We start from the raw sequence: 57671 nt of genomic DNA, 5'->3' as shown, positions 1-57671 counted from the left end.
CGGACTTCCGGGACGATGTCCGCAGGCGCCTGGGGCGCCGCCCGGCCTCGCGGTGACCCTCCTCGCCCTGGCTCGGGAGGCGTGTTCCAGTCGATCCCGGCTCTGACGCTTCTTCTGAAGAGGTCGTCGGACATGTGATCATTCTGCGGAGGGACCGGCATGGATCTGATACGCGAGATGTGGAAGCAGGCCTTCGCGTGGACGGCGTTCACCGATGCAGCGGGATGCGCGCGCGAGGCGGTGCGCCGCTGCGGTGACGGTGAGCCCGGCGGCGGCCTCCTGATCAGGATGCTTGTGCAGGGCATGATCGCCTCCTATGCGATGCCCTTCAGGCAGAGGAGGCCGGTCAGGCTCGGGGAGGAGACCGTCGATCCCGGACGCCTCGCGCTCCATCGGAGGCTCCTCGAGCTGCGCGACAGGGCGGTGATACACCGCGATCCTGCCGCAGGCGAGGGTTTCGACAACTCGGTGGAGATGGCCTTCGACCGGGGCGCCTGGCGCCCGCTCGCGCCCGGGCCGCTGATGAGCCCTTTCGATTGCGGGGAGACGGCCTTGCTGGCGGACGACCTGGCGGCCGCGTGCGCGAGGAGGCTCGACGAACTGGCGGAGGCGGTCGGCCGGTTCCGCGACCTGACGCCGGGTGCCGTCGAGGTGAGGCCCGTGCGGGAAGGCGGCCGGGTCAGGTACGCCATATCCCGCAGGGCGACGAGTGGATCCTGGGATGGAGGCGGTGAGCCGGAGGCGGAAACATGCCCTTCCGGCGGCAGGGTGAAGCTCTACGACGAGCTCTCGTGGCTCTGGCCCTTGTGGGGAGGGCCGGAGGAGTACCGCGGCTACTGCGAGCATGCGACCCGACTGATCCGGGAACGCTCGGAGATCCCGGTGCGGAACATCCTCGACATCGGCTGCGGGGGAGGCAAGAACGCCTTCAACCTGAAGCGGGATTTCGAAGTGACGGGCCTGGACCTGAGCCCGAGGATGCTCGAGCTGGCGTGCGTCCTCAATCCCGAATGCGAGTTCGTCCTGGGCGACATGCGGAGCTTTTCGCTCGGCAGAACCTTCGATGCGGTCTTCATCGACGACGCGATCGCATACATGACCAGCAGGGAGGATCTGGGCGACGCGCTCTCGGCGGCCTGGCGGCACCTGAAGCCGGGCGGCGTGATGATCGTGACCCCTGATGCCACGAGGGAGGGTTTCGTCCAGAACTCCACCTCCGCCATGCCCGCCTCGGTCCCGGAGGGCGTGTCGGGCGTGGACGCGGCCTTCGTCGAGAACTGCTACGATCCCGACCCCGGAGACGACACGTACGAGACGACGATGGTGTTCCTGATCCGCGGGGAGGGAAGGCTCAGGATCGAAACGGACAGTCACGTCCTCGGGCTGTTCGGCCGGGATGACTGGCGAAGGATGCTCTCGGATACGGGCTTCGTCGTCACGGAGAAGGAGTACTCGGAATGCGGCTCGGACTATCTGACGTTCTCCTGCCTCAGGCCGCCCGGGCAGCCCGGCGCCTCGAGCCCCCGGGAGGGTAGCCGGACACCCTGATCTCCTCCACAGCCGGAAATCCGGTTCCTCACGGCGCAGCATGGGGACGGACCGGCAGCGGGACACCTGGCCCGGTCCCTCCCCCGGTGCGATATCAGGGGCGGAGGGTGGCATGGACGTACCCCTGCTGCTTGCCCTGCTTGCCTCGCTGAGCGTTGGCGACAGCGCCTCCGTGCGTGTCGGCCCCGATGCCCCGGCCGCCTCCGCCACCAGACCTACCGAAGCCTACAGGCCCACCGCCGTCGCCGGGGTCTCGTCCCGGAGGCAGACCGCGACGCAGACCATCTTCTCCAGGAGCAACGGCATCCTCGTCGCATACAGGGCCCGGGGCGGGGCCGTCGTTCCCGTGATCCTGACGACACGCCACTCCGTCGAGGGGTACGACATGGTCTCGATGGGCATCTACTCGGGTTCGGGGCCGTCCGACTCGGTCGCCGTCGAGATCATGCGCATCCCGCTCGACGGCATCGTGTTCCATCCCGACCCGTCCATCGACCTCGCGGCGGTCGTCATCACCGACCTGTGGCCGGAGGGCGGCCCCTCGCCCGAGAGCGTCGGGATCTCCTCGGACATGCTCCTCGACGGCTCGGCCTTCACAGAGGGGCTCGGGCTCGAAGTCATGGGGCGGCAGGTTCGCGGGATCACCCTCTTCGGTGCGGGATCCGTGGACGTGAGGAGCGGGCTCCTGACGTTCATCCGCAACCGGACGGACCCCTTCTTCTCGGATGTGAGCGTGCTCAACGGCTACAGCGGCAGCCCCGTGATGGCGGCGGACGGCTCCGGGGAGCCGAAGGTGGCAGGGATGGTCGCAGCACGGATCACGCTCATGGAAAGGGACGGAACCCGGAGGGGAGCGGGCCGTTCCGGGAACGTGCTGACGGAGATCGTCCCCTCCTCCTGCATGCTCGAGCTGCTCGAGCTGGCGGCAGGGGACTGAGGGCTACTCCCACTCCTCCTCGAAGGTGTCGCGGCGGGATGCCTTGACCGCTCCACGCCTCCTCTTCCGCTTGGCCCGCGCAGCCCTGGCCGAGGCAGGCAGGCCCGTGACGACCACCCTTTCGGGAGGGGGCGGTTCGAGAGCCCTGTCGACGATGTCCTGGAGCTTCCTGAGGGCGAGCGCCCGGTTCATGCCCTGGGTGCGGTGGGTGTCCGCCTCGACCACTATCACGGATTCCCCGTCGCGCGAACGGGTCGCCACGGCCGACAGGAGTGCCTTCTGCCCGTCGGTGAGGAAGCTCGACCGTGCGTAGTCGTACACGAGCCTCACCGCCGTGTTCACCTTGTTGACGTTCTGCCCGCCGGGCCCGCCGGTCCTGCCGAAGCGGAACCTCAGGTCGTCCGGGTGTATCTCGAGAGGCATCCCTGAATCTCCTGCACGCTTCCCGTGAAAGCTGGACTATCGGCCGGCCTCCGGGGGTATATTCCGGATCAGGCTCCTTGTCCAGCGGGCTGAGCCCTCGGAGCGGAGGACGATGATCAGGCACGTCGTGATGTGGAAGGTGAGGGAGAGCGGCGATCCGGGAACCGGCCCGGTGAACGCGCTCCGCGTGAAGCGGGCCCTCGAGTCCCTGAACGGGAGGATACCCGGACTGAAGAGGCTCGAGGTCGGGGTCGCGACCACGACTTCGGCAGACTCTTCCGAGATAGTGCTCTTCTCCGAGTTCGAGTCGGCGAAGGCGCTCGAGGTCTACAGGGAGCACCCGGCCCACATGGCCGTGGTGCCGATCGTGAGGTCGGTATGCACAGACAGGCGGAGCGTCGACTACCTGGTCGACTAGGACCGGGCCCCGCACGCTCCTGACGGGAGGCGGATTGGCAAGGATCATCTTGGCGCTCGCCGTCGCCGGGCTGGCCGCGCAGGCGTCGGCGTCCTCGCTCGCCATCACCAACACCACCGGCGGATGGGACATGATGTCCGTGTACATCTCCCCGTTCGGTGCGGCGGGCTGGGGCGAGAACAGGCTCGGCGACTCGACCCTCACCGAGGGGGAGACACTCTCGATCGAGCTGCCCACAGGCATCTACAGCATCAGGCTGATCGACGAGGACGGGGACACCTACACCCGCCTGAACTCCCCGGTCATGGGCTCGGTGGAGTGGGCGGTGACCCTCGACGATCTCGACGCCGCCCAGGCCTATTCGACAGGCGGTTGAGGATGATCCAGGGCTCCCGTGGGGAGCCCCTGCATCATCGATCGTGACAGTGCGGGCCGTGCGGCCGGAAGGGGAGGGATGACGTGCTGAAGGAGTTCCGCGACTTCGCCATGAAGGGCAACGTGCTCGACCTGGCTGTGGCGGTGATCATCGGTGCAGCCTTCGGGGCCATCGTGTCGTCGGCCGTCGAGGACGTGATCATGCCCCCCATCGGGCTCCTGGTGGGCGGCATGGACTTCTCCGACCTCTCGCTGACGATAGGCTCGAAGCCGGCGGCCGAGGCGGGGATGCCCCCCGTCCCCGTGACCATCAACTACGGCGTCTTCGCCAACAAGCTGGTCAACTTCCTCATCATCGCGTTCGTGCTGTTCCTGATCGTCAGGTCCGTGACGAAGCTGACGAAGAAGAGGGAGGCAGCCCCGGCGGCCCCGGCGGAGCCTCCGGCCGACGTGAAGCTGCTGACGGAAATCCGCGACCTGCTCAGGCAGAACCGCTAGTACCGCTGTACACGGGGGAGGGGCCTCCCGCGGGGGGCCCCTCCGTCATTCCGGCGCCGTCCCGGAGATCCGGACCCGATGACCGCCTGGTGCGTCAGACCTCCACCAGGTCGTAGCGGCGGGAGCCGAGACCGAGCATCTGCGCGGCGGCTAGCTGTGCGGTGCCGTCGATGCCGGGCCTGAAGGCCGCGAACTTGTCCACCCCGCGCCCGGCGGAGGGCACCGGCGAACCCTTCGCGGCAGGGGCCCCGGTGACGAGATCCAGGCAGGCCTGGTCGAGCGCCACCGGGTCCTTCGAGGCCAGGATGCCGATGTCGTCCACGAGCAGGCCGCCCTGATCCTCCAGACAGTCGCAGTCTCCGCTGACCCCCGTCACGAAGTTGACGTAGACCGGGATGCGGCAGGAGGAGACGACCGCCACGGCGTATTCGGTCATCCTGCTGACGAACACCCCGTTGTCCTGGCTCCAGTCCACCCCTGTCGCGCCCTTCGGGCAGCGCTGGATGCACTCGCCGCAGCCTATGCACCTCGTGGCCGAGATCTCCGCCGGACCCGACGGCATCGAGATCGCCCCGGCAGGGCAGTGCGCCATGCAGATGCCGCACTTCACGCATTTCGACGGCCTCACCGCGGGCTTTACCGGCGAGTGCTGGTAGAGCTTCCCGCCCCGCGAGGCGCAGCCCATCCCGAGATTCTTGAGCGCTCCGCCGAAGCCGGTCAGCAGATGGCCCTTGAAGTGGCTGATCACGACCATCGCATCTGCCTCGGTGATCAGCCTGGCGATCCTGGCCGAGGTGCCTTCGCAGCAGGACGGGAGCTTCACCGACACCTCGTCGGTGCCGCGCAGGCCGTCGGCGATGATGAAGGGGGGGGTGGCCGGCAGCCCGAACCCGTGCTCCTGCGCGAGTTCGAGGTAGGCCGTGGCCGTGAGCCTCCTTCCCCTGTACAGCACGGTGGTGTCGGTGAGGAAGGTCCTGCCCCGGGGCAGCCCCAGGGCCTCGACCACCGCGTTCACCTTCGAGGGCGGGACGAACCTGGTGTTGCCAGCCTCGCCGGCATGGATCTTGACGGCATAGAGTTCGGTGCCCCCGTCGACGCCCGGGGCGAAGCCGGACAGGAGCGCCTTCATGGCCGCCCGTCCGCAATCGGTCGTCCTCGTCAGGAATACTTCGGACATGCCCACCTCCAGGGAGTGCAGTTATAACCCATCCGGGCCGGTCGTGCACCGCCTCCACCGGGTTGTATCGATTCCGGGGGACCTGATATGCTTTCGCCATGAGCGCAGGCGATCTCGTGTGGGTGGAACTCGATGCGGAAGCGCCCGGGCACAACCTGGGAGAGCTCCGCCGCGCCGCGGGGGGCACTCCGCAGGTATGCGCGGTGGTGAAGAGCAACGCATACGGCCACGGGCTGGCCGAGATGGCCGGGCTCATCCCCGGGGCGGACTGGCTGGGCGTCAACTCTCTCGACGAGGGCATCGCACTGCGGAGGCTGGGTGAAGACCGGCCCGTGCTCGTGCTCGGGCACGTCCCGCTGGGCCGTCTCCCCGAAGCCATCGCGGAAGATCTCCGCCTGACCGTCTACAACTTCGAGACGCTCGACGCCCTGCGCGCCTGCGCCTCTCCCCGAACGCCGGCAAGGCTGCACCTCAAGGTCGAGACGGGCACGGGGAGGCAGGGCATCCATCCCGGGCGGGCCGCCGAGTTCGCCTCCAGGGCGCGCGCCATCCCCGGTGCCGAACTGGAGGGGCTCTCGACCCATTTCGCCAACATCGAGGACACCCTGAACCACTCCTATGCCGAGTCGCAGCTCGCGGTGTTCGGCAGGGTGCTCGAGAGCTTCGGGCCCGACAGGCCGCGGGTGGTCCACACGGCCTGCACCGCCGCGGCCATCCTCTTCCCCGAGACGTCGTTCGACATGATCAGGGCCGGCATCGGCCTGTACGGCCTCTGGCCGTCGCGCGAGACGTACCTCTCCGCAGGCCTCTCGGGCCGCCCCGTGCCCGTCCTCAGGCCGGTGCTGACCTGGAAGACCCGCATAGCCCAGCTCAAGGAGATGCCTTCGGGGAGCTTCATCGGGTACGGCTGCAGCTACCGCACCACGCGGCCGAGCCGCATCGCCGTGCTGCCGGTGGGCTACTACGACGGCTACGACAGGGCGCTGGGGAACGCCGCACACGTGCTCGTGCGCGGCATGCGCGCCCCGGTGGTCGGGCGCATCTGCATGAACCTGTGCATGGCCGACGTCACCGACGTGCCCGGCGCAGCCCTCGAGGACGAGGTGGTCCTGCTCGGGCGCGACGGCGACGAGTGCGTCCCGGCCGAGATGCTGGCCTCCTGGGCCGGCACCATCAACTACGAGGTCGTTGCCAGGATAAACCCCCTGCTCCCCAGGAGGATAGTGAGCGCCGGAAGCGGGCCGGAGCGCGCCCGCGGGGAGGTGTCCTGATGTACGTCGACGTTCTGGGCGCCGATGGCGGGAAACACTCCGGGAGCTCCCTCGTGGCCATGAAGGTCGGCCCGTCGCTGCTGATCGACGCCGGTTCCGCGGCCAGCCTGCGCGACGACGAGCAGCACGCGATCGAGGCGGTCCTCCTCACGCACGCACATCTCGACCACATCCTCGAACTCGGTTTCGTGGCCGACGCCGCGGCCAGCCTGAGGGACGCGCCCCTGCGCGTGCTGGGCAGCCACGCGGCGCTACAGGCCGTCAGGACCCACTACATGAACGACCTGGTCTGGCCGGACTTCAGCCGGATCAGGACCACCCACGGACCGGCCATAGTCTACGAGACAATAGAGGACCGCGTGTGGATGGACCTGCCGGGAGGACTCTCGGCCATGCCCGTGCCCGTGAACCACGGGGCGGGTGCCAGGGGCTTCCTGCTGAGATCCCCCGGCGGGCGGGCCGCGATCTACACCGGCGACACGGGCCCCTCCACCGAGATCTGGGAGAGGGCGCGCGAGCTCCCCGACATAGCCATGATCATCGCCGAGGTGTCGTTCCCCGATTCGATGACCGACCTCGCGATCGCGAGCGACCACCTCACCCCGGGCCTGCTCGAGCGCGAGCTGCGGGTGCTGGACAGGCCGGGGGCGCCCATATACGCGTTCCACCTGAAGCCGTGGTACAGGCAGGAGATAGACCGGGACCTCTCGCGGCGCCTCGGGGACAGGGCCGTCCTCCTCATGCGCGGCGACCGCCTCGAGTTCTGATGCCCTCCACCTCCGAAGGGAACGCAGCCGGAAACGGCATCTGCGGCGGACCCCTCACCGGACTCGACCTCCTCGAGCCCGGCGACATCCCCGGGCGCAGGGTGGCCCTGCTGTCGCATTACGCCGCCGTCGACAGGCGCTGCAGGACGGCCGCCGAAGTCCTCCACGGCATGCCGGGAATCGAGCTGGCGGCGCTCCTGGGCCCGCAGCACGGGTTCTGGGGGCAGACCCAGGACAACATGATCGAGTGGTCCACCCATCCCCATCCGTACTGGGGCATCCCGGTCCACAGCCTGTACGGCGAGAGCCGCGAACCCTCCCCCGGCATGCTCTCCGGGATCGACTGCGTCGTGGTGGACCTCCAGGACGCAGGTTCGAGGTATTACACCTACATCTATGCGATGGCGCTCACCATGAGGTCCGCCGCGCGTTCCGGCATCCCGGTGCTGGTGCTGGACAGGTTCAATCCCGCCGGGCTCACGCGGGTGGAGGGCCCGGTGCAGGACGGCGACATGCTCTCGTACGTGGGCATGTATCCCCTGCCGGTGAGGCATGGCATGTCTGCGGGCGAGCTCGCGCGGTACTTCGCCGCCCTCGACGGCCTGCCGGAGCCGCGGGTGAAGAGGTTTGCCACCTGCGACTTCGAGGGATTCCCCCGGGGGTACCCCTGGGTGCATCCCTCCCCCAACATGCCCACTCCCGCCACGGCCCTGGTCTACCCGGGCATGTGCCTTCTGGAGGCCACGAACCTGTCCGAGGGCAGGGGCACCTGCAGGCCCTTCGAGGTGTTCGGCGCCCCCTGGCTCGACGAGGACGGGATCTGCGACGGTCTGAACGGATCGGGAGCCCTCGCGGGGGCCGTGCTGTCGCCTCACAGGTTCATCCCCACGTTCTCGAAGCACACGGGGGAGACCTGCAGGGGCGCGATCCTCACGGTGACGGACCGGGATGCGTTCCGCCCGTTCGCCGCCGGATTGGCTATACTCGCCGTGTGCTTCCGGAGCGGGGAGACGGGCTGGCGCCCGCCGCCGTACGAGTACGTCTACGACAGGATGCCTGTGGACATACTCTCGGGTTCCCCGCGGTACCGGGCGGCGGTGGAGGCTGGCGACCCGGCTCTCCTCGCCGGCATGGCCGGGGCGGACATTCCCGCCCACGTGCGCGCCGTCGGCGCGAGCCTTCTCTACGACAGGAGCTTCAGGGTTTGAGGATAGGCGTGCTGGCCGACGTCCATGGCAACCTCCCGGCGCTCCAGAGCGCCTGGCGGGCCCTGCTCCTCGAATCTCCCGACATGGTGGTGAACCTGGGCGACCTGGTGCACTTCGGCCCCTGCCCGGAGGAGTGCGTTTCCTTCGCCAGGGAGCACGACGTCGAGTCGATCCAGGGCAACTGCGACAGGGCCGTGGCAAGGGGCAGGGACAGCACGGGCGACGAGTTCGTGAACTCCCACTGGGAGAGGCTCGCCGACGAAGTGCTGGCATGGACGAGGCAACGCATCACGAGGGGGGCCTCCTCCTGGCTGAAGGGCCTCCCGGAAGAGTTCCGGCTCGACGTGGAGGGCAGGAGGATGCTCTTCACGCACGGGCTGCCGGGGAACGTCGCGGGATCGCTGCCTCCCGCGGCGGCCGACGAGGTCTACGACCTCCTGCTCTCGAGGAACGGCTGCGACGTGCTCGTGGTGGGGCACACCCACGAACCGCAGGCCGTGTTGCGGCCCGGCGGCTGGATCCTCAATCCCGGGAGCGTCGGCGCGGGCACCCTTCCGTCCGCGGCTTCCGCAATGGTGATCGATGTCTCGCGGAAGGCGGGCCTGTCGGCATTCTGGCTGGCGACCCGGTACGATTTCTCATCCTATCAGGAGTCATCGAGGGTTTCTGGGCTCCCGCAGATGTTCACCAGGGCCGTCGAGCTCGGAAGGGACCCGAGGGGCGGCTGGCATACGTGCGATACGACATGGAGGCAGAGATGGGCCGAACGATGATCGAGAAGATCCTCTCAGCCCACGGCGCCGGGGACTGCCGGCCCGGCGACGAGGTCTGGATCGGGATCGACAGCAGGACCGCGAGGGATTTCGCCGGAGCGAGCGTTGTCGCCAACGTGGAGAAGAACGGCGGGGCCAGGCCGATCGCCGATCCTTCGAAGACCTTCTTCACCTTCGACTGCAACGTGCCGGCCAACACCATCCCCTACGCCGACAACCAGCAGACGATCCGCAACTTCGCGAGGAAGCACGGCCTGAAGGTCTTCGACGTCGATGCAGGGATAGGCTCCCACGTCGTGATAGAGAACAGGATCGCAAGGCCGGGCTCCACCACGGTGGGCACCGACAGCCACCTCAACATCATGGGGGCCATCGGCGCCTTCGGGCAGGGCATGGGAGACGTGGACATCGCCTTCTCTTTCGTTTCCGGGAAGGTCTGGTTCGAGGTGCCCCACTCCGTGAAGATCGTGCTCGAGGGCATGCCGGCGGCCGGCGCCGAGGCGAAGGACGTGGCGCTGGCCATGCTGGGAAGGTTCAACCACCACGAGCTCCTCGGGAAGTCCGTGGAGGTAAACGGCCCCTGGCTCGAGGGGGCCTCGCTTTCCGACTGCATCACGCTCGCGAGCCTGGCCACCGAGATGGGCGCCGTGACGATCCTCCTGCCGCCGAATCCGAGCGTCCTGGGCTTCTTCGGGATGACCGAGGCGGAGGCCGTCTATGCAGATTTCGACGCCGTCTACGAAAAGGAGTACAGGCTCTCGGTCGAGGGCCTGAAGCCTCTCGTGGCCGCCCCGCCCAATCCCAACAACGTCCATCCCGCTGACCAGTTCTCGGACGTCAGGATCGACGGCGCCTTCATCGGGAGCTGCACGAACGGCACCCTCGACGACATGAGGCTCGCCGCCAGGCTCCTGAAGGGCAGGAAGGTCGCTCCCGGCGTCATGCTGAAGGTCGTCCCGGCCACCCGCGCGGTGTGGAGGACGATGATGGACGAGGGCCTTCTGGCGGACATCTTCGAGGCCGGCGGCATCATCAGCAACCCGGGCTGCGGCGGATGCGCCTCGGGCCAGATCGGGATGACCGGCAGGGGCGAGATCCAGGTGAGCACGTCGAACCGCAACTTTACTGGCAAGCAGGGGGCCGGGGACACGTACCTGGCCGGCGTGGGCACCGCGGTGGCGTCCGCCGTGCTGGGCCGGATCGCGTCCGTCGGCGAACTCGGGGGTAACTGAGATGGGTGATCGTCCGACCAGGCTCACCGGGCGCCTCTGGGTGCTCCAGCGCGACGGCGCGCTCATAGGCGACATCGATACCGACATGATCTACCACAACGCCCATCTCGCGGTCACCGACGTGTCGAAGATGGGGCAGTTCGCGTTCGGCAACCTGAAGGGCTTCGAGGATTTCGCCGCGAAGGCCGCTCCGGGTGACATGGTCCTCGCCGGCGACAACTTCGGCTCCGGGAGCTCGAGGCAGCATGCCGTCGACTGCTTCAAGGCCCTCGGCGTGCAGGCCGTGCTGGCCAGGTCTTTCGGCGCGATCTACAAGAGGAACGGCATCAACAGCGCGCTTCCCCTCGTGGAGCTTCCGGGCCTCCCCGAAGGTGTGTTCGACCACCTCTCGGAAGTCACCGTGGACCTCGGCACCGGTCTGGTGGAGGGCGCCCGGGGGCCGTTCCAGGGCAGGCCGCTGAGCGGCGTGGCGAGGGACGTCTACATGTCGGGCGGGCTGTTCGAGTACGCCAGGGGGGAATAGGCCGGGCTAGTCGAGCATGGCCCCGTGGGCCGTGTTCAGCCTTGCGAGATCCAGTTCCACGATGAGCAGCGAGTCCGAACCGGTCCAGGACGGGAGCCCCATGCGCAGCAGAGGGCTCCCGTCGTCCATCCAGATCACGAAGCTCTGCGGGTCGAGCCAGTGGCCCCTCGACCAGAGCCATATGTCCAGATCGGCGGACGGCGGAGCGTCCAGCGCGGCCCTGAGCTCCCCGGTGAAGACCGAGTCGGTCTGGACCACGGATTCCAGGTCGAGCGGCACGCCGGAGAGCAGCCAGGTCCTGAGAGCCTCGTAGGACGAGGTCAGCCTCCCGTCCCTGTCGGACCTGACCGTGATCCTGCCGCCTATGTACGATTCCGTGCATGCCAGGATGCGCAGGGTGCGGGTCTCCTCCGACCGGATCGATCCCGCCGCCCTGGCGGATGCGAGAGCCTGAGCCGGGAGATCGGCTATCCAGGTGATCGTGTCGGCCCCGGCCTCCGACACCATCCTGAGGCCGTCCACCGAGTAGTAGTGGCTCTCTCCGCCGCCGGACCATGACGAATCGGCCGAGACCACCTCGAGCACGACGCGGGCCGAGAGGGATACCGACCTGGTGCCGGCCCCGTCTGCCGAGAAGTAGGGGATCCCCGGCCTGGACAGGACGGCCGCGAGGACCAGCCCCGCTATCGCCTGCATCAGTCCGCCCCCGGCATGAGACCGCTCTCCCTGAAGCTCAGGACCTCCGGGCCCGCGACGATGAAATGGTCGAGGACCCGGAATCCGAGGCTCCTGCCGAGCTCGGAGAGCCTCGCCGTCAGGGCCCTGTCCTCGCGGCTGGCCTCGGCCCTGCCGCCGGGATGGTTGTGCACGAGGATGACCGAAGTGGCGTTCAGGGCGATGACCTTCTCGACCAGGTTCCTCGGGTGTACCGAGGCCCTGTCCACGGTGCCCATCTCGATGTCCCTCTCGCCCAGGAGCCTTCCGCTCGAATCGAGCAGGAGGGCCACCAGCCGCTCCCTCCGCTGGAGACCCAGCCTGGCCGCCAGATAGGCCTTCACCTTCTCGACGCTGTCCAGTATGCAGTCTCCCGGGGCCGGCTTCGCGGCCCGCTGGGAGGCGAACGTGACCATCGAGAGGAGGGTGGCAGCCGCCGGCCCGATGCCCGGGGAGGTCATCAGCATGTCGGGGGACTGCCTGAACACGCCGTCGAGGCTGCCGAAACGCTCGAGCAGGCCGGCCGCCTCCTCCCGCACGTCCTTCCTCGGGCGGGCGAAGGTGAGGAGCAGCTCGAGCACTTCCCGGTCGGAGAAACCCCTGCCTCCGGACTCGAGGAACCTCTTCCGCAGGCGCTCCCGGTGACCCTCTGCGTTCCCGGTCATCGCTCGATGCGTACGGTGCGGGTGGGGAAGGCGAAGGAGAGGCCTGCCGCCTCGACCTCCCTCATGATCATCAGACCCTTCCTCTCGCGCATGGAGAGCCACTGCCTGTAATCGACCGTCTTCAGGAACATCAGCACCTCGACTTCGAGGGAGGATTCGCCGAAGCCCCTGAAATGGACCGACCAGGAGTCGGGCTCCACATCGGGATCGCTGCGCAGTTCCTCCCGCAGTCTGTCCAGGAAGTCCCCGAGCGCCGTCAGCGTCGTATCGTAGGTGAGGCCGAAGGACATCAGCGTCCGCCTCGACTCCCTGCCCGCCCAGTTGTCGACCACGTTCTCGACTATCTTGCGGTTGGGCACCGTCACGAGGGTTCTCTCGACGGTCCTTATCCTGGTGGACCTGATGCCAACGTCGGACACCGTCCCCTGGACCCCCTGCAGTTCGACGTAGTCGCCCACCATGAAGGGTTTCTCGAGGAAGATGGCGATGGACGCGAAGATGCCGCCGAGGGTGTCCTGGGCGGCCAGGGCGACCGCCATGCCGCCTATCCCGAGGCCGGCTACGATGCCCCCGACGGGGTAGCCGAAGGCCTGGATGACGAATACCACCCCGAGCACGAAGATCAGCACCCTGGCCGTGTTCCGGAGTATGGGCAGCATCTGGTCGTCGAACCGGGAGTCGCTGGCCCTGGCCGACACAGCCAGGTTCTCGGCCACGCAGTCCGTGATGCTCACCAGCAGCCAGACCACGGCACCGGTCGACCCGACCAGCAGAATCCTGTCCAGGACGGTGACCACTCCTTCCGAGACGGGCAGGGTCCTGGCGGCGGCGTAGCAGCAGAGCAGGAGAACGAGGAATCCGACGGGTCTGCGGAGTTTCGCCGTCAGCCTCGATGGCATGCCGGAGAGCCTCTTCGACAGCCTGCCGAGGATCGCCCTGGCTGTCGCGGAGAGCGCGAAAGCCACCACGACCACCGCCAGGGCTATGGCGATCCTTCCCGCCGGGACTCCGCCGGGGGCGAAGGAGTAAAGACCCTCGAAAAACTCCGACATGCCGGGCATCCCTCCGGGCGCATGATTGTGCCGGACGTCATGGTATGTCAACACGTCGAACCTCATCAAACGTCGATGCATCATCACTGCGAGGCGCGGGGCAACCCGTGCCTCGCTGACAAGCTGATGAGGACCTCCGGCCTGCCGGAACACTTCGACGTGTTGACGCGCAGAGCACCCGAGCCCTATTCATTGACCATCCCAACGATACCGGAGGTCCCCGTGACGAGGGCGAAGGTGCTGGACTGGTTTCTGCAGCTTGCTCTTGCGCTGATCATATTCTTCGGCTTCCTGAGGCCCTACGTCGTAGAGAGCTTCCGGATCCCGTCGCCCAGCATGGAGGGCACCCTCCTGGTGGGCGACCACATCCTCGTCCTCAAGGCCGCCAAGGGGCAGCGCATCCCCTGGACCGACAGGCTTGAACCGCCCCTGCACTCCTTCAGGGGGGGCGAGCAGGGCCTGCTGATGCCGGCCCTGGGCACGATCGAGAGGGGAGACATCCTCGTGTTCCGGTATCCCGCGGACATGAACCGGGATTTCGTCAAGCGCACCGTGGCGCTCGCAGGCGACACCGTGAGCGTCAGGAACGACACCCTGTTCGTGAACGGCGAGCCGTCCTCCTTCCCCGTCCAGTTCCAGGACAGGTTCTCGCCCAATCCGCTCGACATCGCCTGGCCTGCATGCATCCCCTCCCTGCGCGGGAGGGTGCCCGACCTCGCCTACGAGGGTATCGCCCGGGGAGCGACGCGCGAATGGGAATCCTATGTCGTCCCGCCCGGGCACGTCTTCATGATGGGTGACAACAGGGACAACTCCAGCGACAGCAGGGTCTGGGGCCCCCTCGACCAGGACCTGGTCAAGGGCGAGGCGATGTGCATCTACTGGTCTTGGGTCCCTGGCGACGGACTGCCCCTCCTGGGGCGGATAGCGCGGCTCGTGAGATGAGCGGGCAGCTGGCGAGGGAGGCTCTTCCCTATTCCAGGACCTTCCTGGAGCGTGTCCCCCTGCAGTTCATAAATCTCGACGAACTCGTGAAGGGCGCCCTCGAGGACAGGAACTTCACCGGAGACGGCTACTGGCAGATAGACGCCGACGAACCCCTCGCCTACATGATACTCCGCAGCGGCAGGCCCTACACGATCATCGGCTATTCCGGCCCGAGCGTCACCGCGTTCATCAACTGGCTCAGGCGCGACAAGAGGGAGCTGACCCTCACCTACAGGTTCGTGGAGGAGGGTTCCCTGCCCTCCCTTGTGAGGTGCTGCTCCGAAGAGCCCGTCCTGCAGGACCTGGAGAACGACAGGGGCGACCTGATGGAGGTCCTGAAGGCCCTGCGCCGCAACGAGGATTCGGGTCTGCTGAGGATCAGGGCCGGTAGTCTGTCGACGCTCGTCCCGGTGGAGTGCGGGAAGCTCCAGGTGGCCTGGGGCGCGGGAGTCTCCATGAAGGGCAGGGACATCCTCACCTACCTGACCGAGCAGCTCCCCCCCGAGACCACCGCGGACCTCTTCCCCGGAGCCACCGGCGACCTGGCAGCAGTGGGCATATCGGAGGCCCAGCTCCTGGTAGGGGCGTTCAACACCTGGCTCGAGGCGGCGATCCCCACCTGGCCGGAGTGCTCCAACATCGCGATGAACGTCTTCAAGACCCTGAAGGACAAGGAGGTCTGCCTGGCCTCCTTCATCTATTCCACCGAGGAGGGGCTGTCCCTCCAGGCGCAGCCCTCGGAGGCCGAGAGGATCCCGAAGGTGTTCGCGACCCTGATAGGCTCGATGTGCAAGAAGCACCCCGCCCCGGCGGCCTGTTCGAAGCTCTTCATCTCCTCGAACCGGCAGAACAAGATGGCCCTGGAGGCCACCGGCCTGGCTTCGCTGCTGGAGATCTGACCGGGCGCCCGTGCAGGGCCTGCCGCGCTCCCGTCCCCCCGATGTGCGATCGAACATGACCGTCAGGTCAGGAATCTCTCCAGGTCGGTGCGCCCGCCCAGGATGAAGAGGTCGTCACCCAGCTCTATGACATCGTCGGGCAGGGGGATCCTGTAGGTCCTCATGCCCTCCTCGGGCTCCAGCTTGCCTATGTAGGCTATGTTCACCCCGAACGCGCGCCTTATGTCGAGGTCCCTGATGCACTTGCCTATCATCGACGCGCGAGGCTTCACCCTCACGAAGTCTATGCCGCCGGCCAGCGGGACATATGTCTCGACGTTGTCGTGCTGGAGCATCCGGGCGACCCGCTCTCCCTGGTCCTTCTCGGGCATGTAGATCTGGCTGGCGCCGACCGCCCGGAGTATCCTGGCCTCCCGGTGGGTCGTGGCCCGGGAGTGGACGGTCACCCCCATGTCCCTGAGGATGGTGGTGACGAGCACGCTCGCGCCGAAGTCGGAGCCCATGGCGACTATTGCGACGTCGACGTTGTCTATCCCGTGGGCACGGAGGAGGGTCTCGTCCGTGACGTCGAAGGACACCGCGAGCGTGACCTTGTCGGCCAGCTCGTCGAGCTTCCTCTCGTCGGAGTCGACTGCGACGACCTCCGACCCGAGGTCCGCCAGGTTCCTGGCCAGGCTGGAGCCGAAGTTGCCCAGGCCCAGCACCGCGAATTTCCTGTGTTCGGACTGCACGGTCCTCCTACCCTATCCCTATCCTGCACTCAGGGAGCCTGTAGGCAAGCGTCCTTGGCCTGACGGTCAGCGCCGCCAGCACCGAGGGACCCACCCTGCCCGTGAACATCGTGAGAATGATTATCCAGCGGCCGGCCACGGTCAATTCGCCGGTCACCCCGGTGGAGAGCCCGACCGTACCGAAAGCGCTGACCGCCTCGAACACGTAATCCTCCGGCCCCCTGGGCGATGACGCCGATTCGGAGAGGACCAGCAGCACGGAGGACGCCACGCACACCAGCAGGCAGGAGAAGAGGAGGAACGCGGCCCTCTGGAGGTCGTGCAGAGGCACCATCCTGTGCCACATCTCGGGCTGGGGTCTCTTCCGCAGCAGCGACAGGCCGGCCGATGCCAGCAGCCCGACGGTCGTGGTCTTCACTCCGCCGCCGGTGCCTCCGGGCGAGGCGCCGATGAACATCAGGGCGATGAAGGCGAGCCTCGTCGCCGGATGCAGGCCGAGCACCGGGATCGTGTCGAAGCCGGCGGTCCTCGGAGTGATGGAGCAGAGGAGGGCGTTGGATACCCGCTGGGGGAGACCCATCCCGCCCAGGGCCCCGTTCCACTCCACCAGGAGTACGAAGGCGGTTCCCCCTGCGATGAGGATGGCGGTGACGAGGAGCACCAGCCGCGAGTGGGCGTCGAGCCTGTTGTGCCGCCTGCCCCTGAGCGTGGAGAGCACCGCGGTCACGAGGCCTGTCAGCACGGCGAAGCCCAGCCCGCCCGCGACTATCAGGCCCGAGATGATGAGGCACACGGACGGCATGCCGCTGAAGCTCTCGAGATTGTCCGGGAACAGGCTGAAGCCTGCGTTGCAGAAGGCCGAGACGGAGTGGAAGACGGCCTGCCAGGCCAGTTCCGCCTTGTGCAGACCGGGGAGCACCGGCCTCCATGCCGAATAGAGGAGCAGGGCCCCGGTTGCCTCGACCGTGACCGTCCAGCCGATGATGGAGCCTATGGCCTTCTTCAGGTCGCTGGTGAACTCCGCATCGACCGCCCGCGTGATCGACAGGCTCTGCCCGAGGCCGACGCTGTGACCGAGGAAGAGCGCGAAGAAGGCGAAGAAGCTCATCAGCCCCAGCCCGCCTACCTGTATCAGGACGAGTATCACGATCTGCCCGAAGTGGGTGTAGACCGATCCCGTGTCCACCACCGAGAGCCCCGTCACGCACACGGCGGAGGTGGCCGTGAAGAAAGCGTCCAGCGGCCTGACGCCGTCGACAGTGGCGGCGGGCAGGAGAAGCAGGCCTGCTCCGGCCGCTATGATGGCCGCGAAGGAGATGGGGAGTATCTGCCATACCGGCACGTGGTCCGTGAGGAACGCCCCGAGGCGCTGCACGAGTATCCTGGTGGAGATCAGCATGACCCCGACCTGTATGATGGCCCTCAGGGCCCCGAGCACGGCGTCCCGCCCGCCTCCGGCCAGGGCCGCCCAGGCCATGGCTGCGATGGTCAGGCCGAGGAGCAGGGATATCCAGTGGTCGTCCCTGATCCTCTCCGTGAGGCGCCTCCCGTCCGGGAGCAGCACGGAGGCCAGGTGCAGGAGCCACAGGGTCGCGAAGGCGTGCGTGCTCCACGACTCCGCGAGCCCCGCTCCGTGCCTGGCGAGGAGAAGGGCGGGGGCGGCCAGGGCGAACCAGCCCGATCCCGTGATCACCGACAGAAGCCTGGAAGCCTTCGCCATTCCCCCTCCGGAAACGATAGCCGCATATTAGCGAACCAGCCGGCGGGGTCAAGCTGCCATCATACAAGGAAGGGCGATAATGGTGGATTCCAGCACATACGACAGGATGCTCGGCCTCAGGCCTCTCAACGTCAGGGCGGCCCTGCCCGACTCGAGGTGCGCCCTCGTGAGCGGGAGGGACATCTGTTCGGTCGCGCGCGCCAGGAGCGCCATCGTCATGGCCGCGAACATCAGGAACCCGCTGAGCGCCCTCGGGATACTCAGAGCCGCCAGGAGGGCCGACTCGTTCGTGATGCTCGAACTCGCCAAGTCCGAGGGGAAATACACAGGCGTGACCTATCAGAACCTGCCTCAGACCGCCCAGGCATATTCTTCGGACCTGGGCGACGGCGTCGTGTACGCACTCCACATGGACCACTACGCCGTCAAGTCGCGCGCCGACAGGGACGACGCGGCCCGGGAGATCCCGCGCGCCATCTCCATGGGCTGGACGTCGGTCGCCATCGACGCCTCACACAATCCCGACTTCGAGAACCTCTCCTTCACGCGCGACGTCGCCATGCACATCCCGCAGTACGCCGGGCTCGAGGTCGAGGTGGGCGAGATCAAGGGCGCCGGGGTCCTCTCCACGGTCGGGGAGGCGGAGTACTTCATCGGCGGCCTGAACTCCTGGGGCATCTTCCCGGACTGGCTGGCCATCTCGAACGGCTCGAAGCACGGAACCTACGATGCTTCGAAGGGCGAGAGCGAAGGCATCGACCTCGGCCGCACCCGCGAGATCGCCGACGCCATAGCGCCCTTCGGATGCGTGATAGCGCAGCACGGGATAAGCGGCACCCCCCTCGACAAGGTGGGGCACTTCAGGGAGTACGGCATCCACAAGGGCAACGTGGGCACGCTCTGGCAGAACATCGTGTTCGGCATCGAGATGGATCCCGCGAGCGGCAACGCCGTCATCGACGACGGCTCCTACGTCAAGCGGCCCGACCGCGGCGTCACGACGGAACTCTGGGACCTGATGGTGGCACATGCGGACAGGCTCGGCTACTCCCGCTCCTCGGGCGACTACAAGAACCTCAACCGCCCGTTCCACTCCCTCGTCATGTCCCTCCCCGCGGAGATAAGGGAGAGGATCGCCAGGGAGACGGAGGAGTGGGCTCTGAGGTATTTCGAGGCCTTCGGCTCCATCGGGACCGGAACCGCCGTGATCGAGGCGATCGCCGGGCGCGGCGACTGGAACCCCTTCCCGGAGAGGCGGATCGTAGCCTCCCGCGGGGGTCACGGCAGGGAGGATGCTCCCGACTTCGGCGGAGAGCACGGTCCGGACGGCAGGGACTACTCTGACTGACGCCTCCCGGCCCGTCCTGGTGAGGGGGGGGCGGCTCGTCGACCCCGCCGCCGGCTTCGACGCAGTGGTCGACCTGCTTGTGGAGGACGGGACCGTCTCACGCCTCTCGAAGCCATTCGAGGCTCCGGACCGGGATGCGTCGGTAGTCGATGCGGACGGCCTCTGGCTGTTCCCGGGGCTCACCGACATGCACGTGCATCTCAGGGAGCCCGGGGCGACCGCTTCGGAGACCGTGGAGAGCGGCCTCAGGGCAGCCATCGCCGGAGGATTCACGAGGGTGGCCGCCATGCCCAACACCGACCCGCCCGTCGACACTCCCGCCAGGGTTGCGGAGATGGCGGAGAGGGGGCGCCTCGCCGGAACCGCTGATCTGCTCGTCGTGGGCTGCGTGACCAGGGGCCGGAAGGGGGATGCGGTCGCCGACATCGGGGGCATGGCCCTCGCAGGGGCCGCGGCCTTCAGCGACGACGGCTCTCCGGTGCTCGATCCCGGGTTGCTCGCGGAAGCCATGGCCGCCACCGGCGCCGCCGGGAGGGTCTTCATCCAGCACGCCGAGATCACCGACCTCTCCCGCGGGGGGGCTGTCAACCTCGGGCCGGTATCACGAGAGCTGGGTCTCGCCGGCATTCCAGACTCGAGCGAGACCGGAGCCGTCGCGCTCACCCTCGAAACGGCGATTGCATGCGGGGGGCGCGTACACCTGACGCACCTCTCCCTGCCCGGGAGCGTCGACCTGGTACGCGAAGCCGCCGACAGGGGGGCATGTGCGACATGCGACGTCACTCCGCATCACCTGGCCCTCGACGAATCGGAAGTGCTCCGGTCGGGCGCCTGTGCCAAGATGAACCCTCCGCTCAGGTCCGCGCGCGACCGGGAGGGCCTGGTGGAGCGGACCAGGGCAGGCAGGATCGATGCCGTGGCAAGCGACCATGCCCCTCACGAGGCGCGGCTCAAGGAAGCCGGACTCGCCGGTGCCCCCTTCGGGATCACCGGCCTCGAGACAGCGCTCCCGGTGACGTTCGACGCCCTGGGGCGGATGGGTGCGATGAGCCCGCTGCGGATGCTCTCCCTCTTCACGACGGGGCCGGCTTCGATCCTGGGGGTCCCATGCCCGTCACTGGCGCCCGGAAGGCCTTTCGAGGCCGTGCTGTTCGACCCGTACGAGGAGTGGACTCCATCCAGGGACAACACTTTCTCCCGTTCCACGAACACGCCCTTCCTCGGGAGGACCCTCAGGGGAAGGGTCAGGGCGGTCTGGAAGAGGAGGCTGGTCTACTTTGACGGCGACTTCGTCCCCTGACGGCATGGCGCTGCGCGCCCTCGTCCCGGTACTGGCCCTGCTGGTTTCGGGCTGCGCCTATTTCAACACGTTCTACAACGCGCGCCAGTCCTACGACGAGGCTCTGGCCAGCGTCCGACTGAACCCCGACAACCCTTCCGCCGGCGAGGAGCAGGACCTGCGGGATGCGATAGAGGGTGCGGGCAAGGTCCTGGCCTTCTACCCCGACAGCCGCTGGGCCGACGACGCACAGATGCTCATCGCGGACGCGCTCCTGCTCCTGGGATCCCGGTCGACATCGGGGAGCGGGACCTCCAGCTACGAGGAGGCGATGAGGGCCTACTCCTCCGTCATGGTCATGACCGACGACGGCCGCATGATGGACAGGGCCACCATCGGGATCGGGAACGCAGCGATGGCCCTGGGCAGGTATGCCGATGCGGCGGCCTCCTTCGGCGCGGTCTCGGGCCAGCGCAGGGACCTCTTCGCCGTGTCCAGGCTCAGGCAGGCCGAGGCCCTGGTGCTCTCCGGGGAGCCCGGCCTGGCCGCCGCGGTGCTCGACACGCTCGAATCCATGGACCTCTCCGACAGCCTCATGGCGGAGACGGAGCTGGCCCGCAGCCGGGTGCTCTCGAGCCTGGGCATGCCCGACAGCGCGGTCTCGACCGCACTGGAGGCGGCCCGGCTGTTCGGCAGGGGCGCGGGGTACTACAGGGCTCTCACGGCGGCGGCTGACGCATCCATAGAGGCGGGCGACCCATCCGGCGCCGTCTCCATCCTCGCCCCCCTCAGGGTATCCTACAGCACCAACCGCGAGCTCGCGGCCATCTCCCTCCTGTCCGGGAGGGCGGCCGAGGCTGCGGGCGACGTGCAGGCGGCCCTGGATTCCTATGCCGACGCGGCAGAGCTCGACATGTCGAGGGAGGTCGGCGCAGAGGCCCTCTACCTGGAAGCCCTCCTGCTCGAGAGGGAGAAGAGGCTCGACGACGCGCTCACGGTGCTCGCACAGCTCTCTGGCAGGAGCGGCGACTACCTCTGGATACGGCTGGCCTCCGACAGGCTCGGGGAGATGCAGCTCCTGAAGACCTACATCGATACGCTCGAGACGGCCGCACCCGATGACATGGACCTCTTCAGATTCCTCGCCGCCGAGAAGAGGATGGACCTCTACGGCGAGGACTCCCTGGCCATGAGCGAGATGAGGGCCCTTCTCGACAGCCCCGACGGGCGCGTGAGGGCGATGGCCCTGGTCTCTGCATCGGGGAATCCCGGCATAGGCCGCGACAGCTCCATTGCGCTGCTCGAACAGGCCCTCGCGCTCTGCGACTCAGGAGATCTTGCCGGGAGGATCGAGGAGGAGCTGAGCCTTCCGCCCGGACCTGCCGCCCAGGCCAGGCCCTCCGCACTCCTGGAGGCCGCGTGGGACCTTTACGGCGCGGGCGAGTACGAGGCCGCCTGGAGTGCCGCCGGACGGGCGCTCTCTTCGAGATGGAGGCTCGACAACGAGCCCGCGCTCCTGTGGATCGCCTATCTCTCGTCGGAGGCCGCCATGATGGAGGACGGCCTGGTGGAGAGCTACGCCACGGAACTGGTCCAGAGGTATCCGGGGACCGCAGAGGGTGCCGCGGCCCTGGACAGGCTGGGCGGCGCGTTCGAGGAGCCCGATGAGTAGCGCAGGCCTGGTCGACACGGATGCCAGGGTGATCGCCTGCAGCCGGGAGGACGAGGACATCTTCCGGATCGAGCTCGAAGCCCCGCGGATCGCCTCGGCGTGCCGGCCCGGGCAGTTCGCCATGCTCGAACCCTCCCCCGGGGCCTTCCCTGTGTCCAGGCGCCCGCTCACCTTCAGCTCATGCGATCCGGAGGCGGGCTCGGTCACGTTCCTCTTCGACGTTGTCGGAGCCGGTACGTCCATCCTGTCCCGATCCGCCGAAGGCGATCCGGTGCGGATCCTCGGGCCGCTGGGAAGAGGCTGGGAGACCTCTCCCGGAAGATGGCTGATGGTGGCAGGCGGGCTCGGCATCGCCGGGTTCCCGTTCCTTCTCTCCACCGCGGACGAAGCCGTGGTCATGGCCGGAACCAGGACCGGGCGGGGGACATCGTGCTGTCCGCCGGGGACCGTGCTGGCCACCGAGGACGGCTCCGTCGGCGTGAGAGGCCTCGTCACCGGCCTGCTCGAGGATGTGGAATGGGACTCGTTCGATTCCATAGCGGTCTGCGGTCCCTCGGCCATGATGCGGGCCGTGGTCGCCTCCGCCCCTCCCCGTGTTCTCGGCAGGATCCAGGTGTCCATGGAGAGCCGCATGGGATGCGGGTGGGGCGTGTGCGGGGGATGTCCCGTGCCATCCTCCCGGGGCGGCTTCATGTCGTGCTGCAAGGACGGCCCGGTCTTCAGGGCCTGCGACGTCGACTGGGAGAGGATCTCGTGAACCCGGTCACCGAAGGCCTGCCCGACTCCTTCTGGGGCATCCCCGTCCCCGGGCCGGTCGCCCTGGCCTCGGGGACCTGCGGATTCGGCCTGGAGCTCGACGCCATGGGCCTGCTCGCGGACGTGGCCCTCGTCTTCTCCAAGGCCGTGACCCCCGAACCGAGGGACGGGAACGCACCCCCGAGGATCCACGACACCGGGTACGGCCTCCTCAATTCGATAGGTCTGGCCAACCCCGGCCTCGACAGGGTCCTCTCGGAGGTGCTGCCCGCTGCCGCCGGCCTTTCGAGACCCCTGGTGCTGAACGTCGCCTGCGAGTCCGTGAGCGCCTTCGGGTCAACCGTGGCCGCACTCGAAGCCGGCGGCTCCCACGCCGGATACGAGGTCAACGTGTCGTGCCCCAACGTGGAGGCCGGCGGGATGGCCTTCGGGGTCGACCCGGCAGCCGTGGCCTCCGTGACCCGGGCGGTCAGGCGGGAGACCCGCAGACCGATCACCGTGAAGCTCACCCCGAACGGCGGGGACATGGTGTCCGCCGCGAAGGCCGCCGAGGATTCGGGAGCGGATGCTGTCACGGTGTGCAACACCTTCCTGGGCATGAAGCTGGACTGGAGGACCGGAAGGCCCGCGCTCGCAAGGGGTGCCGGGGGCTACAGCTCGCCCGCCCTCCTGCCGCTCGTCGTGGCCAGGGTCTGGCAGGTCGGCCGCGCCGTGCGGATACCCGTGATAGCATCCGGAGGAGTCTGGGAGCCCGGTGACGTGCTGGAGCTGCTGGCTGCGGGAGCCTCGCTCGTACAGGTGGGGACCGGGCTCCTCAGGAGACCCTCCCTGCCGTCGGAGCTTGCTGCCGGCATAAGGGACCTGCTTTGCGGAACCTGACGGGTGTGGCGCTCGCGGCCCTCGTGCTGCTTGCCGCAGGCTGCCTGGCCCCCAGGCCGGTCTACAGGGGTGGCGTGAGGGGCGCGGCATCGCTCGTAACCGGCCTCGAGCAGCGGGGAACGGCCAGCTTCTACGCCGGGAGCTTCCACGGCAGGCAGACCGCCAGCGGCGAGAGATACGACATGAACGCGATGACCTGCGCCCACAGGACGCTTCCGTTCGGCACCCTGCTCGAGGTCGAGAACCTGGGCAACGGCTCGACCGTGACCGTGAGGGTGAACGACAGGGGCCCCTACGTGGGCGGACGGATCATCGACCTTTCGAGGGGCGCGGCCGACAGGCTGGGGATGATCGACTCGGGCACCGCCGACGTGCGGCTGAGGGTGATCGGATTCGAGGAGGAGGAACGCTGATGCCGTCCGGATACTCCGGGACAAGGCTCTACATAGCCCTGACCAGCGACATGGGGAGGACCCCGGCCGAACTCCTGGCCCCGCTGCGGGGTCTCGGCGTGGGGATCAAGATCGGGCTCGAGCTCTTCGCGGGACGCGGGCCGGACATCGTGAGGGAGCTCTCGGGCGAGGGCTTCCCGGTCTTCCTCGACCTCAAGCTGCACGACATCCCCCACACGGTCGAGGGCGCGGTGAGGGCGGCCTGCGCCTCGGGACCGGCCCTCCTCAACGTCCACGCCTCGGGCGGAGCGGCCATGATGAAGGCCGCCGCCTCGGCCGCTTCGGGCACCGGCGTGCGTATGCTGGCCGTCACCGTCCTGACAAGCCTCGGCGCCCCGGACCTGGAGCGCATGGGCTGGAGCCTCGGGCCGGGGGGGACGGTGGTGAGGCTCGCCGGGATGGCGGCCGAGAGCGGCATGGACGGGGTGGTCTGCTCCCCCGGGGAGGCCTCGGCGGTGCGCTCCGCGACCGGTCCAGGCTTCCTCATAGTCACACCCGGCATAAGACCCTCGGGATCCGACAGGGGCGACCAGGCAAGGATCGCGACGCCGGAGTCCGCCGTCCGGGCGGGCGCCGACGCCCTTGTGGTGGGAAGGCCCGTCAGCGGAGCACCCGATCCGCGGGCAGCCGCGTCGGCCATCCTCGAGGAGATAGAGGCGGCTGTGGCTTCGGGAGTGCGCTCCCTCTGAACCGGGCAGCCCCAGGCTTCGCAAGGATCCTGCGTCTGGCCGCACTGCCGGCCCTGCTCGCGGCCGCGCTCTGGATACTGCCCGGCGCGGGGGCCAGGTACGCCCTCTCGCGCCTCGACGGGCGTGCCTCCATCGGCGGAGTCCGGGCAGCGCCCGGCGTGCTCCTGCTTTCAGACGTCGACATGCCGGGGCTGGGCTTCGAGGCTGACGAAGCAGTGATCTACTGGAGCATGGGCGTGCCCATCCCGTCCGTCGACAGCATCCTGATCCCGTCCTGCAGGGTCGATCTGCCGCCGGGCCGCGGCAGGGCCGGAGGAGGAGCCGGCGGCGGTTCCGACGACATGCCCCTCCTCGTGCTGGGAGAGGCCAGTGTGACCCGGGCCGGTTCGGACACGACGGTGTTCTCGGGCCGCGCCTCGCTCAGGTCGGGCTCGGTCGAGATGTCCGGGCTCGCGCACGGACCCTGGGGATCGGCCTCGGTAGAGGCGGGGGGCGTGCGAGGCGAGGTCTCCTTCCGGGCCGACTTCCACGGCTGCACCGGGATCCCGCTCTTCGACCCGGACCTGCCCTCCCTGATCACGGAAACCGGATTCTCCGGATCGCTCCAGGGGATGGCCACGGACGACTCCGTCCATCTCGAGGGGACGGCCGCCGGGACGGGAGGGGCGGGTACCGCCACACCCTTCTCCCTGTCGTACTCCGAGCGGACCTCTGAACTGACCGTGGCGACGGGGCTCGGCGGGGCGGAAGCCGTCGCGGACAACATCCTCCTCTCCTATGAACCGTCGGCCTGGATGTCGCTCGACCCCGAGGGCGAGGTCCGGCTGACATTCGAGGGCGGGGAGCCCTGCAGGTTCGACCTCGAGGCCCGGATGGACAGCGCGGCGGTCTATTCCGAACACGTTGCGGGGGACACCGTCCGGTTCTCGTGCTCGGTCTCCGCCTCGGGAACCGTGGAGCCCGGGAGGCTCTGCGTGGATTCCTGCCTCCTCTCCCTGGGGACCATGACTCTGAGGGCGAGCCTCGAAGCCCTGACGGGCGACCGCGACAGGCTGACGGCACGCATCTGGAACGACTGCATCCCAGGAGAGACCATGGCCGCCTCCATCCCTGCATCCCTGCTCGGTCCGCTTGCGGGGACGGCGCTGGAAGGATCCCTCGGCCTGGACGTCCGCCTCTCGATCGACAGGCAGTGGCCCGACAGCTCCGACCTTTCGATCCTGGTCGACGCGGACGGACTTTCGGTCGTCAGCTGCCCGGTCGACGTGGCGCGCCTGGTCCGGGGCGGTTCCTGCAGGATGCGCGACAGCTGGGGCAACACGAGGCTCATCCACCTCAGCAGATCGGCGAACGGGGAGTTCGTGGAGCTCTCGGAGATGCCCCCCTGGTTCGAACCCCTGCTCTGCTGCTCCGAGGACGGCACCTTCCGCAGCCACTCCGGATTCAGCGCGGAGCACATAAGGAACTCGCTCGTCGCCGACGTGAGGGAGGGCGGCTTCGTGAGGGGCGCATCGACCCTGACCATGCAGCTCGCGAGGAACCTCTTCCTCTCGCGCGAGAAGACTCTGGCCAGGAAGCTCCAGGAGGTCTTCCTGACCTGGAGGCTGGAGGAGACCCTGTCGAAGGACAGGATCCTGGAGATCTACGCGAACATCGTCGAACTCGGTCCGGACGTGTTCGGATTCGCCGAGGCGTCCCTGTACTACTTCGGGACGGGCATCCGCGACCTCGGGGTGAGGGAGACGGCCTTCCTCGTCTCGATCCTCCCGGGCCCGAGGCTGTACCACCGCTTCTACGAGAGAGGCTCCGTCCCCGACTGGTGGGAGGGATACCTGGACATCCTCGTGGAGTCCGCCGAGCGGCGCGGGGGAGTTACGCACGAGGAGGCCGCCCTTGCGCTGGGGCATGCCATAAGGTTTAATTAGCCGGTGCGTACCGTGCGCGGGCTGTCGCCATGGTGCCGCGCATGTGGTTATGATCGAACCCTGACCGGGCCGGCTGTCGAGGGGGGAACATGGCCGATTCAGGCGCTTACGAGATAAGGCGGGAGGGCAGGGTCTACCGCGCCCCCTCCGTCGAGGTCCTTGTGAAGTGGGCTGCGGAGAGGCGCATCACCGCCGACGACGAGATCAGACCCGCCGGGGACGGCGGATGGTCCCGCGCGGGTGACCATCCCGATCTCGGGAAACTGCTCGATCCCTCCAACTGGTGGACCGTCAGGATGGGCGACGACGCCTATACGGCTCCCGACTTCGAAACCGTCGTGAGATGGACGAGGGAGGGCAGGCTCACCAGCGACGCCGTCATCGAAGGACCGCGGACCCCGCCCGGAGGGGTGCTCGCTCAGGGGCTCCCGAGGCTCTCGCCCTTCCTCAGGCCAGCGGGGGCCGTCGGCGGTGAAACCCCGCCCAGACTCAGGATCGACAGGATCGAATACCACCCCGGTGACATGGAGACGGTGAAGGCCTGGATATCCGAGTCCAGGGTGCCCGTCGACGCCGAGATATCCCTCGCCGGCGGCCCGTGGGAGCCGATCTCCGAGTGCGGAGCCTTCGAGCCGGAGTCGTGGCCGTCGGGCGCCTGGGGCGACCGGACCCCCGACGAACCCGAGTCCGCCGGCCCGGCCGCGCGGTCCGCTCCACCCGAGGCGCCTTCTTCCGAATTTGGCGCCGTGACCGCTCCCGGTCCGGTCCGGGTCGAGCCTGCCCCTCATCCCCAGCCTCTCCGCGCCGAGCCGGCCCCCGGGGGTGCCCGTCCCGGACCCGTGCAGTACAGGATTCTGTCGGGCAGGGGCGAGGTGGTCGCACGGAGCGTGTCCGAGATCCGCTCGCTCCTGAGGAGGAAGAGGATCCATTCCTTCGACGAAGTGCTGGCTCCGGGCCTGCCGGAGGGCAGGGCCAGCGTCGGAGCCGTCCTCGAGGGTGTCGGCCGCGGCAGGCGCAGGGGGCTCCCGGCCTGGGCCGTGTGGGTCCTGGTGGCGGCCGCGCTCGCCCTGGCGTTCTTCGTGATCGATCCCCTCGGTACCGGCTACCTGGGAGCCCTGCTCTCACGGCTCGGAATCCCTTGGAGATAACCCGCCTCCTCGCGCTCAAGAGGGATGGCGGCAGATGCCCCGGGGGCTCTCTCTCGGAGTTCGCCCGCGGGGTGGCCGCCGGTGAGGTGGCGGACTACCAGGCGTCGGCCTTCCTGATGGCCGCCTTCATCCGGGGCCTCGACCGCGACGAGACCGTGGAGCTGACGCTCGGGATACGCGACAGCGGCACCATGCTGTCCTGGCCGGACGATCCGCGCCCCCTGGCCGACAAGCACAGCACGGGCGGCGTGGGGGACAAGATCTCGCTCGTGCTGGCCCCCCTCGCGGCCTCGATGGGGCTGCGCGTGCCCATGATAAGCGGCAGGGGACTGGGGCACACCGGTGGCACTCTGGACAAGCTCGAGTCCATACCGGGCTTCAGGACCCGCCTGGATGTCGGCGAGTTCCAGGAGATCGTCGGCCGCTGCGGGTTCGCCATGTGCGGACAGACAGGCGACCTGGCCCCGGCCGACAGGATCCTGTATTCGCTGCGCGACGCCACTTCGACGGTGGAGTCGATCCCTCTGATATGCGCCAGCATCCTCGGCAAGAAGCTCGCAGAGGGAGCGGACCGCCTCGTGTTCGACGTGAAGGCCGGCAGGGGCGCCTTCATGAAGACGGGCGGGCAGGCCCTGCTCCTGGCGCGGACCCTCGTGGAGGTGGCCGGGGGCTGCGGCACCCGCGCGCGCGCCCTCGTGACCGACATGGACGTGGTTCTGGGGCGTACCGCCGGCAACTCCCTCGAAACGGCCGAGGCCGTCTCCGTCCTGAAGGGCGGAGGCCCGCTCGTGGTGCGCGACCTCGCCGTGAAGCTCACGGCCATGATGCTGGCCGGCGATGCATCCGACGAAGCCTGCATGGCCGGGCTCGAGGCCCGGTGCGCCGCGCGTCTCGACGACTCGTCGGCCTGGAACGCCTTCGTCCGGACAGTGGAGGCGCAGGGCGGGGATCTCTCCGCCTTCGAGTCGCTTCCGCCGGCCCCCGTGATCAGGGAGGTCAGGAGCGACCGCACCGGCTACTGGACAGGCGTGGACGCCGGAGTGGCCGGAGATGTCGTCAGGCGCCTGGGCGGCGGCAGGACCAGGGTCGACGACACCATCCGCCCCGAAGTCGGCTGGGAGCAGGCCGCCGAGTCGGGCTTCCCGGTGGAGGACGGCCAGACCATCGGCTGGATCCATGCCATGACCGAACAGGCCGCCGGATCGGCGGAAGCCGAGCTCCGCGGGGCCTTCATCTGGGACAGGGTCAACAGCAGCCTCGTACTGGAGACCCTGTGAGATCCATACCTAGACTCGACTTCGCGGCCCTTCCCGGGCGGCTCGAGGCGGCCGGGCTCCTCTCGAGGCAGGGCGTGGAGAGGCTTTCGAGGCTCTGGCAGAGCCCCGATCCCTCGCTTCTCGGCATCCTCGTCAGCAGGGGGCTGGTGAGCGAGGAGGCTCTCTACACCTTCCTCTCGCAGCAGTCGGGCATCCCCTTCCGCAACCTCGACCCTCTCGAACTCGACTACGAACTCGTCACCTCCTCCCTCCCCGGAGCGTTCGCCCAGCGGAACCATGCGGTCGTGGTGGGCAGCAACGAGGACAGGCTCATGGTGGCGACGTGCAACTTCACCGATCCCAGGCCCGTCGAGGATCTCCCGCACCTGCTGGGCAAGGAGATCGAGCTCTACATCAGCAGGCCCACCGACATCGCCAAGGTGATCCGGCAGTTCTACGGCCTCCACAGCTCGATCGTCGCCGCCGCCCGCGAGGTGGGGACCATGAGCGACGAGGACGTTGACCTCGGCAACCTGGAGAGGTACGTCTCGAGCGAGACCCCGGGCGGGCTCGAACCGACCGACCGACCCATCGTCAACGCCGTGAACCATCTGCTCCAGTACGCCTTCGAGGAGAGGGCCAGCGACATCCACCTCGAACCGCACAGGGAGCACACCGTCGTGAGGCTGCGGATCGACGGCGTCCTGCACAACGTGTACAGCCTGCCCCGCAAGCTGCACCTCCCTATTCTGTCCAGGGTCAAGATGATAGCTGGCATGAACATAGCCGAGAAGAGAAGGCCCCAGGACGGCAGGATAAGAACCCACTTCGAGGGCAAGCCGGTCGAGATCAGGTCCTCCACCATCCCCGCCGCGTTCGGCGAGAAGGCCGTGCTCAGGATACTCGATCCAGGAATCCTGATGCAGGACCTGTCCGGGCTCGGCTTCGAGGAGGAAGAGAGCGGGAGGTACGGCAGGCTGGTGAAGAGCGCCATGGGGCTGCTCCTCGTCACGGGCCCCACCGGCAGCGGCAAGACCACGACGCTCTACTCCACCCTCACGGCTCTCTCGACCACCGAGAAGAACATCACGACGATAGAGGACCCGATCGAGTTCGTTACGGACGAGTTCAACCAGATAGCGGTGCAGCCCGCGATAGACGTCACCTTCTCCACGGCCCTGCGGCACATACTCAGGCAGGACCCGGACGTGATCATGGTGGGCGAGATACGCGACCAGGAAACCGCCAGGAGCGCGATACGCTGCGCCCTCACGGGGCACCTCGTCCTCAGCACGCTGCACACGAACGACACCGCCTCCTCCGCGGTGAGGCTCCTGGACATGGGCGTCGAGCCGTTCCTCCTGGCGAGCACCCTGATCGGAATCGTCGCCCAGAGGCTGGTCAGGGTGGTCTGCGACGAATGCGCAGAGGTCTGGGAGCCCCCGGCCGCTCTTCTCGCCACGGCAGGCCTCGCCGGGGTCCAGGGCTGCAGCTTCAGGAGGGGCAGGGGCTGCAGGGCCTGCAGGGGCACGGGCTTCAAGGGCAGGACGGCTGTTTTCGAGGTCATGGAGGTCACCGACCGCGTCAGGGACGCCCTGTCCCGCTCGGCGCCGTCGGGCGAGATCAGGAGGCTCGCGGTGGAGGACGGCATGAGGACGCTCCGTTCCAATGCCGCACGCAAGGTCTGTTCAGGAGCTACCACACCGGGGGAGATGATGGCCGTGACGATGGGGCTGGAATGAGTAGGATCCTGTCTCTGACGGCTTTGATCCTGGTTCTCGCCGCCGGCTGCGGAGGCCCGGGGGACGGGCAGGTCGTCGTTCCGGCCGACAGCACCGCAACGATCCCGGCCTCCCCGCTCGAGATCGGTCTCGAGTTCTCGAGGCTGCTGGCCCTGAACGACCCTTCATGCCTCGACCTCCTCGCCCCGGCGCTGAGGGAGGCCTCCGAGTCCGCCGGCGGCGATCCCTGGACGGTCTTCGGCAGATGGAGGGGCTTCGACTCCTCCGGCAGGCTCACCGAGATACTGACCGACAGCACGGGTTCGAGGACCTCCTACTACTGCTCCATCACCAGGATGGAGAGTCCGGCCATCGTCCGCATCGACTTCGTGCTCGGCGAATCCGGCTGGCTCATCGAGGGGTTCGGCGAGGAGATCCCCGGCGAGGTCATCGACTCGCTGAGCGTCGAGCGCACTGCGGGTCTGATCATGTCGAGCCCGGAGACTCGGTTCGAGATGAGGATCGCGAGGCAGCTCCTGGACGGTGCGAGGATCGATTCGATCGCCCACTATTCGTCCGCGTCCGCGGCTGGGGAGCGGGGCACCGGCATCGAGAGCTACATCGGCTCCCTCGACGATGCCGCCTATGCCGAGCTCGCCTGGTGCAACATCCGCAGGGCGGCCGCCATGCAGATCATCCAGGACAGGGCCACGTTCAACCTGTCGTCGGTGCCCGTGGAACTGAGCGGTTTCGTGGCCACCTGGAGGGAGATGGCGTTCCTCTCCAAGGCCGTCATCCGCGATGCCCACGAATCCATGCAGATCCTCCGGACCACCGGGCAGGCCTCTGTCCCCGATTCCACGCTGGACGTCGAGAGGCTCCGGGTCATGACCGCGAACTTCCTGGCCGTGAGCGACCAGGTGGAGAGGCTGGACACCCTGTCGGCGACCTTCCCGGCCATCCTGACGAGCGGTGACGAGGAGCCGCTGGGGCAGCAGATCATCTACCTCGACCCCCACCAGACCGAGCAGCGTTTCGAGAACGAGATAGGCATGACGATCTGGAGGGCCCTCGGGGTGGAGATGAACGGCGACCTGGACCCCGAGAGGGTGGTCTACTTCGCGGGCAACCTGTATCTCTTCGAGGGCACTCCCACGGGGTACCGGATCGTCTTCAGGACATACGAGGACTACGAGAGCGACTATCATCCCGAGTTCTCCTCCAGGCCCGCGGCGGCCGCCGGCTGCAGGGAGGTCACCCTGATCGGGAACTCGGGCGCCTACGAATACGTACTCCGGTACGAGGATGGAACACCAGTGCTCGGGAGGAACCAGCTTGGCTCTGTCGAATAGCGCCCCGGCCGGGAGGGTGCGCGCGATACTCGAATGGACGGCCCTGGTGGCGTCCCTGTGCATCTTCTTCTCGGGCGGCTTCATGTGGAGGGTCTACAACGACTGCAGCACCGCCTTCAGGCAGGCCAGGGGGAACATCCTGGTGGCCGGGCTCCGCGGGCGGGAACCCTCCGCCTCGACCCGGATCTACGACTGCAGGGGCAACGAACTGGCCTGCGCCTTCGTGGAGAACAGGTATCCCGTCGAGATCGACCAGATCAGCCCGTTCGTAGTCCAGGGGCTGATAGCCACCGAGGACAAGGATTTCTACACCCACAACGGGGTCAGCATCCGGGGGCTGGTCCGGGCCGTCTACGTCGATCTGACCACCGGCGCCCGGCACGGCGGCAGCACCATCACGCAGCAGCTCGCCAGGGGGCTGTTCCTCGTTCCCGACCAGACCATCCAGAGGAAGCTCCAGGAGGCCTTCATCGCGATGGAGATCGAGAGGCAGTTCTCCAAGCAGGAGATCCTGGAGATGTACCTCAACCACATCTTCTACGGCCAGGGGGCCTACGGCATCGAGGCCGCCGCCAGGACCTACTTCGACGGGACCACGGCGGCCGAGCTCACGCTGGCTCAGGCCGCGATGCTGGTCGGCATGCCGAGGAACCCGAGCGGCTACAACCCGGTGCGCAATCCCGAGCGCTGCACGACCCGCCGGAACGTCGTCCTCTCGATGATGCGCGAGGACGGATGCATCACCGACGACCAGTACGACCAGGCGTGCGCGTCACCCCTGGGGGTGGACGTGGTGAGGCCCGAGCTGGAGGACCAGTGGGACTACTTCTCGGAGTACGTCAGACAGTACCTGGTCTCCAGATACGGGTGGTCGGCGGTCTACGAACAGGGGCTCGAGGTCTACACCACGCTCGACCCGGACGTGCAGGCGGCTGCCGAATTCGCGATGGACAGCGTCATGGCGCTGAGGGAGCCCCTGTGGGATCCCGCCACGGGTACATACGCGGACGATCCCCAGAGGCTCCGGTACGAGAGCTCCTGGGACTACTGGCAGACCGTCGAGGACACCATCGAGGGCGCCCCGGACTATGTCCAGTGCGCGATAGTCGCAGTCGATCCGAGAACCGGCTACATAAGGGCGATGGTGGGCGGAAGGGACTTCCAGGACAGTGAGTTCAACAGGGCGGTACAGGCCAGGAGGCAGCCCGGCAGCTCCTTCAAGCCGTTCGTCTATGCGGAGGCCGTGGAGCAGGGCTGGTCGCCCGGGAGCGTGGTCCTCGACCAGCCGGTAGTGGTCGACCTCTCCCCCGGCCAGTGGAGGCCGAGGAACTACGACGGCAGCTTCCACGGGATGGTGACCGTGAGGGAGGCCATAGCCCGGTCCTACAACGTGTCGGCCGTCAGGGTCGGCATGGCCGTGGGGATCGAGGCCGTGGCCGCCAGGGCTTCCGCCATGGGGATCGAGAGCGACCTGCCCATAGTCAACTCGCTTCCGCTGGGCAGCTGCATGGTCAGCCCCCTCGAGATGGCGCAGGCATACATTCCGTTCGCAACCGGCGGCATCGCCAGGGATGCCACGGGTATCCTCAGGGTGGTGGACAGGTACGGCAACGTCCTCGAGACCAACGAACAGGCCCCTCAGGGTTCCAGGGTCCTCAGCGAGACCGGCGCCTGGATCATGAACAACCTGCTCCAGAGCGTGGTCAGGGCCGGCACGGCGTCGGGATCGGGCTGGTACTGGGGGGCCGGACCCTACGCCGGCAGGGATGCGGGCGGCAAGACGGGCACCACCAGCGACTACGCCGACGCCTGGTTCATGGGCTTCACCCCCGATCTCGTGGCGTCGGTATGGGTCGGATACGACAACCATGTCGTGAGGATGAGGCTCCAGAGCGGCAGAGGCGAGGCGGGAGGCGACATCGCCGTGCCGATCTGGAGCAGGTTCATGCGCAGGGCCTTCGCAGGGGCCGACGCCTCGTCGGCACCTTCATTCCCTGCCGCCCCCTCGGGCGCGGTGGAACATGCCGTCATCTGCAGGCAGTCGGGCTTCCTGGCCAACGCCGAGTGCGGCGACAAGGCGGTCGACGAGCTCTTCTGGGCCGGCACCCAGCCCACCTCCTACTGCCCCATTCATACCGCGCTGTCCCCGTTCGCCTCGGACACCACCATCCCCGACTTCACCCAGTTCGACACCTCGCGCGGCGGATCCGGGGGCAGACCGAGATGACGAACTACATCCTCGCGGCTCTGGGCGCACTCGTCCTCCTCACCCTCGCGGGCTTCATCCTCATGAGGACGCCGGTCTGGAAGAGCATCCAGCTCCGGAGGGCGGCCGTCCTGGCCGCCTCGGGACGCGTCGAGGATATGATCCGGATGCTCCGGAGGAATCGCGACAGGAAGTCGGTGAAGGACCCGCTGACCAATGCGCTCGTCTACTTCCTCATCAGGGCGGGCAGGTTCGACGAGGCCGAGGACACCGTGGCCGAGGCCGTCCAGAAGGGCGACACCAGCGGGACGGCCCTGGGCCAGCTCGGACTGATCGAGTCGGGGCGCGGTAATGCCGCGCAGGCCGAGCAGTACTACAGGAAGGCGCTCGAGAGGGAGCCCGCGCTCGCGGCCAGCCTGGGCGTCAACCTGGCGGGTCTGCTGATCGAGAAGCGCGAGGAGCCCGGCCTCGACGAGGCCGGCAGGCTGCTGCAGGAAGCCCTCGAGATCCGCACCGGAGCCGCCAGGAGCGGGGTGCACATCAACCTCTCGCTCCTCGGGCTGGCCAGGAACCAGCCCCGCGATGCCCTCGTCCACGCCATGACCGCATATGAACTCATGCCGTCCGGAGACCATTCCAGGGGTTCGAGGGCCCAGGCTCTCGCCCTGGCCGCCAGGGCGAGCAGCCTCCTGGGAGAGGCCGGGGAGGCCCTCGACCTCTCGAAGAAGGCCCTCTCGCTCCTCGACGGGCTCGCCGGTTTCGAGAAGCTGCACGCCGAGATAGAGGGGATGCTCCCCGGGCTTTCGGGCAAGGGCGGGGCCGGTGCAGAACCCGCGCCCGGATCGGGGTCCGCGGTTCCTTGAAGCGCGCCCTCCTGACCGTCTTCGCCGCACTCCTGGTCTACACGGCCCTGGTGCTGCTCTCGGACGCCCCGCAGTTCTCGAGCGCCATCTCCGCGTTCGATCCCCGCTGGCTACCCGCGGTGCTCGGGCTGCCCCTGGTCAACTACGCCCTGAGATTCCTGAAGTGGCAGTACTTTCTCGGCAGGACAGGCGTCCGCCTGCCTGTGGGGAGGAGCCTCCTGGTGTTCCTCGCGGGCTTCTCGATGACGGTTTCTCCGGGGAAGCTCGGCGAGGTCCTGAAGTCATGCCTCCTTCGCGACGGGGAGGGGATACCCGTCGAGCTCACCTCGCCCGTTGTCGTGGCCGAGAGGATCACCGACCTGATGAGCATGGTTCTCCTTGCCGTCATCGGAGCCATCCTGACGGGCGGGGCCGGAGTGCTGCCCGTGGTCGCGGCAGGCATCGCCGCGAGCGCGGCCGGGGTGGCGCTGGTCTCCTCCCGCCGGCTCTTCGACGTGCTCTCGGGGCTCCTCCGCAGGATCCGCTTCTTCGCCTCGCGCCGCGGAGCCCTCGAGACCTTCAGGGGGACCTGCGCGGGGCTCCTCGACACGCGGAGCCTGCTGATCACCGTTCCGCTGGGGGTGGCCTCCTGGGGGGCGGAGGCATTCGTGCTCCAGGCGGCTGCCGCCGCTCTCGGGATGCCGCTGGCCCCCGGGCTCGCCATCCTGTCCCATTCGGCCGGCACGATAGCCGGTGCGGTTTCGATGATACCCGGAGGGCTCGGGCTCACCGAGCTGACCATCGGCGGCCTGCTCGGCCCTGCGCTGGGCAGGGCCGGGGCGGCGGCGGTCACGATCGTCATGAGGTTCGCGACCCTGTGGTTCGCCGTGGCCGTGGGACTGGCCGCGCTCGCCGTCGAACGGGCGAGGTCGCGCAGGGGCGGAACCGTCGGGCGGGCGGGTTGTTCTCAAGAGAGCACGCGGAGGTGATGGCATGACCGAGGATCGATCCCTGCCCGGAACCGGCGGGCTGCTCCACCGGAATCCCGACGTGGTCCTGCGCGAGGAGGACGAGGACGGCGCCCTCCTGTTCAACCCCGACACTAGCGAGGTGCGGGTCCTGAACGCCACCGGGCTCTTCGTCTGGAGGATGTGCGACGGTGTCTCGGAGGACGACCTGGTTTCGGCCCTCTCCGAGGCCTTCGACTCCGTTCCCCCAGGGCGTGTCAGGGAGGACGTGGACAGGTTCGTATGCGACCTTCTCTCCTCGGGATTCATGGGAAGGGTCCCGGGGGGCTGAGAAGGGCGGCATGAAGGCACTCAGGACCCCCGCATCGGCCGACCTCGCCCTCACGGGCAGGTGCAACCTGCGCTGCGCCTATTGCTTCTATGCCGACGAGATGAACTGGCGTTCCGACCTCTCGACCGCCGGATGGCTCCATATCGTCGACGTCCTGCGCAGCCTGTCGGTGATGAGGGTCTGCCTCACGGGGGGCGAGGTATTCACCAGGCCCGACCTGTTCGAGATCATCGACGCCGTGCTGGGCGCCGGGATGCGATACACGATCCTCACCAACGGAACCCTGGTGGACGAGGCTGCGATCCGCGCCCTGGACACCGGTCGAAGGCGCCTGAGGATGGATTCGATACAGGTCTCCATCGACGGCCCTGACGCACTCGTCCACGACTCCATGCGCCCGGACAGCTTCGACCGGGCCGTGCACGGCACGAGGCTGCTGAAGGAGGCGGGGTTCCCGGTGAATGCCAGGATGACGCTGTCCCGTTCGAACCTCGAGAGCATCGAGCGCACCGCCTCGTTCATCCTCGGGGACCTGGGGCTGGACTGGTTCAGCACAAACGAATCCTTCAGGATGGGTGCGGGATGCGACGGAAGCTGGGGAGGCCTCTCCAACGCCGAGCGCCTCGGAGCCATGCGGGTCTTCGAGAGGCTTTCGTCGGTATGGCCCGGCAGGATAAGGTCGCAGGCCGGCCCGCAGGCCAAGATGCTGGCCTACTCGCAGATGGAGCGAGCCAGGGCCACCGGGGCGAAGCCCCGGTCGTGGGTGATGGGTTCGCTCACAGGGTGCGGCTGCGTCTTCGACAGGACCGGCATAATGCACGACGGAACCATCGTGCCGTGCCACGTCCTGCACAGGCTGGCGCTCGGGAACGCCCTGACCGACTCCCTCGCCGACATCTGGAGGGACCATCCCGTGCTCACCGCCCTTCGTGAGAGGCGCAGGAAGCCCATGAGCTCCCTGCCGGGCTGCTCCGCCTGCGAATGGGCGCCATACTGCAACGGGAGCTGCCCCGGCATAGCCCTGGAGGAGACCGGCAGCTACGACATGCCGAACCCCGAGGACTGCTACGCCAGGTTCGTCTCCGAAACGGGGGTCAGGATTGCCTTCTGAAGCCCCCCCGCTCAGGACCTTCTATCTCTACGTGTCGGGCGGGTGCAACCTCAACTGCCGGCATTGCTGGATCTCCCCGGAGTTCGATCCCGGAGCCTCCCGATCGAGCTTCCTGGATCTGTCCGTCCTCGAGAAGGCCATCGGGGAAGCACTTCCCCTGGGTCTCCGGTCGGTCAAGCTGACCGGAGGCGAACCCATGCTTCATCCCGGCTTCGCGGAGATGGTGCGGCTCGTTGCAGACCGCGGCCTCACGATGCACATGGAGACCAACGGGACCCTGGTCGATCCCTCCTCCGCCAGGATGATGAGGGAGACCGGCCTCTTCAGGACGATCTCCGTCAGCCTCGACGGCGCCTCTCCGGCGACGCACGACGCGATGCGCAGGGTTCAGGGATCCTTCGGCATGGCCCTGGAGGGCATCCGCATCCTCGTGTCGGAGGGATTCCGCCCGCAGGTCATCTGCACTCTGCACGAAGGGAACACCGCCGAGGCCCTTCCCCTTGTGTCCCTCGCGAGGAGCATGGGCTGCGGCTCGGTGAAGTTCAACAACGTGCAGGTCGTCGGCCGGGGGAGCGACATGCCCGGGCGCCTGTCGATCCGGGCGCTCATCGACCTCCATTCCGCGATACGCGCCGGTGCTGCCTGCGGCCCTGATTCCCGCTTCCGCGTCGTCTTCGACATCCCCCCGGCCTTCAGGCCCGTCGGCGAACTGCTCGAGGGAGGCGCAGTGGCATGCCGCATACTGAACATCCTGGGCATCCTCTCGGGGGGCGAGCTCGCCATGTGCGGGATCGGGACGGCCTATCCCGAACTCGTCTACGGCAGGCTTCCCGGATCGGACGTGCGCGAGGTGTGGGAGACGTCCCCCGGGCTCCGGGAACTCCGTTCCGTCCTGCCGGGTTCCCTTTCTGCGCCGTGTTCCGGATGCATCCACAGGAACGCCTGCATGGGCGTCTGCGCTGCAGGGAACTATCATAGGACGGGAAGGCTCGATTCCTCCTACTGGTTCTGCGAGGAGGCCTCGGAGGCGGGGCTGTTCCCCGCATCGCGGCTCGCAGGGACACCCCGGAGGTGACGTGACGGCTGGAGGGTGCGGAGCGAGGAACTACGAGGCACCGCTGGCTCTAGACCTGTCGGGGGTGGTAGCCGAGGGGAGCCAGGTCGTGGGGATCTGCTCGACCGGCAACGCGCTGGTCGGTCAGGTGACCTGCGTGAGCGGCAGCTCCCCCGAGGTGGCGCACGTGAGGCCCTGCGCCCCGGTCGGCCTGTCGCCCGAGCTCGCGGGATGCGAGACCGGGACGGGGGCCTACAACGACTGCATCTCCGGTTCGAAGTTCTGAATCAGGAGCGGGTCACTTTTCAGGGACGCCCCGCATCCCTATGATCGGGGATGCAGTGGAGGTCAGAATGGTTGCTTTCAGACCATCATACGAACCACCGATAGCCATGGATCTCTCGGGCCGCACGGCCGAGGGCCAGAACCGCGGGACATGCATGAACGGCACGGGCCTCATCAGCTCGGTCACGTGCGTAACGGGAATCGCGCCCGAGTCCGGTGATCCCGACTCCTGCAGACCCACGGGCCTCGACCCGGAGTACGGCGGTTGCGACTACGGCCACAGGGCCGCCAACAACTGCATTTCCGGAACGTCCTTCTAGCCCTTCCGGACGCCCCTCCGCCATGACGGGTCCGGAGGTGTCGCTCCACCGCATCGGGCCGTTCGGCTTCCTCACGTCGTCCGACATCCCGCTTCCCGCTCTGGCCGACCCCCGGATCGGGCGATGCCTCGTCCCGCCTTCCTGCCTCGATGCGCGACCCGATGTACGGTACCGCATTTCCGAGATCCCCGACGGTGAAGCGGAGGATTCCGGAGCCGGACTCAGGCTCGTCCGGGCCCTCGCGCGCTGCCACAGCCCCGCGAGGATAAGCGGCGGCTCCCAGCTCCTGCCGCTCCTTCTGCCTCCCGGCTGCGCCGTCCCTCCCGACCGCGGCGACTGGATGCGCATCGCGAGGTCCGGGAGGGTCCTCGCGGAGATAGAGAGTGCCGTGGACGGGGCCTCGGACCCCTCCTCGGTTTCGGTCCTCGCCCATTCCCTGACCGTCGAGATCAGGGACTTCGAGAGGCTCTCGGCGAGCGTCTTCGTGTCGGGGGGGCTGGGGGACGCCCTTTCGACTCCGGCCGCCTTCTATTCCCTAAGGAAGCTCTTCTCGCTGTTCCTGCCCTCCCTGGGGGCGTTCATGGTCCACTCCGCAGGCATCTCCCTGGGATGCGGAACCCTGCTTCTCGCCGCCCCCGACTCGGGGGGCAAGTCCACGGCCTCCGGCCTGGCTCCGCGCGGCTCGGTCCTGGGCGACGACAGGATGCTCGTCGTCGGTTCCGGCGACGGGTTCACCGTTTATCCCACCCCTTGGAACGAGTTGTCCGAACACGCCGGATGCGGGCGCGCGGCAGGGGTGTTCGTCCTCGAGAAATCCGACTCCTTCGGGATAGGGCGGATCGATCCCAGGGAGGCCTTCGCGTTCCTCTGGCAGGACAACAGGACCTATTTCGAGGACCTGCCGTCCCCGGTGAGGGATGCTGCCTTCGATTCGATGCTCCGTCTCTGCAGGTCGTTGCCCTGCGGGAGGATCGGGTTCACGAGGGAGGCGCTGGACTGGGACGTGGTGGAGTCGTTCGTGCTGGGAGCACGATGAGGACGCTCTTCTACACCGGAAGCAGCATGTACCCGCTGCTCAGGCGGGGCGACGTCCTCCTGTGCCTGGAAACGGACATCGGGAGGGTCGGCAGGGGGGATCTGGTAGTCTTCACCCCCCGGGGAGGGGAAGGGCTGGTCGTGCACAGGGTGGTCCGCATGCTCGAGGACGGCAGGCTGGTGACCAGGGGCGACCGCTGTCCCACCGAGGACCCCGTCCCCGTCGACGCAGCATCCTTCGCATGCCTCGCGAGGGGCAGGGTGCGCGGGTACGGTAGGCGGGTGCCGCTTCCCGGCGGAACAGCCGGATTCGCACAGGCCGCCCTGTACCGGGCATGGGCGTCCCTGCGGAGAACCTGCGCCCGGCGGCTGCCTGCCGCGCCTGCGGTCCTGAGATCGCTGGCGGCGGCCCTCTGGCGGCCCGGGATAGGAGAGGTCAGGCTGGAGGGCCCGCACGGGCCCGAGACCAGGTACGTGCACCGCGGGCGCACCGTCGCCCGATGGATCCCCGGCCTGGGCGTGTTCCACTGCCGCAGGCTCTATTCGCTCGTGATCGACCCCCCAGGGGGGGATGGCCGCGGATGATAACCCGGATGATCTCCGAAGCGCTCTCCGGCTTCCGCAGGGAACGGCCTCCAGACCCTCTGGGACCCGCCGGGCGGAAGTCCGGGATCAGGGACGCGGTGCGCCTCGTCCTGCCCTATGCCAGGGTCCGCGCCAGGGACGGCGTGACCGCGCTGACCGCGACCATCGCCTCGATCGGACTCGGATACGCGGTGCCGTTCGTGACCAGGAGCGTGGTGGACGACTCGATCTCGGCCGGGGACGCCTCGCTGCTGCCGGCCAGGCTGGCGCTCCTGGCCGGGCTCGGCCTGCTCCTCCTGATCGCAGGCGCACTCGAGCAGTACGCCACGGCCCGCTTCTCGGGGGCCGCCACCGCGGACATGCAGGGCGACCTCCTCGGCAGGGCCATGTCCCTGCCCGTAAGGCTCTTCGGCGAGGAGAGGACCGGATACCTCATGTCCCGCGTCACGACCGACATACAGGGCGTCTCCTGGTTCCTCTCGGGCGCATCGGTCCATCTCGCCGCATCCGTCGTCAGGCTGGCGGCAGGCGTGGCCCTCATGCTGTCCATGGAGTGGCGCCTGGGCCTCCTGTGCCTCCCGTTCCTCGCCGCCATGCTGCTGGCGGCCGGCGCCATGTCGCGCCGTCTGCGCAACCTCGGCCTCCATTCGATGGAGGAGGGGGCCAGGGTCTCCAGGGACCTCCAGGAGGTCCTCGCGGCGGGCACCGTCGTCAGAGCCTTCGCCGCGGAGGAACGCATGTCCGGCAGGGTCAGGGAGGGCCTCGGGAGGATGCTGGGCCTGATGATGGAGAGAACGGCTTCGGGGACCGCCGCAGGGCTGCTCCTGGATCTCGTGCCCGGAGCGGTCCGGCTCTGCGCCGCCGGCGCGGGGGCCTACCTCGTGATAGGCGGGTCGATGACCCTCGGCTCGCTGCTCGCCTTCCTGTCCTTCCTGGGGTCGACCCTCGGTCCTGCCCGCCGGCTCTCTTCGTTCACGACCCAGATACCCCAGTCCCTCGCCGCGGTCGACAGGGTGACGGCCCTGACCGCCCCCCCGGGGGAGGAGGGCGGATCCAGGATGGTGGACCGGCTGTCGGGGGAGGTGGAGTTCAGGGACGTCTCCTTCGGCTATTCCCCTGACGAGCCCGTGCTCTCGGGAATCTCCTTCAGGATCCCGCCCGGCGGGACGATGGCGGTCACAGGGGCCAGCGGCGAGGGCAAGACGACCCTGCTGATGCTCCTGCTCGGTTTCTACAGGCCGGATTCGGGCTCGATACTCCTCGACGGCATCCCGCTCGACGAGTACGACCGGCGCTCCGTGAGGGCCAGGATGGGCTTCGTGCCCCAGGAGGCCTCGGTCCTCTCGGGCACGATACTGGAGAACCTCAGGCTCGGCGCTCCCTCTGCGACCCCGGAGCAGGCGCTCTCGGCCTGCGGCGATGCGGGGGCCGACTTCGCATCCACGCCTTCCGACCTGGACAGGATGCTCGGCGAAGGCGGCTTCGGCCTCTCACTCGGCCAGAGGCAGAGGCTCGCCATCGCGCGGGCCCTTGTCGGCAACCCGGACATCCTCCTGTTCGACGAGCCCACATCGGCACTGGACGCCTCTTCCGAGAAGGCCCTTCTCTCCACGCTGCCCCGGGCGATCGGGGCCAGGACGGCGATCATCGTGACCCACAGCCCGGCCGTCCTGGAACTCTCCGGCTCCAGGCTGGTAATTGAAGGCAGCCGCGGGGAGTTCATGCACACGGGCCGCGCCTGCGGGCGGCGATGAACCGGCCTGCCGCGGCGCGAAGCGACTATGGCGCAGGGACCGGGGGGCCGTTATGTTCGTTCCGGACAGCCTGAGGAGGTCTTCCTGATGAGAGCGCTTCTCCTGACACTCGCCGCATTCCAGGCATGCTCGGCCCTGGGGCTCGATCCGGGCCGGTTCGACCTCTTCGGAAACGACTCGCCGCTTCTCAGGCCGGATTTCTCGAGCTCGATGAGCTTCTCCTTCACGAGCGGGGGAGGGTATTCCTACGGAACCGGCACCTATGTCGGCTCCATGGGCTTCCTTCTGCACCCGAACGTCACCGCCGAAGTCGATCTCGGCTATTCCAGACTGCTCGACTTCCACGGCCCCGATACCGGGTACTATCTCGGAGGGGTCGGGCTCGACTGGAAACCCAGCGAGAACTTCCTCCTCCAGGTCCACATGAGCGGCGCCTTCGAGGGCGACGCTCTGGAAGGCAACTGAACCCCTTCCCGGCAACGGTCCTGGCAGCCGCGCTCCTGGGCTCGTCCGGCGATTCGCTCATGCACCTCGGACGCGTGGCGGAAGCGATCCCTGCGCTCCGGGCCGAAACCGCCGAGCACCCCCGGGACCCCTGGATCCGATGGCGCCTCGCCAGGGCGTACAACCTGATGGAGATGCCCGACAGCGCCTGCGTTCATGCCCTCGCGGCATGGAGGATGGAGCCGGACGAGGAGCTGTTCCTCGCGGAGTACTTCAAGGCCCTGAGGCGTTCCGGGAGGCAGCAGGAGGTGCTCGAGCTGGCCGGACTGCTCAGGAACGGCGGTTCCGCGCGCTACCATGCCGCAGCCTGCGGCCACGAAGAGTCGCTCCGGTACCTGCGCGACAGCTCCCTGTCTCCTGACGACTCCACCGCGGCCGACGCCTGCTGCTGGCTCTCCGTCCTGGAGAGTGCAGAAGGAGCGGGGGACAGGTCGCTCGAGCTCCTCAGGCGATGCGTGGAACTCGCTCCGGATGAGGGCTTCTACAGGTCCATGCTGGTGGAGGAGCTCTGCGGGGCGGGGCTTCTGGAAGAGGCCTCGGCCAACCTCCTGGAGATCAGGCGCGCGAGATGGTTCGAGCCGGGATACTGGGATGCCTGCGCCTCGGTAGCCTTCCTGGAGGGCGATCAGGAGAGGCGCCTCTGGGCGCTCAGGAGGTCCGTGGAGGCGCTCACGACGCCGGATGCGCTCAGGTCGCTGGGATGGGGGCTCGTGTCCGCCGCCCGGTCCGACATGAGGAACGGGCGGCTCGAGCTTGCCTCCCAGCGGCTCTCGGAGGCGGTGCGGCTCGGGGGGTCCTCGGAGGAGTTCGTCAGGGTGTCGGATTCGCTCCTCACTATGACGAGGCAGTACGAATACGAGTAGGAGGCTCTGGGCGGTCCTTGCAGCGCTGCTCGCCCTCCTGGGCCTGGTGCTCCCCCGGCCGCCCTGGCCCGGAGCGGGGTCGGAAGGGAAGGCGCGGGAGCCGGGGCACACCTGCATCCTCGTCCTCGCCCTGCTCGCGGGCATTATTATACCCTCCACGGGCTGCCCGCTCGCGAGGGAGGACAGGGTGCTGCACGCGGTCATCTCCGCCGACGCGGGCTGCACGGCCTCCGGGGTTGCCGGGCACTGCGGCGCCGGAGGAGGCTCCCCGGAGGCCGCGGGTGCCGCGTTCGCCCTGGGGCTCGGCGTGGCCAAGGAGATATGGGACGCCCGCGATGGCGGATGCGTCGACCCATGGGACCTGCTCGCCGACCTGGCCGGCGCGGCCGCTGGATACGCGCTGGCCTGGCATTTCATAGCGGAGGACTGACTTGATCACCGGCTTCCTGAAGACCCTCTTCGGCGACAGACAGAGAAAGCACGTCCGGAGGATGCGTCCTCTGGTCGACGAGATGAACGCGCTCTCCGACCGGATCGCCGCCATGACGGACGCGGAGCTCGCGGGCTCCACCGCCGTCTTCAGACGCAGGCTCGCGGAGGGGGAGACCCTCGACGACATACTCTGCGAGGCCTTCGCGACAGTCAGGGAGGCCTGCCGCAGACTCTGCGGGCGCTCCTGGAAGGTGACGGGGCGCGACACCCAGTGGAACATGGTGCCCTACGACGTGCAGCTCATGGGCGGCATCGTCCTCCACGAGGGCAGGATAGCCGAGATGGCCACCGGCGAGGGCAAGACCCTCGTCGCCGTGATGCCCATGTACCTGAACGCCCTCCCGCTCGACGAGCGATGGACGGCCCTGGCCGAGCGTGAATGGGGCTCCGACCCCGCACGCTGGACCTTCGAGCCGATCGAAGGGATGCCCGTCGGCAGGGGCGCCCACCTCGTGACGGTGAACGACTATCTGGCCCTCAGGGACTCCCAGTGGATGGGGCCCGTGTACGAATTCCTGGGCCTGACCGTAGGCTGCATCCAGCAGGGGATGACCCCTCCGGAGCGCAGGGCGGCCTATTCCTGCGACATCACCTACGGCACGAACAACGAGTTCGGTTTCGACTACCTCCGCGACAACATGGCCGTGAGGCTGGAGGACCGCGTCCACAGGGGCTTCCGCTACTGCATAGTGGACGAGGTCGACAGCGTCCTCGTGGACGAGGCCCGCACCCCCCTGATCATCAGCGGTCCCGTGGCCAGGACGGCCACGCAGTACAAGGACTACAGGGGCGCGGTCGGAAGGCTGGTCTCGAAGCAGAGCGAACTGATCGGCGGCATTGTCGCCGAGGCCGACCGCCTCTGGGATGCGGGCGAGGTACACGAGGCGGCCGAGCTCTACCTCAAGGCCCGGAGGGGGGCGCCGAAGCACCGGAGGCTCCAGAAGTCCCTGCAGGATCCCGACAGGCTGAGGGAGCTCCAGAGGACCGAGGCGGAGAAGCTGCGTGACAAGGCCTTCGGGAAGCTCGACGAGGAACTCTACTTCGCGATAGACGAGAGGGAGCGCTCGGTGAACCTCTCCGAGATGGGCAGGAAGCTCCTTTCTCCCGAGGATCCCGACTTCTTCCTCCTGAGGGACGTATCCGAGATCATCGGCGAGATAGACGCCCTGACCATCCCCGACGACGAAAAGCTGAAGCGCAGACAGGAGGCGCTCGAGGGGCAGACCAGGAAGGCCGAGGCCCTCCACGCCATCGACCAGCTCCTGAGGGCCTTCCAGATGTACGAGAAGGACGTCGAGTACGTCGTCGACCAGGGGCGGGTCGTGATAGTCGACCAGTTCACCGGAAGGCTCATGCCCGGGAGGCGTTTCAGCGACGGCCTGCACGAGGCGCTGGAGGCCAAGGAGAACGTCGAGGTGAGGTCCGAGACCCAGACCCTCGCCACCATCACCATCCAGAACTACTTCAGGATGTACGACAAGCTGTCGGGCATGACGGGAACCGCAGAGACGGAGGCCTCCGAGTTCGAGTCGATCTACGACCTCGACGTGGTGGTCATCCCGACCAACGTGCCCGTCGTGCGCCGCGACCACAACGACAGGGTCTACAAGACCAAGCGCGAGAAGTACGCCGCGGTGATCGACGAGGTGGCCGCCCTGCATTCGGCCAGGCAGCCGGTCCTGGTCGGCACGGTCTCGGTCGACGTCTCCGAGACGCTCCACAGGCTGCTCACGGCCAGGGGCATCCCCCACAACGTCCTGAACGCCAAGCAGCATCAGTCCGAGGCCGAGATCATAGCGCTGGCCGGCCAGCCCGGCGCGGTGACGATCGCGACCAACATGGCCGGGCGCGGAACCGACATCAAGATCGACGATTCGGTGAGGATGGTCACCGGCCCTGACGGCACGCGCATCCCGGGCGGTCTCTTCGTCATCGGCACCGAGAGGCACGAGGCCCGGCGGATCGACAGGCAGCTCAGGGGCCGCAGCGGCAGGCAGGGCGATCCCGGCGCGAGCAGGTTCTACCTCTCTCTCGAAGACGACCTTTTCAGGCTCTTCGCATCAGAGCGCATGATCGACTTCCTCAAGAAGAACGGCGACAAGGAGGGGGAGGTCATAGAGCACCCGATGCTGACGAAGGCCATCGAGAAGGCCCAGAAGCGGGTGGAGGAATACAACTTCGGCATCAGGAAGCACCTGCTCGAATACGACGACGTGGCCAACAAGCAGCGAGAGGTGGTATACGCCAGGAGGCTCCAGGCCCTCACCGGCGAGGGGCTGACCGAGGAGGTCCGGGAGATGGTCTCGGCCACTGCCGGCTTCGTGCTCGAGGAGCACATCCCGGACGGAACCGAGCCCGAGGAGTGGAACCTCGACAGGGCCAGGCTCTCGCTCATGGAGCTCTCCGGGGTATCCATCGGGCTGGAAGGGCTGCCTTCGCGCACGGACGATCCCGCGGAGGCCAGGAGGATCGCCGTCTCCCGGATCATGGACTTCCTCCGCATGAAGGAGGAGCGCCTGGGCGCCCCGCTGATGAGGGAGCTCGAGAAGTGGTCCGTCCTGCGGTCGATAGACGTCAGGTGGAGGGAGCACCTCTACGAGATCGACCATCTCAAGGAGGGCATAGGTCTCAGGGCGTACGGGCAGAGGGATCCGCTGGTGGAGTTCAAGAAGGAGGCATTCGGCCTCTTCGAGAACCTGCTCGACGAGATCGACAAGCTGGCTGTGAAGCAGGTGCTGTCGCTCTGGCCGCAGCAGGCCGTCCCCCTGAGGAGGGAGGGCCTGCCCGCGGGAAGGGCGTATCAGCCGGGCCTTGCCAGGCCTTCCGCCTCGCCCGATGCGCCGGGGGCCGGCACCAGGGGCGGGGCCGAGCCGCAGGGCGCGCCCGGACCCGTCCAGACTGTCCGCAGGGAGGTCCCCAAGGTGGGCCGGAACGACCCCTGCCCGTGCGGCAGCGGGAAGAAGTACAAGCACTGCTGTGGAACCGGGGTGTGAAGCCACGAGAGGAGGAGTTGTCATGTCAGAGCGCGGTGGAGAGGTCTGGGCCTTCCTCGCGGGTGCATTCATAGGAGGCGTCGCTGCGCTCCTGTTCGCTCCCGCCAAGGGATCGGAGACCAGGGCGAAGATCAGGCAGGCCGCCGAGGATGCCTACTCCAAGGGCGAGCAGCTCGTGGAGACCGGCAGGGTCGAGGCCGACAAGCTGATATCCAAGGGCCGCGAGAAGCTGGAGAGCTTCGCCCAGAAGTGCGAGGAGAAGGCGGTCCAGTAGTGCCCGGGCGCCGCCTCCCGGCCTCCGGCTGGGAAGGCGGGACCGTCGCGATATGGGGCGACGGCGCGGTCGGCATCGGCCTCGCCGCCGCCCTTTCTGCGGACCTGGACGTCGTCCTGGTCGGGCCCGACGGCAGCCCCGACGCGGAGATGCAGGTCGAAGCCTCGGGCGAGGCGGAGCGCCGGAGGATCGTGAGGCACTTCCCGGCCGGCCGGGCGCCGCGCTGTTCCGCCGTCGTGATGGCGGTGAAGGCCACCGATCTCGCCGATGCCTCGGCCGTGTCGCGGCGCGCCGGCAACGGGGCGCATGCGTGCCTGTGCAACGGGATGGGGCTGGAGGAGGCCTGGGGCCCCGGCTGGGACTCCGTCGAGAAGGCGGTGGTCCTGGGCGGCTTCGAACGCACCGGGCCAGGATCCGTGATCATCCACCCCGGCGGGCTCATCGTCCTGGAGGGCGGGCTCGTGCAGTCCCTGCTCGCAGGTTCCGGGATAGCTCCCGCTCCCCGGCCGCGCAGGGCGCTCGAGATCGCGCGGTGGGCCAAATGGCTCGTGAACAGTTCGCTCAACCCGGTTGCCGCGCTGTCCTCGCTCCGGAACGACGAGCTCCACCCTGCGGGGCTCTCCCCCCTCGTCTACGGGATATTGGAGGAGATCACTCCAGCCGTGCCCGCCGCCTCGAGGGAGGAAGCGCTGGAGGAGGCCCGCGGGATGCTCGGGTTCCTCCTCGAGTCATCCCACAACCGGGCGAGCATGCTCCAGGACCTGGAGGCGGGCAGGAGGACCGAGATCGAATTCATGACTGGCCTCGCGGAGAGGATCCTCCCCGGAGCCTGCCCCGCGGCATCGGCCGTCGCATCGCTGGTCAGGGCGAGGCAGGTGCGGGCCCGCTAGAGCCGGACCATCCTCCTGGACAGCGATCCGGCGCCGGACGAAAGCCTCAGGATGTAGACCCCGGAGGGCAGGTCGCCCCCGAAGAACGCCGCTCCCCCGGGATCGCCCGACTCGACGACGGTGTCCACCAGCCTGCCGTCCGCCGCGTAGACCCTGAGGAATGCCGGAGATCCGCCCCCGGGGGTCGAATAGGATGCGCTGAACGAGCCGGAGGAGGGGTTGGGGCTCACTTCGAGACACATCCCGCCGGTCTCCCCGCCGGAGATCCCGGTGTAGAGAGATGAATCGAACCAGATATCCTCGTGTCCCTGCCCCAGGTAGAAGAGCACCTGGTCCGAGGGCAGATAGCCCTGGCAGACGACCGGGGGGCATTCCTGGCACGGCGGTACTCCTCCGCGGACGGCACCCTCCTGGCCCGGCAGCGAATGGAGGTCGGGGGCCGACAGGACCCTTATCAGTCCGGTGCCGGAGTCGACGTAGGCCATGAGCACGCTGGAGGAGCCTGCAGCCACCCCGACATAGGGGTATGCCCCGGTGCCGGCCTGAACGGGCGATCCCCACGTGGTTCCGTGGTCATCGGAGATGGACATCACCACCTGGCCCGCTGCGTCGTGCCAGGCCACCGCGACGGCCTGCCCTCCGGTCCATTCGGCGGCCGGGCGGGGACTGGACTCCGGCGCTCCGTCGCCGAGCACGACGTCGGTGAGGCCCGTGCCGGACAGGGTGGCGCAGTGGATGTCGCCGATCACGGTTTCCTGGTAGGCGACATGGAACCGGCCCCCGGGGCCGGCCTCCGCGACAGGCCTCGAAGCGTTCGTCAGGAGCAGGGACGGGACGCTCCAGGTCAGGCCGTCCGTGCTCGATGCCGTGTAGACGTTCCCCGAGTCGTCGTCGGCGAACAGCCTGTGCTGGCCCGTCACCGGATTCCAGGCGGCGGTGACCGACCTCAGGGAGTCCATCCCCGCCTGGTTCCAGGGAATCTCGGTTATGCCGAGCACCCTGAGGTGGGGCAGGCCGAGCTTGAGGCCGATGATGTAGTCGCTGGTCCCGTCTCCGCTGGAGACGAGGAAGATGTGCAGGTAGTCCTCGGCGGAGGCGGTCGAGACATACATCTCGGGGTCCTCGAGGATCCATGAGCTGGAGAGCATCCTGCGCATGGCCCAGGAAGAGCCCCCGTCGACCGAGGAGAAGAGCTTCAGGGAGTCGGTGTAGGAATCCGCGATCGCGCAGACCAGAAGGTCGCCGTCGGGGGTGGTGAGCGCCTCGACATAGTCGTGGCCGGCACCCAGCCAGGTCGAAGGTCCCGACATGTCCCAGACCAGGACGTCCCAGCTCCAGGCGGGTTCGGGGGATGGAACCTGCTCGAGGAGGAGCAGGGCGTATACAGGTGTCACTGCGCTACCTCCGCGTTGAAGCGAAAGCGAACAAAGCGAACCTGTACTCTCCTATAAGACCCGCGGGGTTCCGGGTCAAGCCGGGGATGCTAGAAGGAGTCCTCCTCGTCGCCCATGTCGGTCTCCTTGTCCAAGAGCTCCCATGCGGGGGTGCCGGTGATCTCCTTCAGCTCGTCGACGACGTCGAGCTGGGAGGGATCGAGCTGGAGCGACTGGGAGAAGAGCTCCACGGCCTCCTCGTCCTGCCCGCGGATCACGAAGATCCTGGCCATGGCATTGAAGGCGGAGGTCATCTCGGGATCGAACTCAATGGCCTTCTCGAGGGCGTGGAGGGCGTTTTCGACCATCAGCTCCTCGTCCTTCTCCTCCCCCCAGAGCTCTACGGGAGGAAGGTTCTCGAGGATGGCCATTCCCCAGCAGAGCCCGGTGCGGAGCCAGGCCTCGGCGTGTCCGGGATCGAGCCGCGTCACCTGCTCGAGCATCCCGATCGCCTTCCGGGGCGCGTGGTCCTCCATGTACCGCCTTGCGAGCAGTAGGCGGGATTCTATGTCTCCCGGGTCGCTGGCGACCGCCTGCTGTAGCTCCTTGAGCGAAACCTGGTCCATGGCCGAAAGAGACCTCCGTGTCTTGGCGTTGGCCCGTCAATATGAGCGCAGGCATTATCCGTCAAGACCTCGGGGTTGCTCCCGGAGCCCGCCGTGGATACTATCGGGGCATGGCCATGGGCATGCTAGCGGATGAGGTGGTCAGCCTGCCGGGGGTCGGGCCTTCGAGGGCCGCCGTGCTCGGCAGGCTGGGTGTGCGCACCGTGGGAGACCTGCTCCTGCACCTGCCCAGGACCTTTCTCGACAGGCGCTCCGTCAGGGCGATCGGATCCCTCGAGCCCGGAATCCCGGCCACGGTCTCGGGCGATGTGGTGCATGTCGCAGAGAGGAGGGCCCGGGGGGGCAGGATCCTTCTTCACGCCCTCCTCAGCGACGGTACTGGGCAGATCGACCTCGTCTTCTTCAACGCCGGGTTCCTGAGAGCCAGGCTCTCGAGGGGCGCCAGGCTGATCGCCACCGGCAGGGTCGACTTCTTCAGGGGCCTCTCCATGACGCATCCCGATCTGCTCTTCCCGGACGGCCCCACGGGTTCCGCCCTCGAGTCGGGAGGGATGCTGCCGGTCTACCCTCTCACGGCGGGACTCTCGCAGGGCGTCATGCGCGGGCTGGTCAGGCGGGCCCTGGATGCCGCAGGCGGCGACCTCCCCATGGTGCTCCCCGGCGATCAGGCCGCTTCGGCCGGGTTCGGGTCGCGGTCGGATGCCTTCACCGCCGCCCACGGGCCCGGGAGTCCGGAAGAGGCCGAGAAGGCGCGGAGGTTCCTCGCCCTGGAGGAGCTCTATCTGCATCAGTGCTTCCTGCGGCGGGTCCGGGCCGGAGCCTCGGCCATCCCCGGCATTGCGCTGGAGTCCGGACCCGCGGTCCTCGCCGGGTTCGTATCCAGGCTGCCGTTCATCCCCACGGGCGCCCAGTCCTCCGCCCTCTCCGCACTGTCGTCGGATCTGGGCCGGGCATCGGCCATGCGGCGGCTCCTCCAGGGCGACGTGGGCTCCGGCAAGACCGCGGTCGCCGCCTTCGCGTGCCGTGCCGCGGCCGGGAGCGGGATGCAGGCCGCCCTGCTCGCTCCCACGGAAGTCCTGGCTACACAGCACGAGAGGACCCTGTCGAGGCTCCTGGGTCCGATGGGAGTGGACGTGCGGCTCATCACGGCGGGCACCTCCAGGCAGGAGAGGGCCGACATCCTGCTCGACGCCTCCTCGGGGGCGCCGATGCTCCTGATCGGAACCCACGCCATCCTCGAAAAGCCCGTTTCGCTGCCGCGCCTCGCCGTGCTTGTGGTGGACGAGCAGCACAAGTTCGGGGTGGAACAGAGGGAGGCGATGCTGGGGAGCCTCGTCCCCAGGCCTCACCTGCTCATCATGTCGGCGACCCCCATACCCAGGACTCTCGCCATGGCCTTCTACGGCGACCTCGACGTTTCCGTCATCGACGAGATGCCACCCGGGAGGGGCGTTGTGCACACGCGCGTCCTCGGGGAGGAGGGGCGCAGGGAGGCGATGGACAAGCTCCTGGAGAGGCTGGCCGCGGGGGAGAGGGCGTACATCGTGTATCCCCTGCGGGAGGCCACGGAGGGGCAGGACCTCCTCGATGCCACCACCGCATACGAACGTCTTAAGGCCGGGCCGGCAGGCGCATGGGGAGTGGGGCTCCTCCACGGGACCATGCCGGCCTCCGAGAAGAATGACCGCGCAGGGGACTTCGCAGCGGGCAGGACGGCCGTGCTCGTGAGCACGACAGTTGTCGAGGTCGGTCTGGACGTGCCGGAGGCCACCGTGATGATAGTCTCGGGTGCGGGCAGGTTCGGCCTGAGCCAGCTCCACCAGCTCAGGGGGAGGATCGGGCGCGGCGGCAGGGACTCGTGGTGCTTCCTCATCGCAGGCCGGGACACGGGGGAGAAGGCGATGGAGAGGCTGAGGGCCATGGAGGCGTCGAACGACGGGTTCGAGCTGGCGAGGAGGGATCTCGAACTGCGCGGCCCGGGAGACCTGTTCGGCACCAGGCAGTCCGGTCTGCCCGAGTTCCGGGTGGCAGACCTGATGACCGACTCCGACCTCCTGGAGCGGGCCTCCGCTCTCGCATCGGCGCATCCGCCCGGCGAGGGCGCCCTGTCGGAGATGAACTGGCGGTTCGGTGCGGAGCAGGGGCACCATGCGTGAAGTTCCCGTCCGGAACGTCATCCGTGCCTTTCCCGGCCCGGGCCTCATCAACGGTTGTCAGCGGCAGACCGCGTTTTATATTGCTTCGGGGGGATGGGCCCTTGTTCCGGCCGTGATCGGGCTGGTTCGACCATTTCCTGGGAACCCTGACAGGGGGGATTGATGAGCGCATCCGATGATCGAGTGAACGATCTCCTGCGCACCGCCAGGAGGCAGGTGGAGTCGGGTGACCGCGACCAGGCGCTTCAGACGCTTCGCAAGGCCCTGGACCTGGATCCCTCCAACGCCGACGTGCGGGAGGAGATCCAGAGCATCGAGCGCGAAATCGCCGCCATGAAGGTGTTCAAGAGGTCCAGGACGATGAGGGCCCATGCGACCGAGGAGGCGAAGGGTCCCGCGTCGGAGGGCTTCGTGGAGGAGTGCATCCGTCGTTCCCAGGAAGCCATGGATGCCGGCGACGAGATCCGCGCGCTCCAGGAACTCGAGCGGGCCCGCCGCCAGGAGGCGGAGAACGAGGAGATCAACCGCCGGATCAAGTCGATAAAGCGGAGCATAAAAGCCAACAATCTCGCGGACCTGGGCTTCACGAGGCTCAGATCGGGCGATCCCGCCGGCGCCCTCGAGCAGGCCTGGAACATCTTCAACTTCTGGGCCCTGGCCCCCGCCCTCGGGAAGCTCGTCTCGGAGCTCGAGAGGGTGCAGGCACCCGCCCCGGCCGTTCGTCCCGCCGGGGAACCGGAAGAGCTGGAGATCGATACCGAGGATCTCATAGAGGTCCCGGCGGCTACGGCAGCCCCGGCCGCCGCCAGGGACGCCTCATCGGCTGTTGCGTCGATACGCCGCAGGATATCCGCGAACGAGTTCTCCGAAGCCCTGGAGGAAGCCGCGGCCGCGCGGGAGAAGTACCCCAGGGACGCCACGGTCAGAGAGCTCTTCGACAAGCTCCAGAAGGTGGCCATCCCCGTCGGAGAGCCGGCTCCAGGACCCGTCCGCGCGCCCGTCGAGGAGGCGGCCCCCGCGGCCGTCCGCCGCGAGGAACCCGTGCGTGCCGCGGCTGCGGCCGCCGAACCCCGCCGCAGGAACCCCATCCTCTTCATCGTGATCGGGGTCGTGGCCCTCGCGGTCACGGGCCTGCTGCTGCTGGCCATTCTGAAGCCGCGCCCGCCCGACGTCCCCGACGTCCCCCAGGTGCAGCCCTACTCGATCTCCCTCGCGGTACAGGGTCCCGAGGACCTCTCGGTGACCCTGGACGGGGAGGCCCTCTTCAGAGACTCCACCGGAGCATACATCCTGACCGGCGTCGACTTCGGAACGAGGCAGCTCGAGATCAGGGCACAGGGTTACGAAGTCTATTCCCGCACCCTGGATCTCCAGCAGGGCTTCACTCTCGACGAGGCGGTCGTCCTCGACTCCATGGGAACGAGCACGGTCCCTGTGAGTTTCAGCATACTGATGCCGGAGGGCGAGCCGCAGCCCGCTCCCGGCACGGTCACATTCCTCGTCGACGGCGAGGAGACCGACTCGCTCACCGTCAGCCTGCCCACGGGCCTGCACGTCTTCCAGGCGGTTCTCGACGGGTACAACTCCCTGCCCGAGACCGTGCTGGTCGACACTCCCGCGGGATTCGACCAGGCCCTGGCCCTCCTCTCGTCGCAGACATCCCAGATCTCCCTGACCCTGGCCGGCGACATCGAGGGTAACGCCGTCTTCATGGTCGACGGGGTGCAGGTCGGAACCGGCAGGAGGGTCACCCACATCGCAGACAGGGGGCCCCACACCGTGCTGGTGAGGATGGAGGGGCACGAGGACTGGTCCAGGTCCATCACCCTCGGCGCCGACGGATTCAGCCAGACCGTGTCTCCCGTCGAGATCGTCACCACGGGCAGGCTGCTGATCGGGCCGGAGCCATGGGCCGAGGTCACGATCGACGGGCAGTCCTACGGCCAGACTCCGCTGCCCCCCATCGAGCTCGAGCCCGGAACCTACTCCGTGAGCCTCACGAACCCCGATTACGAGGACCAGACCACTTCGGTGACGATCACGCTCGGCGAGGACACGATGATCAGGTACACGGCCGCCGAGAGGGTGCAGCAGCCCGACATCATCGAGGAACAGCCCGTGATACCGCCCTTCGCGATCCAGCAGTCCGCCCCGTCCATCCCGGCAATGGCCAGCGAGAGGGGCGACCTCCACGGTTACGTCACCCTCGATGTCAGGGTCGGCACCGACGGTTCGGTGACCGATGTCCAGGTCACCAACGATCCGCTTGGGCTCGGATGCGGACAGGCCGCCGCAGACGCCGTGAGGCAGTGGCGCTTCCAGCCCGCGACCCAGGGCGGCCAGCCCGTGGAGGTCACTACCACGGTCCAGATCCGCTTCGACATCGAATAGGACTGGCGGACAGGGCGTTGATCCAGGGTTTCGCGGGCTTCTGGGCACCGCCCGTCGACCTGTACGAGACGGACGACATGCTCGTCCTGCACGTCGAACTCCCGGGGATGATCCTCGGGGAGGTCGAACTCTTCGCGAATCCCCGTTCTGTGATCGTCAGGGGGACCAGGAGGCCCCCCGAAACCGGGCTGTCCGCCGAGAGGCTCGAGATCCGCACCGGGCGGTTCGAGCGCGACGTCCAGCTTCCCTGCAGGATAGACGTAGACGGTATGAGAGCTTCGATGAGGGACGGCGTCCTCTGCATCGAGATGCCCAAGGCCCCCGGCGGGTCCGTCGGCATCAGGGTCGACCAGGAGAATCCGGATGACTGAGGAGAACGGTTTCAAGCTCCCCGATACCATCCCCATCCTTCCGCTCCAGGACGGGGTGGCGTTCCCGTTCGCGCTGATACCCCTCACCGTGACCGACACGGCCCAGATCAGCCTCGTGGACGACGCTGTGGTGGGGAACAAGATAGTCGGGCTGGTGGCCGTCAGGAACCAGGACACCATCCCGGTGGAGCCGGATGATCTCTTCGGCGTGGGCACCGCGGCCGGGATCGTCAAGCTCTACAGGTTCCCCGGCGACGTGATCAGGCTGAGTCTGAAGGGCCTGGTCAGGTTCAGGATAGTCGAGTACGTCCAGACTAATCCCTACTTCGTCGCGAGGATCGAGAGGCTCGAAACGGAGCTCCCGGGCCGCGACGAGGAGATGGAGGCCTGGCGCAAGAACATCGAGATGCAGCTCAAGCAGATCGTGGAGCTCTCACCGGGCGTTCCCGACGAGGTTCAGCTCGTGGGCCTGCTCAGGGATCCCGAGAGGCTCGGCTTCGTGGCGGCCGGCGGGATAGAGGCGGGCGTCGCCGACAAGCAGAGGATCCTCGAAGAGGACGACATCCTCAACCGGCTGAGGCTCCTGTCGGACCTCATGGCGAAGGAAGTGAAGATCCTCAAGCTGAGGAACAGGATCCAGAGCCAGGTCCGCTCGGAGATGGAGAAGGATCAGAAGGAGTACTGGCTCAAGGAACAGATGAAGGCCATCCAGAAGGAACTCGGGTCGGGCGAGGGCGACAATCCCGAGGCTGCCGAACTCAGGGACAGGCTGGATTCCGTGAGGCTCCCGGAGGAGGTCAGGAAGGCCGCCGAGGAGGAGCTGGACCGCCTCGCCAGGATGCCCGCGGGCACTCCCGAGGTGGCGGTCTCGAGGACGTACATCGAGTGGATCCTCGCCCTGCCCTGGATGGAGGGCTCCGAGGACTCGCTGGACGTGTCGGAGGCCAGGCGGATCCTCGACGAGGATCACTACGACCTCAAGGACGTCAAGGAGAGGATCCTCGAGTTCCTGGCCGTGAAGAAACTGAATCCGTCCGCGCCCAGCCCCATCCTGTGCTTCGTGGGCCCGCCCGGCGTCGGCAAGACTTCGATGGGCAAGAGCATCGCAAGAGCCATGGGAAGGCGTTTCGTCAGGATCTCCCTCGGGGGGGTCCACGACGAGGCCGAGATAAGGGGCCACAGGCGGACCTACGTGGGTGCGATGCCCGGCAGGATAGTCCAGGGCCTGAGGGAGGCGGGGACCAACAATCCGGTCTTCATGCTGGACGAGGTCGACAAGATCGGCCGCGACTTCAGGGGGGATCCCACCTCCGCCCTGCTCGAGGTCCTCGACCCCGAGCAGAACTTCAGCTTCAGGGACAACTATCTCAACGTGGCGTTCGACCTGCGCAGGGTCGAGTTCATCACCACCGCGAACCAGCTCGACACCATCCCTTCGCCCCTCCTCGACAGGATGGAGGTCCTGAGGCTCTCCGGCTACACCGGGGCCGAGAAGCTCGAGATAGCCAGGCGCTATCTCGTTCCCAAGCAGGTCAAGAACAACGGCCTGGTCGGCCGGAACGCCAGATTCCACCGGAGCGGGCTCAGGGCGATAGTCGACGGGTACACGCGCGAGGCCGGGGTGAGGGAGCTGGAGAGGCAGATCGGCAAGATCTGCAGAAGGGTGGCCGTGAGGGTCGCCTCGGGGGAGAACGTCGCGGCGAGCATCACCGGCAGCTCCGTGGCCGACTTCCTCGGACCGGTGAGGTTTTTCTCCGAGACCGCTGGCAGGGAGCCCAGGGTGGGGGTGGCCACGGGGCTCGCCTGGACCGAGGCTGTCTCTTATACACATCTCCGAGCCCACGAGACAGCG

The 57671-nt window shown here is 67.9% G+C and carries 56 protein-coding genes (1 of these 56 running past the window's edge); 47 read left to right on the top strand and 9 right to left on the bottom strand.

Features of this window, described 5'->3' with window-relative positions; all coding sequences use genetic code 11:
• From QUS11_04420 to QUS11_04410, 3 genes are all read left to right on the top strand, one after another.
• Positions 1–56, top strand: partial view of a hypothetical protein gene (locus QUS11_04420; protein ID MDM7992535.1) — the final stretch only. The gene continues 673 nt to the left of window position 1, outside the view; the window shows 56 of its 729 coding nt (coding positions 674–729); the start codon falls outside the window, past its left edge; it ends in the stop codon at positions 54–56.
• 103 nt (positions 57–159) lie between these two features.
• The gene (locus tag QUS11_04415) at positions 160–1548 is read left to right on the top strand and encodes a class I SAM-dependent methyltransferase (protein MDM7992534.1); all 1389 of its coding nucleotides are present in this window, start codon (positions 160–162) and stop codon (positions 1546–1548) included.
• A gap of 112 nt (positions 1549–1660) precedes the next feature.
• Positions 1661–2485, top strand: a complete 825-nt coding sequence (locus QUS11_04410; protein ID MDM7992533.1) for a hypothetical protein — start codon at positions 1661–1663, stop codon at positions 2483–2485.
• 3 nt (positions 2486–2488) lie between these two features.
• Here QUS11_04410 and arfB read toward each other — a convergent pair whose 3' ends face one another.
• The gene (gene arfB, locus QUS11_04405) at positions 2489–2908 is read right to left on the bottom strand and encodes an alternative ribosome rescue aminoacyl-tRNA hydrolase ArfB (GenBank protein MDM7992532.1); all 420 of its coding nucleotides are present in this window, start codon (positions 2906–2908) and stop codon (positions 2489–2491) included.
• 112 nt (positions 2909–3020) lie between these two features.
• Here arfB and QUS11_04400 point away from each other — a divergent pair, with 112 nt between their 5' ends.
• From QUS11_04400 to mscL, 3 genes are all read left to right on the top strand, one after another.
• Positions 3021–3326: a Dabb family protein gene (locus QUS11_04400; protein MDM7992531.1), complete on the top strand. Its 306-nt coding sequence runs from the start codon at positions 3021–3023 to the stop codon at positions 3324–3326.
• Between the two features lie 34 nt (positions 3327–3360).
• On the top strand, positions 3361–3702 hold the full coding sequence (locus QUS11_04395) for a hypothetical protein (protein MDM7992530.1): 342 nt from the start codon (positions 3361–3363) through the stop codon (positions 3700–3702).
• An 83-nt stretch (positions 3703–3785) separates the two neighbouring features.
• A complete protein-coding gene (gene mscL, locus QUS11_04390) occupies positions 3786–4199 on the top strand; it encodes a large-conductance mechanosensitive channel protein MscL (GenBank protein ID MDM7992529.1) in 414 nt (137 codons plus the stop codon).
• Between the two features lie 94 nt (positions 4200–4293).
• Here mscL and QUS11_04385 read toward each other — a convergent pair whose 3' ends face one another.
• Positions 4294–5376, bottom strand: coding sequence for a DUF362 domain-containing protein (locus tag QUS11_04385; GenBank protein MDM7992528.1), 1083 nt, complete (start codon positions 5374–5376; stop codon positions 4294–4296).
• A 98-nt stretch (positions 5377–5474) separates the two neighbouring features.
• Here QUS11_04385 and alr point away from each other — a divergent pair, with 98 nt between their 5' ends.
• The 6 genes from alr to QUS11_04355 are packed head-to-tail and all read left to right on the top strand — an operon-like array spanning position 5475 to position 11150.
• Positions 5475–6647, top strand: coding sequence for an alanine racemase (alr, locus tag QUS11_04380; GenBank protein MDM7992527.1), 1173 nt, complete (start codon positions 5475–5477; stop codon positions 6645–6647).
• Entirely contained in the window at positions 6647–7414 is a 768-nt protein-coding gene (locus tag QUS11_04375; protein MDM7992526.1) for an MBL fold metallo-hydrolase, read from the top strand. The genes alr and QUS11_04375 overlap by 1 nt, the downstream gene beginning before the upstream one ends.
• Positions 7414–8622, top strand: a complete 1209-nt coding sequence (locus QUS11_04370; protein ID MDM7992525.1) for a DUF1343 domain-containing protein — start codon at positions 7414–7416, stop codon at positions 8620–8622. Before QUS11_04375 ends, QUS11_04370 begins: the two co-directional genes overlap by 1 nt.
• The gene (locus tag QUS11_04365) at positions 8619–9395 is read left to right on the top strand and encodes a YfcE family phosphodiesterase (protein MDM7992524.1); all 777 of its coding nucleotides are present in this window, start codon (positions 8619–8621) and stop codon (positions 9393–9395) included. Before QUS11_04370 ends, QUS11_04365 begins: the two co-directional genes overlap by 4 nt.
• Entirely contained in the window at positions 9380–10627 is a 1248-nt protein-coding gene (locus tag QUS11_04360) for an aconitase family protein (protein MDM7992523.1), read from the top strand. Before QUS11_04365 ends, QUS11_04360 begins: the two co-directional genes overlap by 16 nt.
• Position 10628: 1 nt before the next feature.
• Positions 10629–11150: a hypothetical protein gene (locus QUS11_04355; GenBank protein MDM7992522.1), complete on the top strand. Its 522-nt coding sequence runs from the start codon at positions 10629–10631 to the stop codon at positions 11148–11150.
• Positions 11151–11156: 6 nt separating this feature from the next.
• Here the strand turns inward: QUS11_04355 and QUS11_04350 are convergent, their stop codons facing one another.
• Genes QUS11_04350 through QUS11_04340 form a run of 3 tightly spaced genes read right to left on the bottom strand, consistent with a single transcriptional unit; the run spans position 11157 to position 13581 of the window.
• Entirely contained in the window at positions 11157–11846 is a 690-nt protein-coding gene (locus QUS11_04350) for a hypothetical protein (GenBank protein ID MDM7992521.1), read from the bottom strand.
• Positions 11846–12529: a DNA repair protein RadC gene (gene radC / locus QUS11_04345; GenBank protein ID MDM7992520.1), complete on the bottom strand. Its 684-nt coding sequence runs from the start codon at positions 12527–12529 to the stop codon at positions 11846–11848. Before radC ends, QUS11_04350 begins: the two co-directional genes overlap by 1 nt.
• Positions 12526–13581, bottom strand: coding sequence for a mechanosensitive ion channel family protein (locus QUS11_04340; protein MDM7992519.1), 1056 nt, complete (start codon positions 13579–13581; stop codon positions 12526–12528). The genes radC and QUS11_04340 overlap by 4 nt, the downstream gene beginning before the upstream one ends.
• Positions 13582–13803: 222 nt before the next feature.
• On the opposite strand from QUS11_04340, the gene lepB reads away from it, so the two are divergent.
• The gene (gene lepB / locus QUS11_04335; GenBank protein ID MDM7992518.1) at positions 13804–14526 is read left to right on the top strand and encodes a signal peptidase I; all 723 of its coding nucleotides are present in this window, start codon (positions 13804–13806) and stop codon (positions 14524–14526) included.
• On the top strand, positions 14523–15467 hold the full coding sequence (locus tag QUS11_04330) for a hypothetical protein (protein MDM7992517.1): 945 nt from the start codon (positions 14523–14525) through the stop codon (positions 15465–15467). Before lepB ends, QUS11_04330 begins: the two co-directional genes overlap by 4 nt.
• Before the next feature lie 62 nt (positions 15468–15529).
• Here the strand turns inward: QUS11_04330 and QUS11_04325 are convergent, their stop codons facing one another.
• Together QUS11_04325 and QUS11_04320 are read right to left on the bottom strand one after the other, a co-directional pair.
• Positions 15530–16198, bottom strand: a complete 669-nt coding sequence (locus QUS11_04325) for a TrkA family potassium uptake protein (protein ID MDM7992516.1) — start codon at positions 16196–16198, stop codon at positions 15530–15532.
• Between the two features lie 7 nt (positions 16199–16205).
• Positions 16206–17918 carry a potassium transporter TrkG gene (locus tag QUS11_04320; GenBank protein MDM7992515.1) on the bottom strand — a complete coding sequence of 571 codons (1713 nt, stop codon included), beginning with the start codon at positions 17916–17918 and terminating at the stop codon, positions 16206–16208.
• 79 nt (positions 17919–17997) lie between these two features.
• On the opposite strand from QUS11_04320, the gene QUS11_04315 reads away from it, so the two are divergent.
• The 29 genes from QUS11_04315 (at position 17998) to QUS11_04175 (ending at position 48902) form a co-directional block, all read left to right on the top strand.
• Positions 17998–19266, top strand: a complete 1269-nt coding sequence (locus QUS11_04315) for a class II fructose-bisphosphate aldolase (GenBank protein MDM7992514.1) — start codon at positions 17998–18000, stop codon at positions 19264–19266.
• Entirely contained in the window at positions 19211–20566 is a 1356-nt protein-coding gene (locus QUS11_04310; protein MDM7992513.1) for a dihydroorotase, read from the top strand. Before QUS11_04315 ends, QUS11_04310 begins: the two co-directional genes overlap by 56 nt.
• Entirely contained in the window at positions 20544–22217 is a 1674-nt protein-coding gene (locus QUS11_04305) for a hypothetical protein (protein ID MDM7992512.1), read from the top strand. The genes QUS11_04310 and QUS11_04305 overlap by 23 nt, the downstream gene beginning before the upstream one ends.
• A complete protein-coding gene (locus QUS11_04300) occupies positions 22210–22974 on the top strand; it encodes a hypothetical protein (GenBank protein MDM7992511.1) in 765 nt (254 codons plus the stop codon). Before QUS11_04305 ends, QUS11_04300 begins: the two co-directional genes overlap by 8 nt.
• Positions 22971–23852 (top strand): dihydroorotate dehydrogenase, encoded by an 882-nt coding sequence (locus QUS11_04295; GenBank protein ID MDM7992510.1) that lies wholly within the window; start codon positions 22971–22973, stop codon positions 23850–23852. Before QUS11_04300 ends, QUS11_04295 begins: the two co-directional genes overlap by 4 nt.
• The gene (locus tag QUS11_04290) at positions 23840–24265 is read left to right on the top strand and encodes a septal ring lytic transglycosylase RlpA family protein (protein MDM7992509.1); all 426 of its coding nucleotides are present in this window, start codon (positions 23840–23842) and stop codon (positions 24263–24265) included. The genes QUS11_04295 and QUS11_04290 overlap by 13 nt, the downstream gene beginning before the upstream one ends.
• Positions 24265–24993: an orotidine-5'-phosphate decarboxylase gene (gene pyrF / locus QUS11_04285; protein ID MDM7992508.1), complete on the top strand. Its 729-nt coding sequence runs from the start codon at positions 24265–24267 to the stop codon at positions 24991–24993. The genes QUS11_04290 and pyrF overlap by 1 nt, the downstream gene beginning before the upstream one ends.
• Before the next feature lie 158 nt (positions 24994–25151).
• On the top strand, positions 25152–26918 hold the full coding sequence (locus tag QUS11_04280; GenBank protein ID MDM7992507.1) for a biosynthetic peptidoglycan transglycosylase: 1767 nt from the start codon (positions 25152–25154) through the stop codon (positions 26916–26918).
• Positions 26919–27007: 89 nt separating this feature from the next.
• Positions 27008–28066, top strand: coding sequence for a hypothetical protein (locus QUS11_04275; GenBank protein MDM7992506.1), 1059 nt, complete (start codon positions 27008–27010; stop codon positions 28064–28066).
• Entirely contained in the window at positions 28057–29343 is a 1287-nt protein-coding gene (locus QUS11_04270; protein MDM7992505.1) for a thymidine phosphorylase, read from the top strand. The genes QUS11_04275 and QUS11_04270 overlap by 10 nt, the downstream gene beginning before the upstream one ends.
• A complete protein-coding gene (locus QUS11_04265; protein ID MDM7992504.1) occupies positions 29340–31064 on the top strand; it encodes a GspE/PulE family protein in 1725 nt (574 codons plus the stop codon). The genes QUS11_04270 and QUS11_04265 overlap by 4 nt, the downstream gene beginning before the upstream one ends.
• Complete coding sequence (locus QUS11_04260) at positions 31061–32395, top strand: hypothetical protein (GenBank protein MDM7992503.1); 1335 nt, start codon at positions 31061–31063, stop codon at positions 32393–32395. Before QUS11_04265 ends, QUS11_04260 begins: the two co-directional genes overlap by 4 nt.
• On the top strand, positions 32379–34622 hold the full coding sequence (locus QUS11_04255) for a PBP1A family penicillin-binding protein (protein MDM7992502.1): 2244 nt from the start codon (positions 32379–32381) through the stop codon (positions 34620–34622). Before QUS11_04260 ends, QUS11_04255 begins: the two co-directional genes overlap by 17 nt.
• On the top strand, positions 34619–35464 hold the full coding sequence (locus tag QUS11_04250) for a hypothetical protein (GenBank protein MDM7992501.1): 846 nt from the start codon (positions 34619–34621) through the stop codon (positions 35462–35464). The genes QUS11_04255 and QUS11_04250 overlap by 4 nt, the downstream gene beginning before the upstream one ends.
• Positions 35461–36432: a lysylphosphatidylglycerol synthase transmembrane domain-containing protein gene (locus QUS11_04245; protein ID MDM7992500.1), complete on the top strand. Its 972-nt coding sequence runs from the start codon at positions 35461–35463 to the stop codon at positions 36430–36432. The genes QUS11_04250 and QUS11_04245 overlap by 4 nt, the downstream gene beginning before the upstream one ends.
• A gap of 4 nt (positions 36433–36436) precedes the next feature.
• Positions 36437–36742: a PqqD family peptide modification chaperone gene (locus QUS11_04240; protein ID MDM7992499.1), complete on the top strand. Its 306-nt coding sequence runs from the start codon at positions 36437–36439 to the stop codon at positions 36740–36742.
• A gap of 10 nt (positions 36743–36752) precedes the next feature.
• Complete coding sequence (locus QUS11_04235; protein ID MDM7992498.1) at positions 36753–37853, top strand: radical SAM protein; 1101 nt, start codon at positions 36753–36755, stop codon at positions 37851–37853.
• Entirely contained in the window at positions 37843–38928 is a 1086-nt protein-coding gene (locus QUS11_04230) for a radical SAM protein (protein ID MDM7992497.1), read from the top strand. The genes QUS11_04235 and QUS11_04230 overlap by 11 nt, the downstream gene beginning before the upstream one ends.
• A gap of 1 nt (position 38929) precedes the next feature.
• Positions 38930–39193 carry a hypothetical protein gene (locus tag QUS11_04225; protein MDM7992496.1) on the top strand — a complete coding sequence of 88 codons (264 nt, stop codon included), beginning with the start codon at positions 38930–38932 and terminating at the stop codon, positions 39191–39193.
• Positions 39194–39260: 67 nt separating this feature from the next.
• Positions 39261–39512, top strand: a complete 252-nt coding sequence (locus QUS11_04220; protein MDM7992495.1) for a hypothetical protein — start codon at positions 39261–39263, stop codon at positions 39510–39512.
• 22 nt (positions 39513–39534) lie between these two features.
• Entirely contained in the window at positions 39535–40548 is a 1014-nt protein-coding gene (locus tag QUS11_04215; GenBank protein ID MDM7992494.1) for a hypothetical protein, read from the top strand.
• Entirely contained in the window at positions 40545–41132 is a 588-nt protein-coding gene (locus tag QUS11_04210; GenBank protein ID MDM7992493.1) for a S24/S26 family peptidase, read from the top strand. Before QUS11_04215 ends, QUS11_04210 begins: the two co-directional genes overlap by 4 nt.
• A complete protein-coding gene (locus tag QUS11_04205) occupies positions 41129–42886 on the top strand; it encodes an ABC transporter ATP-binding protein (protein ID MDM7992492.1) in 1758 nt (585 codons plus the stop codon). Before QUS11_04210 ends, QUS11_04205 begins: the two co-directional genes overlap by 4 nt.
• A gap of 87 nt (positions 42887–42973) precedes the next feature.
• On the top strand, positions 42974–43351 hold the full coding sequence (locus QUS11_04200) for a hypothetical protein (GenBank protein ID MDM7992491.1): 378 nt from the start codon (positions 42974–42976) through the stop codon (positions 43349–43351).
• A 74-nt stretch (positions 43352–43425) separates the two neighbouring features.
• Complete coding sequence (locus QUS11_04195; GenBank protein MDM7992490.1) at positions 43426–44253, top strand: hypothetical protein; 828 nt, start codon at positions 43426–43428, stop codon at positions 44251–44253.
• A 46-nt stretch (positions 44254–44299) separates the two neighbouring features.
• Positions 44300–44683, top strand: coding sequence for a hypothetical protein (locus QUS11_04190; protein ID MDM7992489.1), 384 nt, complete (start codon positions 44300–44302; stop codon positions 44681–44683).
• Position 44684: 1 nt separating this feature from the next.
• Positions 44685–47738: a preprotein translocase subunit SecA gene (secA, locus tag QUS11_04185; GenBank protein ID MDM7992488.1), complete on the top strand. Its 3054-nt coding sequence runs from the start codon at positions 44685–44687 to the stop codon at positions 47736–47738.
• A gap of 22 nt (positions 47739–47760) precedes the next feature.
• The gene (locus QUS11_04180) at positions 47761–48012 is read left to right on the top strand and encodes a YtxH domain-containing protein (protein ID MDM7992487.1); all 252 of its coding nucleotides are present in this window, start codon (positions 47761–47763) and stop codon (positions 48010–48012) included.
• Positions 48012–48902 (top strand): ketopantoate reductase C-terminal domain-containing protein, encoded by an 891-nt coding sequence (locus tag QUS11_04175; GenBank protein MDM7992486.1) that lies wholly within the window; start codon positions 48012–48014, stop codon positions 48900–48902. The genes QUS11_04180 and QUS11_04175 overlap by 1 nt, the downstream gene beginning before the upstream one ends.
• On the opposite strand, the gene QUS11_04170 is transcribed toward QUS11_04175, so the two are convergent.
• Complete coding sequence (locus QUS11_04170; GenBank protein MDM7992485.1) at positions 48899–50296, bottom strand: T9SS type A sorting domain-containing protein; 1398 nt, start codon at positions 50294–50296, stop codon at positions 48899–48901. The genes QUS11_04175 and QUS11_04170 overlap by 4 nt on opposite strands.
• An 89-nt stretch (positions 50297–50385) precedes the next feature.
• Entirely contained in the window at positions 50386–50901 is a 516-nt protein-coding gene (locus QUS11_04165; protein ID MDM7992484.1) for a tetratricopeptide repeat protein, read from the bottom strand.
• 116 nt (positions 50902–51017) lie between these two features.
• Here QUS11_04165 and QUS11_04160 point away from each other — a divergent pair, with 116 nt between their 5' ends.
• From QUS11_04160 to lon, 4 genes are all read left to right on the top strand, one after another.
• Positions 51018–53057: an ATP-dependent DNA helicase RecG gene (locus tag QUS11_04160; protein MDM7992483.1), complete on the top strand. Its 2040-nt coding sequence runs from the start codon at positions 51018–51020 to the stop codon at positions 53055–53057.
• A 162-nt stretch (positions 53058–53219) separates the two neighbouring features.
• On the top strand, positions 53220–55448 hold the full coding sequence (locus QUS11_04155) for a TonB family protein (GenBank protein MDM7992482.1): 2229 nt from the start codon (positions 53220–53222) through the stop codon (positions 55446–55448).
• A gap of 17 nt (positions 55449–55465) precedes the next feature.
• Positions 55466–55819 carry an Hsp20/alpha crystallin family protein gene (locus tag QUS11_04150; protein MDM7992481.1) on the top strand — a complete coding sequence of 118 codons (354 nt, stop codon included), beginning with the start codon at positions 55466–55468 and terminating at the stop codon, positions 55817–55819.
• Positions 55812–57671, top strand: a 1860-nt coding sequence (gene lon / locus QUS11_04145) for an endopeptidase La (GenBank protein MDM7992480.1), incomplete at its 3' end; no start/stop codon positions are given. The genes QUS11_04150 and lon, both read left to right, overlap by 8 nt.

It is taken from the genome of Candidatus Fermentibacter sp. (assembly GCA_030373045.1).
GTDB lineage: Bacteria > Fermentibacterota > Fermentibacteria > Fermentibacterales > Fermentibacteraceae > Fermentibacter.
The sequence above is the reverse complement of the archived record's forward strand: the minus strand, read 5'-3'. Positions and strand labels throughout refer to the sequence as shown.

Coding starts and splice junctions, on each gene's coding strand:
- QUS11_04340 (MDM7992519.1), bottom strand. CDS start 13,581: ATGTCGGAGTTTTTCGAGGGTCTTTACTCCTTCGCCCCCGGCGGAGTC.
- QUS11_04385 (MDM7992528.1), bottom strand. CDS start 5,376: ATGTCCGAAGTATTCCTGACGAGGACGACCGATTGCGGACGGGCGGCC.
- QUS11_04350 (MDM7992521.1), bottom strand. CDS start 11,846: ATGCAGGCGATAGCGGGGCTGGTCCTCGCGGCCGTCCTGTCCAGGCCG.
- QUS11_04210 (MDM7992493.1), top strand. CDS start 40,545: ATGAGGACGCTCTTCTACACCGGAAGCAGCATGTACCCGCTGCTCAGG.
- QUS11_04330 (MDM7992517.1), top strand. CDS start 14,523: ATGAGCGGGCAGCTGGCGAGGGAGGCTCTTCCCTATTCCAGGACCTTC.
- QUS11_04360 (MDM7992523.1), top strand. CDS start 9,380: ATGGGCCGAACGATGATCGAGAAGATCCTCTCAGCCCACGGCGCCGGG.
- pyrF (MDM7992508.1), top strand. CDS start 24,265: ATGCCGTCCGGATACTCCGGGACAAGGCTCTACATAGCCCTGACCAGC.
- QUS11_04165 (MDM7992484.1), bottom strand. CDS start 50,901: ATGGACCAGGTTTCGCTCAAGGAGCTACAGCAGGCGGTCGCCAGCGAC.
- QUS11_04250 (MDM7992501.1), top strand. CDS start 34,619: ATGACGAACTACATCCTCGCGGCTCTGGGCGCACTCGTCCTCCTCACC.
- QUS11_04220 (MDM7992495.1), top strand. CDS start 39,261: ATGGTTGCTTTCAGACCATCATACGAACCACCGATAGCCATGGATCTC.
- QUS11_04415 (MDM7992534.1), top strand. CDS start 160: ATGGATCTGATACGCGAGATGTGGAAGCAGGCCTTCGCGTGGACGGCG.
- alr (MDM7992527.1), top strand. CDS start 5,475: ATGAGCGCAGGCGATCTCGTGTGGGTGGAACTCGATGCGGAAGCGCCC.
- QUS11_04320 (MDM7992515.1), bottom strand. CDS start 17,918: ATGGCGAAGGCTTCCAGGCTTCTGTCGGTGATCACGGGATCGGGCTGG.
- QUS11_04240 (MDM7992499.1), top strand. CDS start 36,437: ATGACCGAGGATCGATCCCTGCCCGGAACCGGCGGGCTGCTCCACCGG.
- QUS11_04410 (MDM7992533.1), top strand. CDS start 1,661: ATGGACGTACCCCTGCTGCTTGCCCTGCTTGCCTCGCTGAGCGTTGGC.
- radC (MDM7992520.1), bottom strand. CDS start 12,529: ATGACCGGGAACGCAGAGGGTCACCGGGAGCGCCTGCGGAAGAGGTTC.
- QUS11_04355 (MDM7992522.1), top strand. CDS start 10,629: ATGGGTGATCGTCCGACCAGGCTCACCGGGCGCCTCTGGGTGCTCCAG.
- QUS11_04315 (MDM7992514.1), top strand. CDS start 17,998: ATGGTGGATTCCAGCACATACGACAGGATGCTCGGCCTCAGGCCTCTC.
- arfB (MDM7992532.1), bottom strand. CDS start 2,908: ATGCCTCTCGAGATACACCCGGACGACCTGAGGTTCCGCTTCGGCAGG.
- QUS11_04200 (MDM7992491.1), top strand. CDS start 42,974: ATGAGAGCGCTTCTCCTGACACTCGCCGCATTCCAGGCATGCTCGGCC.
- QUS11_04215 (MDM7992494.1), top strand. CDS start 39,535: ATGACGGGTCCGGAGGTGTCGCTCCACCGCATCGGGCCGTTCGGCTTC.
- QUS11_04260 (MDM7992503.1), top strand. CDS start 31,061: ATGAGTAGGATCCTGTCTCTGACGGCTTTGATCCTGGTTCTCGCCGCC.
- QUS11_04400 (MDM7992531.1), top strand. CDS start 3,021: ATGATCAGGCACGTCGTGATGTGGAAGGTGAGGGAGAGCGGCGATCCG.
- QUS11_04180 (MDM7992487.1), top strand. CDS start 47,761: ATGTCAGAGCGCGGTGGAGAGGTCTGGGCCTTCCTCGCGGGTGCATTC.
- QUS11_04310 (MDM7992513.1), top strand. CDS start 19,211: ATGCTCCCGACTTCGGCGGAGAGCACGGTCCGGACGGCAGGGACTACT.
- QUS11_04235 (MDM7992498.1), top strand. CDS start 36,753: ATGAAGGCACTCAGGACCCCCGCATCGGCCGACCTCGCCCTCACGGGC.
- QUS11_04205 (MDM7992492.1), top strand. CDS start 41,129: ATGATAACCCGGATGATCTCCGAAGCGCTCTCCGGCTTCCGCAGGGAA.
- QUS11_04375 (MDM7992526.1), top strand. CDS start 6,647: ATGTACGTCGACGTTCTGGGCGCCGATGGCGGGAAACACTCCGGGAGC.
- QUS11_04160 (MDM7992483.1), top strand. CDS start 51,018: ATGGGCATGCTAGCGGATGAGGTGGTCAGCCTGCCGGGGGTCGGGCCT.
- QUS11_04370 (MDM7992525.1), top strand. CDS start 7,414: ATGCCCTCCACCTCCGAAGGGAACGCAGCCGGAAACGGCATCTGCGGC.
- QUS11_04275 (MDM7992506.1), top strand. CDS start 27,008: ATGGCCGATTCAGGCGCTTACGAGATAAGGCGGGAGGGCAGGGTCTAC.
- QUS11_04300 (MDM7992511.1), top strand. CDS start 22,210: ATGAGTAGCGCAGGCCTGGTCGACACGGATGCCAGGGTGATCGCCTGC.
- QUS11_04155 (MDM7992482.1), top strand. CDS start 53,220: ATGAGCGCATCCGATGATCGAGTGAACGATCTCCTGCGCACCGCCAGG.